This is a genomic window from Niastella sp. (assembly GCF_045805085.1).
GTDB lineage: Bacteria > Bacteroidota > Bacteroidia > Chitinophagales > Chitinophagaceae > Niastella.
Genome location: NZ_JBJMLX010000082.1, coordinates 1 through 56,859 on the forward strand (window position 1 = coordinate 1; position 56,859 = coordinate 56,859).

The window sequence follows — 56,859 nt, forward strand, 5'->3', positions numbered from 1 at the left end:
ATTTGGGAACGATTACCACGAAGTGATCAAAAAAAAGCTGCATACCCTGCTGGCGCTCATCAACGAACATATTGGCGAAGTTCAGGGAAGGGGTTTCGTTGATTCGGCCCCTGTACTGGAACGCAGCTGGGCCCACCGCAGCGGACTGGGCTGGATAGGCAAAAACGGCAACCTCATCACCAAACAACAGGGGTCGTTCTTTTTCATAGCTACACTCATTGTTGATCTTGAACTGGAATATGATGATCCTATCGCCAAAGATTATTGCGGCAGCTGCCGCCGTTGTATAGAGGCCTGCCCTACCGGCGCTATCACCGAAGGCAAAGTGATCAATGGCAGCCAGTGTATTTCCTACTATACTATTGAACTAAAGGACCTGTTACTGCCCGACGATAAAAAAGGACAGTTTGCCGACTGGATGTTTGGTTGCGATGTTTGCCAGGATGTTTGTCCCTGGAACAGGTTTGCCAAACCAACCAGCGAAGCCGGCTTCAAACCCATTCCCGAGATATTGAACTTCACTACCAAAGAATGGGAATCCTTAACCGAAGAAGCCTTCAAACAGATCTTCCGTCACTCGCCTTTAAAGCGGGCCAAATTTCAGGGCATACAACGAAATATAAAATTCCTGAAAGGCTGAGCTTACCTGTTAAAACTGAAATCCGAGTTTTATGGTTCCCCGGTGCAAATAACTTTTGTACGTTTCATAATTATCATAGCACAGTCCCGATGGGCAGTTGCTGCCTGAGAATACACTCTTTCGCTCTACGTACTTATAGCTGTAACCCGCACTGATCACCCCCTGGAATTTTGAAAGAACAGGAAACTTATAGCCTATTCCCACATCAGTATATGCCCCATTCCGGTAAACATTTTCATACCAATTATTTATCTGATCATTTTTATCTTTTACAATATGAGCCCCCGCATCAGCATATAAAAAAGGAGTGGCGTTCTTATTCAGGAAATCTTTTCGCAGATCAAAGAACAACGGATAGCCGGTGCGGGAATAGGGATCTACGCCCACTCCTATTCCGGCAAACCAGGTTTTATATTTGATCCCGTTAATGGTTTGCAACTGGTAATAAGCGCCCTTTGCCCCGTTCAGGATCCCCGCCTGGTTAATAGAAGAAAAAGAACAGGAACAGCCTTTTCGGGACTGTACCTGTTTTTCAACCTGTGCACAGGTTATAAGAATCGATCCTGTAAGCATTATGAATAGTAGTAATGATCTTTTTTGCATATCCGGATATTATTCTAAGCCTATTTTACTGAGCAAACGGATATTATTGGCATTGGAATAATCGAACTGATACAATCCGTCTTTCGCCACTACCAGGGCTATATTGTTCGAGGCAATTACATCATAAGGTTCCATACCGTCTATTCTCTTTATCAGCTTCAGGTCATTGGCATCGGCAGCATCGTACACTTTTATTCCATCTTTACCATCACAAACGAATAATATATTTCCTTCCTTACCAAGGCCATAGGGATTCGTCATGCCATACTGCTTTATTAAAGTAGGGTTTGCCATATTTTCTATATTTACCACTTCCAGTTGGTTTACATTACCGCCGCAGGATGTACCCGTACGTAAGGTAACCCAGGCCCTGGTATCATCGGCGATGACGGGATCGCAACTACGGGCATGAACAAACTGACCTTCTTTAACCAGGTTACCCGGCGTTGACACGTCATAAATGAACATCCCCTGGTTCGATCCTATGAACAGTTTGTTCTTAAAAGGATATATTGTTTCTATGGCCTGATTATTTATCACAGTCTTGTTCACATATTTGGGTTCCCTGGGGTTGGCAATATTAAATGCATACAGTTCACTGGTAGATACGGTATAAAGATAATCATTGATGAGTGTGAACCGCGCCATGGACCCACCCTGGCCTGTGCTGCTTTTTCCAGGCTGAGCGCTGGAACCGGACATTGCTATAAAATCATAATAAATGTTCGGACTGGGGTTATAGGAAACTGTTGTATCATGGCGTATCCAGCTTACCGTTACTTTAATGGAATCGGGGATAGAAGGCCGTGTACCATTAAGAGCAGTATAACTATAAAAGGCATTACGATATGGAAAAGCATTATCTGTAAACTTTATGGCAGTTACAGCTTTTGGATCACTGATATCAAAACTTACCAGATCGCTGTATGAATCGGTGAATAGAACATTGTCCCTCACAGCCAGTTCCTGATTACCGGGAATGGGAATAAAGGCGATGTTCTTTGGTGATGAAGGATTCGTGTTGTCAAAAATGTGAATACCTTCATCAAACTCATTAAGGAAAATGTAATTGTGATAAATGTATATTTTGCCGGGAGTTTTTACAGGTCTTGCCGGGCTGGTTTTCATTTCGGCGCGTACTTCAGGAAGCGTTCTGTAAACAGGTGTATACCACGTATACGAGCGGGTTACTTTCTCTTTATCGCAACCCGACAAAAAGGCGGTTAGTATTACAGTTATCCCTAACTGTAAAACCGACATAAGATGTCGTTTCATAAGTTTAGTTTTTTATTACTGACAAACGTCAGAAATCAAGCGTTGCCTCTTCCTGTAATTTTCGCTGAATATCTTTATAATTTGCCCAGTAACACTTTTATACTAATGCCGGTTGACCAGGCATACTGTCCGGTTGAGACTTCTTTATTAACTAATCCATTGAGTGCATAGCGCAGATTAGGTCCAACCCAAAGGGGATGTTTGCTCCGTTGTAATAAACCAACACTGAGGCCGGCCACAAAATTGAACTGGGTTTTATTGAACAGATCGTTGTCTTTATAGTAAACGCCTTTTAAGCCTTCATAATGCAATGCATCAACCGACAGCAAACGGGCCATGGAAAAACCGCCTTCCAACTGGAACGGTGGCAACCTTCTTCCTTTATTGATTTGCCAGTTTACTGTTAATGGAATTTCGAGATAATGAAAACGATAGGTATATTTCTGACTGTAGGTGAGCCCCTGGTAATAAGCAGCCGCGCTGATGGCCTGTGCGGTATCAGTACCCGGATATTTATAATATTCCTTTACAAGGGCAGCCTGCGAAGTACCTATATTCACAACAATGGGATTATTGGGCGCCACAATTTTTTGCCCTACCTGCGTATGAACGCTTATATAAGAGTATTCCAGGCCCAGCGATAGTTTTAATCGTGGTGACACCGTGCGTTGAACAAATACGCCTAATGAAAAAGATTTATCAGCCTGGATGGGTGAAGCTTTCTTGGGCGGCGCCGTATAAGCCGACCAGTTTACCAATTGATTATTGACATTGCTACTATAGTTAGGGGGATTATTGCTGGTACTTGGGCTGGCATTGCTGCGGGCCGACAGGTCTTCAGCATAATATTTTTCTTTTCCTAACAACCCTTTTAACTGAAACAGTTTGCTTTCAGCAATGCGCGAATAACCGGCATCGGCCACAACACCCCAATGCCATAAAGAAGTTTTTCTGCGGGTAATAGGCGAATTTGAAAGACCGGTAACTGGCCCTGTAAGGGGCATCATTGGAGGAGCCACCGTTTTAAATGGCATGGAGACTGCTTTGTTGGTAAAAATAGCGCTATCCAGGTTATTTATCCGCGTAGGCATGATGCTGTTCAACGCATTCGGATCTGATTTCGCCCGCTCAACAGTTGCCATTGTTTGGGGTTGCTCAGCCATCGCTGTCATTACGATCTCTTCGCCCCTGCCTTTCTTTTTGCCAGTACGCTGTTTTTCATAGGCTGGCTTAGTGGTATTGACCGGTTCAACCGGGTTTGTATTTCCGGTATTATAAGCAAGCGGTTGTTGAACCGGCTTTTTATTTTTATTAATAGCTGTTTTGGTATTGGTGCTGTTTTCAGCAGATGTAATAACCGGTTGTTTATTATTTGATGCTGAAGGAGAAATTACCGGTGATGCAATAGTTGGTTCCTGTTGGCTGTTTTGAGCTAATGAATGATTGCCGGCTTTTTCTTTGCCTGCTGTTGTATTCTCAGTTACCGGTTGTATAGTAGTAGTTTGTTTAGTAGAATTGGATGATGTTTCAGCGGGTTTGGTATTTGACGGGGTTTCAGTTTTTTTCACAGCTATAGCAGCAGTATTACTATGCGTTTGAGCTGTATAATTATATAGTATAAAGCCACCGGCAGTTAAGCCAACAAAAAGCGCGGCCATCCACCACCACATAAAGCGGCGACGGCTTTTACCCTGACGGATGTTTCTTTCCACCTCCATCCATACCCCATCAGAAGGACGCAGCTTTAGCTCCTGCAGCTTCTGATGTACCTGTTTCTCAAATTCATGGTCGGACATACGTTTCCTTTTTTGTTTCTACGCTCGTTTTTTTTAACCACGTTATCAATAACGCACGTGCACGGGCATATTGTGACCGGGAAGTTCCCTCATTGATACCAAGCATTTTACCAATTTCTACATGTGAAAATCCTTCAACAGCATGCAGGTTGAAAACCGTTTGATAGCCTGCTGGTAACTGGCGGATCAGCTCAGCCAGATCTTTTGCCTGCAGTGTCACTTCGGGGTTATCATCTGACACCGGGTGCAGGCTTGTTTCAGGAAAGGATAGATCAGTTTGATACCGGCTGTTCTTTTTAAGATAGTTTAATGCTGTATTCACCATGATCCGGCGGATCCAGCCGCCTAATTCCCCTTCAAACTTAAACTGGTGCAGGTTGCGGAATATTTTTATAAACCCTTCCTGCAGCACATCCTCTGCATCGGCAACAGACTTGGTATAGCGATAGCACACCCCCAACATACTCTCAGCAAAATGCTCATAGAGCTGTCGTTGGGCCTCCGGCAGCCCCTTCAAACAATCTTTTACCAGCCTGTTATAATCCATTTCTTGTAATGTGGTGACAATAATCGATGTCCTACCGTTGCACCAGTTGTATAAAATGCAATTTTATAACTTATTCGACTATACTGAAATACTGATTATTTCAAATATTTAACTGGCAGAAGGCAAAGGGCAAAAGGCAAAGGGCAAAGATGCCGCGACGCGGATTGCCGATTGCGGATTGCCGATTGCCGATTACCTTTGCGACCCTATGGCAACACTTATTGAAAGAGATAAAAAAGCAGTTTGGCATCCCTACACGCCGCAGAAGTCGATGCCAGAACCCATTCCGGTGGTAAAAGGTGACGGAACTTATATTATTGATGAGAACGGAAATGCCTACATTGACGCCATCAGCAGCTGGTGGGTCACCATTCATGGACACGCCAACCCATATATCGCCGAAAAAATATATGAACAGGCAAAAACCCTTGAACAGGTAATATTTGCCGGGTTCACCCATGAACCGGCGGTACGGCTGGCTGAGCGCCTGCTGGAGATATTGCCGGGAAATTTTGCCAAAGTATTCTATTCCGATAATGGTTCCACCGCGGTGGAAGTGGGTGTTAAAATGGCCCTGCAATACTGGTGGAACAAAGGCAACAGCAAACGAAATAAAATACTGGCGCTTAACCATTCGTATCATGGCGATACGTTTGGCACCATGAGCCTTAGCAACCGCAGTGTGTTCACCCTTGCCTTCCAGGATAAACTGTTCGACGTTATTTTTACCGATGCCCCTGCTAAAGAGGCTCCTTTATACGATGGCCCCTGGGATGAAATAGCCTGCTTTATTTATGAACCCATGTTACAGGGTGTTGGCAGCATGAATATGTACGATGCAACAGCCCTGAATAAATTATTACAGCAATGCCATGCACATGATGTGATCTGTATTGCCGATGAGGTAATGACGGGTTTTGGCAGAACCGGGAAATTGTTTTCCAGTTTGTATGTGGAAGAAAAACCGGATATTATTTGTTTGTCGAAGGGACTTACCGGCGGCACCATGGCGCTCGGTGTTACGGCCTGTACAAACAACATTCACAGCGCGTATGTTGATGATGACCGCACCAAAACATTTTTCCATGGGCACTCCTTCACGGCCAACCCCCTCGCCTGCGCGGCTGCCCTGGCCAGTATGGATCTATTGCTGAAGAATGATTGCCAGCAACAAATAGAACGCATCAGTCGGCAGCAACAACAATTTGTTCAGCAATTAAGTACAGATAAACGTTTTGAAACGCGGGTAAAGAATGTGCGATCTATTGGCACTATCATGGCATTTGAAATTGAATCGGGCCGTGATGGATATTTGAACACGATAGGCATGGATGTTACCCGCAAAGCATTGGAACAGGGCGTTTATTTGCGTCCGCTGGGTAATACCGTCTACATTATGCCGCCGTTTTGTATAACTGACGAACAGTTAGGGAAAGTTCACCAGGCTGTAATTAATATTCTGGGAACAATAGATTGAGTTGCGTGCGTTGTAAGTTGTGGTGCACGTCAACTTACATTAAGTCCACTTCAACTTACAACGCTCACCAGCAATCTTACATTTTCCTATTTGCACATTAACTTATACGCCCCAATCATCAGCAGATAATTCAAACTTCAATTCTCCATTGGGCATTTTACCGGTTTCCTTCCAGCCAAAACTTTTATAAAAGTCGGCAGCGCGCGTGTTGGGGGCTGTACTTAACCAGATAGTATCGGTGGTTTGACTATAATACCAGTCTAACAACATGATCAGCAGTTCGCGGCCAATTCCCTGTCCTTCAAAATCAGGTTGCACAAACAATGCCCACACATTATGTTTTTCCAGGTCACCAATGGCAAAACCCACAACGTGGTTGTCCATCTCACACACCCAACCTTTGCCACGTTTCGACAAATAATCTACATAATCCTGTTCGGTGACCAATGCCTGGTTGTTCAAGGCATTTTCCTTTACGGCCAATCTTACTTTTGACAGTTGCGGTATATCGGATAAAGAGGCTTCTCTGAAATTCATGTAATATTTTTTATCTGCGTCTTCTTTGTTTTAAAGACCCGATTTTTAGAAAAAAAATTATGCCCGACAATGTGGCCGTGACCCCGTTGGCCAGGATAATGGGCGTATCGTGAATATACAACCCATAAATGAACCAAAGAATTGTTCCCAAAAAAAGCATTGAAAAAGTAACTATTGACAGGTCCCGGGTAGACCTGGTTTTGATAGTTTTATAAGCCTGTGGAACATAAGCCGCTGTGGTGAGCAGGGCGGCCGTTAATCCTATGGAGTAAATTGTCATAGAGGGCAAAAATAGGCAATCATTGCAACCGCAGGAGATCGAAATACATTATTATTGTCCGGTCGCAGGCATCCTCGTTAAATACATTTCTTTGATAATATTAATTTGCCTTTCCTTGCAAACAACTTATAATTAAATATATACATATTTTAATTACCTCCTCTAACAGATTCCATTAGTTGACGAACATCAATAAAAAACCCTGCTGTTGGTGGCAGCAGGGTTCTTCTTAAAACCGATCTGTTATTTTTTATTAAAAAGCAGGATCATCGGGCGTGTTGCTATTGCCATTGTGCTCAACATTGGGATAAGGGAGATAATTACGCGTGCGTTCACCAGCAGGCCGGTTAAACCGGCGCTGGTCTATCAGCCGCAAACCTGATAGATATAATTCAATAGCCCGGTGACGATAGATCTGATCGAGCAACTCTGCCTGGTTATACGGACCTGCATCTGGTGGCAATCCTGCTCCCACCCCGAACGGATCACTGGCTGGCTGCTTGGTGATCACTTTATTTAATTCTATGAGTGCATTTACCAGATCAGGGGTCGACTGGCGGGCATAAGCTTCCGCTTTTATCAACGTCATTTCACCGGGTAAATAAACAGGAATGGAGCCAACAGAGGTTGCAAAAAATCCATTGAGGCGATAGCGGGGCCCTGCATTGATAGCTATATAAAACGGTTCCCGTTTATCGGCAAGACCTGGCGCCAACACAGGTGGTAACCCCATAATGGAATCCATTGGTTGAAATACGTTGTTGGTAGAGGTGGCCGTTTCAAAGATCGGGTTTAGCGTAACCACGTCGTAGTTGAATGTCGATTTTTTAGTTAGATCTACGGTATTTGCTTCTGCCAGTGCCTGTGCATAATTTCCTGTATACAAAGAGAAGCGTGCTTTCAATGCATGCAGTGTGTTCATTATATTAATTCCTGCAGGAATATTCGCCAGAAACGATCCACTGATCGAATCGGCATTAACGGTATTAATGGCAGTGTTAATCACATTCAATGCCCGGGTATACCCTTCTGTATTGGGAATGAAATTTACAACCGGCCCGGTTGTATCGGGTATCTTCTCCCAGTACATGGCTAAATTGCCAAGTGCCAAAGCTTTAAAGATACTGGCATAAGCAATCAATCCGCTGGCATAATTCTTATCACCCAGTTGCGGTGCATAAGTAAGCACGTTGTTGGCATCGAAGATTATTTTGTTACAGTTAGTCCAGAATGATACCACGATGGAATTGGTGTTTAATACCTTTTCAGCACCCTGGTAAAACTGGTATTCAGCCGTATTTCCCTGGTTAATGATGACCAATTGCTTTGTGAGAAATCCGTCAGTTGCAATAAGGTTGTATAAAGCACCAGCACGGGTAGCCGTATAGTTCTTTTGTAAGCCTATTACCAAACCGGTTAATCCGATGGGCGTTTTAACCACATCTCCTGCCACAGCCCTGTTGGGATCGGAATAATCTTTTTTACAGGCAACGGTTAGCAGCATCACCGCCATCACAATAAAACAGGTTGAATATTTTATATTTATCAGCTTCATAAAATCAAATTTGGGTGTTAGAATTTAGCGGTAATGTTAAAACTGAACGTACGGGGAATAGGAACGGTACCAAAATCAATAGCCCGTAACAAAGTGCTTTGTCCGCCTGAATTCACCTCGGGGTCATATCCCTTATAGTTATCCCACGAAATGAGGTTACGGCCGCTAAGGCTGAAGGTAAGGTCATTAAAGATTTTTACTTTCCCTAAACGGTAGCTCAAACTTATTTCACGCAGTTTTACAAAGGAACCATCATCAACGCGCCATTGTTCAATCTGGTACACACTGTTGATATAGCCGCGTGGCACCTGACCCAGGTCTTCCTGTTCGGCTACCTTGCCATTGCCTACCCCCTGTCTTGTTCTGAAATCGGCATTCCATACATCTACACCTTGTACCGCATCGAACTGTACGCGTAACCCCAGTTTTTTATAGCTTACTTCATTTACCAAAGTAGCGGTATAATCAGGGTTAGGATCTCCAATTACTTTTAACAATGCATCACCTGTTGGTAACCCGTTGGCATCACGTTGTGGGGTATATTTCAGGGGATCGGTTTGTTTGACCCCTCTTTCTGTTTGTGGAAGCCCGGCAGCATTTTTAATCTGGTTGCCATTGGCATCTGTTGCGAAAAATGTTCCGTAAAAAATACCCACCGGCTGTCCTTCTATTAACCAGATTGGGGCGCCTGCATTGGTACTTAATGAAGCTGCCTGACCAACCTTTACTATTTTGTTGCGATTGTGGTTATAGATAGCAGTAATATCCCAGCTCCAGTCTTTATTCTTCACAGGTGTGCCCGTTAACAGGATTTCAAAGCCTTTATTCTCCAGGGCGCCAATATTATCCAGCAGGCTGGAATAACCATTGGTGGGCGCAATATTACGTCTGAGAAGTAAATGATCTACTTTTTTGCTATAATAGTTAAACTGCAAACCGAGGCGGTTGGCAAAAAACGAAAGATCGGTTCCCATTTCCAGTTCTTTTTGCCGTTCGGGGCTTATCCTGGGATTGGTTAAACCGGCTTCGCTAAATAAAGCCGTTCTGCCCAGGAAAGAACTCGTAGCAAAGGAGTTAAACCGATCGTAAGGACCAATACCTGTCATATTACCCGATTCCCCGTAAGCCACCCGTATCTTGGCTACATTCCACCATTTTGCCAGGGGCAGTGCATGCCAGAAATCGGTTTCTGATAACAGGTAACTGCCGCTTGCTTTTACATATACCTGGGTGCGCTCGTCTTCACCAAATACCGACGATCCATCAACCCGTACAGCGCCGGTGACAAATAACTGATCCTTGAATTTAAAATTCTGTTGCAGATAAGCGCCTGAGATAGAAAACTCGGAACGGTAATCAGTACCTGGCAGTTGTGTACTGGCGCTGTTCACTGTTTCAATGAACGATGTCATACCCCTTCCCTGCAAGATGCTCAGGTTATTTTTTTCGTATTGTGCTGAATAACCTAACTGGGTAGTCGACGCCCAGTCATCAGTGATATCTGCCTGATAGGTGCCATTTACTTCGTGATTTATCTGAAAGAAAGTATTGGCGCCATTACTGGCATAACCATTCAATGCAGGATCAAGGTTGGCGCCACCACCAAAGAAGGCTGTATTGGCAGCATATGCAAAAGGAGGCATATAAGTGGTACCGCGTTGGCCATAATTATCAATGCCCAGCGTGTAATCAAAGCTTAAGCCCTTTGCAGGTCTTACTTTTAATTTGGCGCTTGCGATCAACCGGTTGGTTTCCTGCCTTTGTTTAAAATCTTCTATTACCGAAACCGGATTTATGCGAAGCCGTTCACCCACTCTCTGCAAATTACCCAATGCATCGCGCTGCCAGATGTTGTGAAAATTACCGATAATGGTTACCGAGTTCATCGGAGAGTAGAACGAGTTACCATCGGGTTTTTCGTCGGCTGCACTGTTTATGTAGTTTAATCCCACGCTCATATTTGCCCATTTGGCCAGTTCCTGGTCGAGGTTAACCCGGAAGCTGAAACGTTTGAAATCGGTATTCTTGACAATGCCTTCATTATAGAAATAAGAGGCAGAGGTAAAGTATTTTGTTTTATCTTTTCCGCCGGCTACTGATACGTTGTTATCGGTTCCCAAACCATTTCGAAAAATATAATCCTGGTAATCGTAGCGGGTAACGGGTGTGGTATTCGTAGCTAATGCAGCAGGCGTACCTGTTGCTGTTATAAGATCCTGAGTAAATGCATCAGGTCCATCTGGCGGACCGCCGAACTTCACGGGCGCCTGGTTCACATCCAGTTTTTTACGCAGGTGGCTGGTCATAATACCGGTTGAAAAACTTACGGTGGGTATACCAGCGCTACCACGTTTTGTAAATATTTGAACAACGCCACTATTGGCCCGGGAACCATAAATGGCCGATGCAGCGGCGCCATTCAACACTTCAATATGATCGATGTCGGCCGGATTAATATCCACCATCCGGTTTTGACCGGGGGTTCCTGTAAACTGGTTACCCTGGGAATTGCTTGGTCCGGCATTACCGGCATCATACGTATTTTGCGTATTGGTAACCCTGTTAGTAGAATTATTGATGATTACCCCATCAACGATATACAGTGGATCAGAAGAACTGTTTAATGAACTAACCCCACGTAACCTTACCGAAATCCCTCCGGCCGGGTCACCTGAGTTTTGTACGATCTGCGCACCGGCTGTTTTTCCCTGTAAAGCAGCCAGTACATTACCGGTAGCGCCTTTATTGAGCTGATCGGCTTTTATTGTACTTATGTAGCTTCCCAATTGTTTACGGGTAGTTCCTTCCGATGTACCTGTAACCACTACTTCATCCAAACCCAGCGCATCTTCGGCCAGCGTAACACTTACAGTATAATTTTCGGCGCTGCCCACTGTCAGGTTCTGGGTAACGCTTTTAAAACCCACTCCCGAAAACTCTATCGAATAGCTTCCTGGTTTAAGCGCCGCATTGATGGTGTAATTGCCCGATGGATCGGTAGCTGAACCAAAAGTTGTGTTTTTAACTGTCACAGAAATTCCGGTTAGCGGCTGATTGCCCTTTCCGGTTACCTTTCCACTAATACGAACCTGGGCAAACGTCAGGCTCACTATCAGCTGGCAGAACAGTAATAAGCCAACTGCTTTTACTGATCGACTACTCAATGATAAAAATTGGGTCATAATCCTTTTTTTCGAATTAATAATTAAATACTATGAATCGTATGAAGGACAGGTTTATACTCTTTCAATTATTTCGGGTAGCTATTGCAGTAGGGCCGGAAGCCGTCAGTGATTTCAGTGACCTGGCAGTGACGATAAAAAAATGTGTTGGATTAATTGGGAGGTGTGTACTCCTGATTGAAATAACAGGCTGGTAGCAGGTACCATTCCAGCGATCAATTCCCTGCAAATGAATTGCCTTACGATAGTTGTAATGCATGGCGTAACAGTTAGTTAACACCAAATTCAGCATTAAAACGCAAATTACCAAAACAAAAAGCAGGTTGCTGCGTGTTTGTGCGGGTTTAAAATTAAACTAATTAGTAATACTTCTCCTTCCGGCTAAACCATGCAGAACATGTAAAGAATACGGTGCCAGTTACCAGGCTCCGGTCCCCGGTCACCGGTATTTGGCAACCCGCAAAATAGCAAGTGGTCTGCAAAAAGAGGATCAAATTCTTGGGGGATTAAAAGTAATAGTTACCGGGCCATGATCCCAAAATTGCTGATTTACCGTGTAAGAAGTAGGTAAGCACGGCATTGTTTGGAAAAAAGCAAGATGTATAATATACTCATTTGTGTGAGCTAGCTATACATTGCATGCAAGCTGCTTATGTGCCTGAAAATCAAATGATTTCTTGTAAAAGCAAGCTGTTTTGAATTAAATAAAATGTCCGGATCGTTTAACGCAAACCACTTTTAATTTAATTAGCAGACGATTCCGTTTAATTCAAACGGCCTTCAATTAAACGATTTGCCGTTTGCGTTTAACGCAAACGGTTTTTAATTTAATTAGCAGACCGTTCCGTTTAATTCAAACGGCTTCCAATTAAACGATTTGCCGTTTGCGTTTAATGCAAACAGTTTTTAACTTAATTAGCAGACCGTTCCGTTTAATTCAAACGACTTTCAATTAAACGATTTGCCGTTTGCGTTTAATGCAAACGGTTTTTAATTTAATTAGCAGACCGTTCCGTTTAATTCAAACGGCTTTCAATTAAACGATTTGTCCGTTTCGTTTAACGCAAACCACCTTTAATTTAATCGAAAGACCCAATCATTGAACGCTTCGGCGGAGCATTCTAAATCCCCCAACTTTTCAACATGATCCCAAAAAGAGAACCAGCGACCGGGAACCGGCAACCGGTAACAAAAGAAAAGAGCCATCCCTCGCTCACGCTCAGGACAGCTCCTTGCTTACTTTACTCTTATATACGTGTAACCTTATTGAACTTTGAAATCTACTTCTTCGTTACCCCACATTAATGACACTTTACCGCTTTTATCAACAGCGAAGGTCATACGCTCAGTGAAGCTGGGCGCTTTATGAGGTTTTACATTTACGCGTAAGGCGTCATCTGCTTCTGTATAATTGGTTCCCCATTGCTTCCAGGTTTTATTAAAGATGATCACCCACTCATCTTTACCCGGAATGCTGTACAAACCATATTTTCCGGCAGGGAGGCTTTTACCTTCTACCTTTACATCTTTGTTTACTTCAAACACGGTAGCTTCGTTAGCGCCGGTTCTCCATACTTTACCATAAGGTGCAATATCTTTTCCCACTTCACGCCCTTTTACAGCTGGCTGGCTGTAATCAATAGAAATGGTAACCCCTTTACTGGTTGTTTCTGATACTTTGGCAGGCGGACTGGGACGTTGTGATTTATCACCCTGTTGTGCCCGAACGCCTATTGCTACCAATGCGATGGCAGACAAAAGCAACAATTTTTTCATACTATTTCTTTTTTAAAATGAAATGTAAGCCTTTATGGATTTTTTTCGAGCAACTTTTTCAGATTGCCCAGCGATTTCTCCATAGGCGGCCCCATTTGCTTATCAAAAACTATGCTACCAAATTTTTCCCAGGGGTACCAGTGTAATTTTATATCAAAATACCATTGTATCACCAACTGATCGCCCGTGCCCTCCCAGGTAAACCCACTGGCAAGCACCTGCGCATTTTTTTGCTGGCGCCAGGCCGTGAACAGGGTATCGCCGGTTGAAGGCAAACTGGTCACTTTTAACTGATCGCTCGAAAATTCGCTTTGGGTGTATTGTTGATTGGTAAGGTCGGGATTGTTCGTCAACTCGTTCCATTGTTTCCACTGACGCAGATCAGTAACCAGGGCGCGCAAACTATCATTTGGCACTGAAATATTCATCGCCCGGGAGATCCGGATCTGTGAGGGAATAATTAAAGAAAAAAGATACGTGACAAGAAATAACACCACCGCACTGATGATGGCCAGCTTCACTATACGCATAGGGGGAATTTGAAAATTAGCAAATTTGAAAATGTGAAAATGGGGTTGCTTTTTACTCCCAACGGAATATTCTGATAAGAATGCTATACGCCAATAAACACCACACAATTAAAATGGTGATCTCCTTGCCCACGCCCAGCAAATGCATGCCTTCGAACGATACTTTACGCATGGCATCGTTCAGCGCCGTTAAGGGCAGGTAATTGATGATGGCCTGCATACTTTCGGGCAATAATCCCTTCGGGAAAAAGGTACCCGATAAAAAATACTGCGGGAACATGAACAGGTTGGCATAAATGGGGATCACATTCTGGTTCTTGGCCACACTGCTGATGATAAAACCAAAGCCCATGAACACCGTTACCCCCAGGAAGCTTAATACCAGCAATTCCAGAAAGGTAACAAACCCATGCGCCAGGGTAAAATGATAAAAGAAAGTGCCGAACAGGATCAGGATGACAGAAGTGGTGAGTTGGAACGCCACCCGCGCAATGCTTTCGCCCAGTACAATAAAGGTTTTGCGTACAGGAGTGGCAAACATCCGTTTCAACACCAGGGTTTCCCGCAGGGTAAAGAAAACGAACGCCACACCAAATACGGCTGAACCGATCAGGGAAAAACCCAGCATGCCGGGTAAATAAAAATCGATCATATGATAGGGCCGGCCCTTGATCTCTTCAACAGAAACAGTCGCTACTTTATTCGATACCGTTTTGGCCGTTATTTCATCTACAAAGCTTTTCAGCAGGGCTTGCACCGCAGGCAGGTCCTTCTGACTGGCTGAAGTTGTTTTTAAATGAATATCATATTGCGCGCCGGTGGTATTGGCAGGCAGTTGTCGTACCTCTATCAACGCCGTAATTCGTCCTTTCTTCAACTGGTCCATCAGCTCCGCCTCACTGCCCCTATGAATGTCGAATGCCGAAATAGACCTGATAGCAAAATAAACATTGCTGGTGGTATCGCTTTTGGCGTCAAAAGCCACATCATAGGCCTTTCCGCCCCCGCCTGTTAAGGCCCCAAATACCATAATGAGCACAATGGGGAAGAACAGGCTAAAGAAAATGGCCTGGGGACTTTTAAAAATGGCCCGCAAGGTGGCCCTGCATATCGCCCACATGGCCGTCCATTGGTTGTATTGACCCGACATAGTTTTTGCTAAAATTAGGCGCAAAGGTAATCGGCAATCGTGAAACGGCAAACGTGAAACGTGAAAGGGCTCGTCCTTCGTCCCTTTATTAACCCTATCAACCCTGTCAACCCTATCAACTTGCGCTCTCGTCAACTTGTCAACTCGACAACTTGTTAACTCATCAACTGGTCAACTTACTGAATAGACATCTCAAACGGTATCCTCGCCTGCGTTACCCCCATCATGGTTTTTACCCGCTTCATGGTTTGCCAGGTTTTCATACCCTCTTCACCAAATTCTTTCTGAATGGCCGATTGCGTATTGTCTTTTTCATAATTGCCGAAAATAACCTCCAGTATATTGTGTGGCTCGGGGTATTCCCTTAACCGGTAATCGCTTATTTTGGCCATGCGTGCGGCGCAGGCGATGGCGTCATCCAACCCGCCGAGGCGGTCAACCAGCCCCAGTTCCAGCGCACGGGAGCCGCTCCATACGCGTCCCTGTCCTATGCTGTCGATGTAACTAACCTCTTTTCTGCGGCCTTCGGCCACTCTTTGTTTGAAAGTTAAATAAGTGGAATCAACGCTGTTTTGCAGCCACGCCCTTTGTGCCGGGGTTAATGGTTTGGTGGCCGTCAGCATATCCGCCTGGGGCGCCGTTTTTACCCCGTCGAAAGTTACACCCAGTTTATTGTTAAAGAATTTCTCCAGGTTCGGCAACATCGTAAAAACCCCAATAGAGCCTGTAATGGTATTGGTTTGGGCAAAAATACTGTCGGCGTTGCACGATAAATAATAAGCGCCCGAAGCGGCCACATCGCCAAAGCTAACCACTACGGGTTTTCCGCCTTTGCGGGCCAAGGTCAGTTCGCGCCACATATTTTCACTGGCCAGGGCGCTGCCGCCACCTGAATTTATGCGCACCACAATTGCTTTTATATTGGCATCGAGGCGGGCCTTGCGGAAAAGCTCGCGATAGGTAACACTGCCTATCAGATCGCGGTCGCCTTTGCCATCGATGATATCGCCCTGCGCATAAATAACGGCGATCTTCTCTTTGCCATCGCGTTTAAAGTCCACCGCTTTGGCATATTTCTGCACGGTAATAAAATTGATCTTGTCGAGCTTTACGCCACCCAGTTTGGTTGCGATCTCATTCTTTACTTCATCATCGTATTTCAGTCCGTCGATCAGTTTATAGGTCACGGCATCTGATGCAAACTGGATCTTGTATTCGTTGGCATATTGATGCAGCGTGGCGGTGTCCAGCTTACGCGCTTCGGCTGTTTGCAGTAATAAGCGGTTGTAAAAATCACCCAGCATAACCGATAGCTGAAGGCGGTTGGCCTCGGTCATTTGCGTTTCGCGGAAAGGCTCGGTGGCGCTTTTGAATTTGCCCGCATAAAAGATCTGGGGTTCAATTTCCAGCTTTTGCAGCAGTCCTTTTAAAAAGGCGAGTTGTATGGCAAACCCGCGCCAGTCTACCCCACCTTTGGGGTTACAATATATTTTGTCGGCTATATTACCCACTGAATAAGCGCCCTGGGTAATTACATCACCATAGGCATATATGAATTTGCCGGTGGTTTTAAAGTCAAGGAGGGCATTGCGTATTTCCTGGCTGGCGCCCATACCATTGCCATTGCTGCTGCATTTAAGATAAATGCCTTTTACAGCGCTATCTGATTTCGCATGGCGGATCATGCGCAGCACATCGTACAGGGAGGGTACATCGCCATCTTCCTTATCTGAAAAACGGGCTAACGGATTTTCCACACCAATTTCCGGATAACTACGACCCAGGTCAAGCACCAACACGGCTTTTGCCCCTGTAGTTACCTTTTCCGAGGAGGTCAGCCCTGTTATCAAACCCACAAAAACGAAGAACAAAATGACGCATAACACGAAGAATGCCAGTAGCGAGGCCAGGAATATTTTAAAAAAGCTCTTCATTAACAAATTTATTTTAAACGAAATTCAAAGATATTTGACCCTTCGGGGGAATGCAATATATGAATAAAGTCTTTTTACTGATAGGCGGCAATATGGGCGACCGGTTGCAAAACCTGCACCAGGCCATTACCCTTATATCGGCTACCTGCGGACCGGTAATACAACAATCGGCCGTGTACGAAACTGCTGCCTGGGGCAAAACCGACCAGGCTGCGTTTTTAAACCAGGCGCTGTTGTTAACCACTTCGTTAACTCCGCAGGAGCTTATCACCACCATTTTATCGGTTGAAGAACAAATGGGCCGCCTTCGCATGGAAAGGAACGGCCCGCGGGTGATCGATATCGATATCATCTTTTATAACGATCTGGTTGTGCACGAACCCAACCTTACCATCCCTCACCCGCAATTGCAAAACCGCCGTTTTGTGCTGGTGCCGTTGGTTGAAATAGCGCCGGACTTACTGCATCCCATTTTTCATAAAACGATTACGCAGTTGCTGGAGGAATGTGGGGATGAGTTGGCGGTTGAGAAGTTGTTGATCAGTTGACCAGTTGACGAGTTAACAAGTTGACAAGTTGACAAGGAAAAAGAAGCTAAGGAGAAATGAAGTAGGCGGTTGATAGAGTTGAAAAGGCTGATAGGGTTGATAAAGGGGTGAAGGATGAGTGAGAGATGAAAATGGGGAGGTATGTTACATTGTCGCGAGCCCTTTCACGTTTCACGTTTGACGCTTCACGACTTGCCATTGAGATCATCCATTCACTATTGATTACGATTCACACATGAAATACCATTTCATTACCATAGAAGGAAATATCGGCGCGGGAAAAACAACGCTGGCCCATTTGCTGGCCAGGCATTACAATGCCCGGTTGATACTGGAAGAATTTGCCGATAATCCCTTTCTGCCCAAATTCTATGAGAACCCGCAGCAATATGCATTCCCGCTGGAACTGTTCTTTATGGCCGAACGCTATAAACAACTGAAGGAACTGATCCATACCAGCGATATGTTTCAGCGCACTACCATCACCGATTACCTGTTCACCAAATGCCTGTTGTTTGCCAAGATCAATTTGCCCGAAGAAGAATACAGGCTGTATCAAAAACTGTTTGAGATCATTCACCAGCAGCTGGTTCAACCCGAACTGCTTATTTACCTGCATGCGCCGGTAGACCGTTTACAGGCCAATATAAAAAAGCGCAACCGTTCCTACGAACAGCATATTCCCGATGAATACCTGCTTAATATTCAGCAAACCTATACGCACTATATAAAGCAGCATAATATAAAAACCCTGTTCATCGATGCCGGCAATGCCGATTTCCTGGGCAATCCCAAACACCTGCAGGTGATCATCGATGCGCTTGACCAGGAGTATGATCAGGGGCAACACTATTTTACATTGCCGTAAAAAGGCAGAAGGCAGAGGGCAGAAGGCAGAAATGGTCTCTGATAGTTCGGAACCCTGCTATTACTCAGACTGGTCGAGTTAGGGGGTTTTCCGTTTCCCGTTTGCTGTTTAACGTTTGCCATTTCACGATTCATTATCACTTCCCCTTAGGGGGCCGGGGGGTTAATACTCGAACTTCCTAAGCGTAGGCGCTTTAAACCACATGGTTGTTACTACCAGCAAGGTCATGGCGCCGCCAAAGATCACGGAAGGAACGATGCCTAATAATTTGGCAGCGGCCCCGCTTTCAAAAGCGCCGATCTCATTGGATGAGTTAATGAACATGGAGTTTACTGCTGAAACCCGCCCGCGCATTTCATCGGGCGTTTTTAATTGCAGAATGGTACCGCGTATTACCACACTGATGCCATCCAGCGCGCCGCTCACCAGTAAAGCAAAGAAGGAAAGCCAGTAAATAGTAGAGATCCCGAAAATAATAATGCTCAGGCCAAAACCGGCTACCACAAACAACAACAACATACCCTGCTTTTTACGAAGCGGGAAGAATGTTAGTGTTAAAATGATGATCATGGAACCGATATCAGCCGCTGCATTCAACCAGCCAAACCCAATGGCGCCTACATGCAAAATATCCCCCGCAAAAAACGGGATCATAGCGGTAGTGCCACCAAACAATACAGCCAGCATATCGAGCGATAAAGCGCCCAGCAATTCTCTTGTTTTAAAAACATATCTCACCCCTTCCTTTACGCTTTCCCAGGTAGCCTGGCCTTTATTGGAATGTACAATGGGTTTGCGTTCTATCTGGAACAGCGCGATGGCTGCAATGGTTATATACAGCATTATCAACAGAAAGGTTCCGGTATAACCTGTATAGGCAACCAGGAAACCGGCTGAAGCATGCCCCAGTACAGAAGCCGTTAACCAGGTAGTAGAACTCCAGGTAACCGCATTGGGCAAAATAGTTTTAGGCACCAGCTGCGCTAAAATAGAACTGGTGGCTGGTCCGGAAAATGAACGCACCACACCGGTACAGAACATCACCCCGTAAATAGCAAATTGAACGAATTTCTTTCCCAGGCTCAATTCAGTATGCTGGAACGTAATAAAAAGAAAGGCAGCAGAACAGAGGAAATAAAATACAAGCATCTTTAAAAGAAGGGTACGCTTGTCGCTTTTGTCAACCACATGTCCCGAATACAAAGCCAGTGAAATGGCAGGAACGGCTTCTGATAATCCTACAAATGCAAGGGCCAGCGGATTTTTAGTGAGTTGGTACATCTTCCAGCCTATTACGGTAGCAATCATACGCATACCCATGATGAAAAAAAACCGCTGAATAATAAACAGGCGAAACTCTTTTATGCGTACTGAAACAAAGGGACTTGACTGATCATTGGCTACCGGATCGGCTGACATGCTATAACAATTTGACGTTCAACAAACCTATAAATCGATGGCAAAAGTAACTGTTATTGCTTATATGTACCGGGCACAAAATTAAAATCAATTTGAACCAATTCATTCCGGCAGTTGTATAGCCAGTATTCCACATATATAATTTGGCACCAATAAGCCCATTAGAATAACATTATATTCTATCACAGTAGTAGAATAAATTATAAAAGTGGTAATTTCAACTTCCTGTTTAATACTAATACAATGGCAAGCATTATAGACCTGGTAGGCAATACCCCGATGGTAGAGATCAAACAGCTCAATCCCAATCCGAATGTGACTATTTATGCCAAGCTGGAAGGGGATAACCCCGGGGGTAGTGTGAAGGACCGGCCGGCATTGAATATGATCAAATCGGCGCTGGAACGGGGCGACATAAAACCAGGGTCAAAACTCATTGAGGCAACCAGTGGAAACACCGGTATTGCCCTGGCCATGGTGGCCACGTTATTCAACCTTGATATTGAGCTGGTAATGCCTTCCACCTCCACCCGCGAAAGAACGCTTACCATGGAAGCCTACGGGGCCAAAGTAACGTTATTAGACAGCATTGAAAAATGCCGCGATTATGCTGAAGAAAAAGCAGCCACCGGTGAATTCGTGATCCTGAACCAGTTCTCTAATCCTGATAATTATAAAGCCCACATTAAAACCACCGGTCCAGAAATATGGCGTGACACCAACCAGGGTATCACTCATTTTGTAAGCTCAATGGGTACTACCGGCACTATTATGGGCTGCTCCATGTTCTTTAAAGAGAAGGATCCCAACATTCAAATAGTAGGTTGCCAGCCAACGGAAGACTCCTCCATCCCCGGTATACGCCGCTGGCCAAAGGAATACCTGCCCAAGATCTTTGATCCCAGCCGGGTTGACCGCATCATCGATGTATCGCAACAAGAGGCTACGCTTACTGCCCGCCAACTGGCCAAGGTAGAAGGCGTTTTTGCCGGTATGAGCAGTGGCGGCGCCGCTTCTGCTGCATTCAGACTGGCCAAAGAACTTAAAGAAGGCGTTATCGTGTTCATCGTTTGCGACCGGGGCGACAGGTACCTGAGCAGCGACCTCTTCGGGCAATAATCGCACGGTTTTTGTATATTTAGGTTAAGCCTGATTGACCTATGCAAAAATTTAAGCCGTTACTCATTGAATTGATCTGGTTGGGTCTCATTCTGAACGCAACCGTGTTCGTCACTATATTTGTATTTGGCTGGACTTTCCTTAGCAATAATTTTGACATTCGCCTGCACGAAACCTATTTTACCATTTCTTCCTGGAAAATAGTGTTACCGCTTTATGTATTCTTTGCTTTCTTTATTTACCTGGTAAAAGAGATCCGGCATCAGTTTACCCGCAAGACATCGAATGTGATTATGTTGGTGGCAGGGTCCATTCTCATCCTGTTGATAGCCACCATCAACAAGCAGATAATTATTTCTGAAATGGTGTATTTTGGCGGGTCTGCCGTCTTCCCGCCCCTGTCGGCGATGAGCGAAACGCAGTTGAAAAAGGCCATTAGTCCGGCCATGCACGTAGTATCCAATTCATTGACGGTAATACAATTCCTCGTCACCGGCTGCCTGTTGTATGTAGCATTTAAAATGGGAAACAATCACATTGCGCAGGTTAAAAATAACCCTACTCCCACTAACATTTCAAATACCACCAATAATAGCAATGGCAAATCATCTAAGGTGCAAGCATCACAGATAAAAGTAAAAGAAGAATTAAAAGGAAAATAAATTGTTCATCGAGCCATTTCAGTTCCCATGTTGTATCGGCTAAGCCGAGACCGCAACGAGGCTTCTGCTTTGCCCGCCGAAGCTTTAGCGTAGGAGGGCCCTCTGCCTTTTGCCGTCTCAAACTTCCGCAGTTGTAGGATCTATAATCGCCTTCACCCTGCTTATTTTATTGGCTGGAAATCCCGACTGGTTTGCATGTTGCTTAATAGTAGCTTCATCCGGTGCGTTATAGATGCAATAGATCTTATTATCGGTTACATAACTGTGCACCCATTGTATTTGCGGACCCATATCCATTAAAACACCGCAGGAGGTTTGTGCAGCTTCGTGTAGTTGTTCGGGTGAAAGGTCCCCGGCCCCGGGCATTTCCCTTTCAATAACGAATTTTGGCATAGCAATTAATTTCTTATCAAGTTAATGCATTCTTGCTACCCAAAAAACTGATCGCGGACAGGAAACGGTTACAGAGGGTTGCCGCAACAAGGCTTGTATCATGTAACTTGTACCCTGTATCCTGTACCTTGTACCTTGCGCCTTGTACCTTGTAACTTGTATCTTATGCCTTATTACTTATTCCCGAATCTTTCAATTCTTCGATCTTTTTCCGGTCACCTACGATCCATACAATATCGTCCCATTCAAAAATGGTAGTGGAATCAGGGTTCAGAATGCGCTGGCCATTGCGCTCTATGCCCACTACCAACCCATTGGTAGCCTCCCTGATGCCGGAATTGCGCAGGGTCTTTCCGCGTACCCCAATATGTTCATCAACAATAACCCTGGTAAGCGTGATCTCTTCCTGCCCGTTCTTAGCTGGCAGGATCGCCGATTCCAGAATGGAACGGAATTGCTCCAGCTGCACATCGGTACCAATCACCGCGATCTTGTCGAAGGGATATAATACATCGGTGCGCTCTGGCGCCGTAATGGTAATGGAGCCACGTTCAATATAAGCGATGTTGATGCCATATTGTTCCCGCCAGGCCAGTTCCTTCAGGGATTTACCCACCACGGTACTCTCGGCCGGCATGGTAAAATAGGCCATGTGCGCATCCCAGGGCGTTAGATCGCCGGAAGCGGAGCTTTGCATTTGTTCCCGCTGATTCAAATTCGTTAAAAAGCGCTTTTCAATCCGCGCATAAAACGAATTCAACCGGCGCGAGAACACCAGCAGCACGACCACAATTAAAGGTAGTATGGCCACAAAAGCGATAAAGGTGCTGAACAACTGGTCAACCATAAATCCCACCAGCACCACAAGCAATAAGTTGCGTACCACTTCCAGCATTACCAGCGGACCATGATTATATTTTTTATCGAGCCATAAATTCCGGTACGAGAGGGAATGCATTTTACGAATAGCCAGTGCCCATAAGAACGGCGCTGTTGCCACCAGTGTTATTACAATGGTTATTATGCTCGACAATACATCTCCATGTACACTTGCTTTTACAAAGGGTAGCAAATACCTGCCGGATAAAAATATCATGGCAATAACGATCACCGAATTGGTGGCCATCAGCATCAGGTACGATCGCAATACAATGCGCCATTCGCTTTCGGCCTGTATGGTTTGTGCACCGGTGCTGTACTGGTTAATGGCCATTCGCCATTTTACAGGCAGTTTGGGCGCCAGCCAGTTGAAGAACGGATCGGCCAGCCTGATCATATACGGCGTGGTAAATGTGGTGATCACCGAAACGCCCACGGCTATCGGGTATAAATAATCGCTGGTCACTTGTAGCGTCAACCCCAGGGTGGCAATGATAAATGAGAACTCCCCTATTTGCGCCAGGCTCATACCCGCCTGCAGCGATTGTTTTAATGGCTGACCCGATAACAGGGCGCCAAACGTTACATTGATCGTTTTACCCAGTATTACCACAAATGACAGTATAAACACCGGCCCGATGTATTTCATCAACATATCCGGTTCAATCAGCAACCCTACCGATACAAAAAATACCGCGCCGAATAAATTCTTTACTGGTTGAACCAGGTGTTCTATCTTTTCGGCCTGCGGCGTTTCAGCCAGTATAGATCCCATAATAAAAGCGCCTAACGGGGCAGAAAACCCGGCATACGTGGCAGCTACCACCATCAGCAAACACAACCCCAATGAAATAACGAGCATGGTTTCGTCATTCATTATTTTACGACCCCATTTCAAAAATCCGGGGATCAGGAAAATACCGGAGAGGAACCACAGAAACAAAAAGAAGACAAGCTTTAATACCGAATACAACATTTCCATTCCGGCAAACTCCCGGCTTACTGCCAGGGTAGAAAGCACGACCATCAGCAATACAGCCATCAGGTCTTCCACCACCAGCACGCCCAACACCACACCGGCGAATTTTCTTGTCTTTACACCCAGTTCATCAAAAGCCCGTATAATGATAGTAGTGGAGGATATAGCAATAATGCCGCCGAGGAAAATACAATCCATAAAAGGCCAGCCCATCAGCTTCCCGGTTACAAACCCTAACCCCACCATACATATGATCTCGAAAATACCGGTAACGCCGGCCGTACCGCCGATGTTCACCAATTTTTTAAAACTGAACTCAAGGCCCAGACTGAACAACAGGAAGATCACCCCGATATCGGCCCATACCTTTACGCCATCGAGATCACTGATAGAAGGCAGTAAGGAGAAATTAGGCCCAACCAGTATCCCGGCCAGGATATACCCCAGCACTACGGGTTGTTTTAATTTTTTAAATAACAGGGTAGTTACACCGGCAATAGCCAGTATCAAGGCGAGATCTCGTATAAGCGTTGGCAAATGGGACATCGGTTCTTAGTAGGTATATTCTATAATCAGAAGTCGGTTATCGTAACTATACAATATTTTCAATGACCAGTTGCGAATCGGCAATCGGCAATTTTTGCCTCGTCAACTTGTTAACTTATCAACTTGTTAACCTGTTAACTCTATCAACCCTATCAACCTCCTCCTTTATCCCACCTGGCTTTTTCCTGCCTGGTCAACTCGTCAACTAATCAACTCGTCAACCCTTTAACAATCGTTCCAACACATAATACACCGCCGGACAAAAACTCGAATTCTTCAATGTAAGCGGCAGCCGCTTCAAAATCACATCTTCATCGGTATAGGGGAACCGTTCGCAATCAGACGGGCGAACATCATAAATACTGCAATAGTTATCTGCTCCTAAAAACGCACAGGGCGTTTGTTTTACCACATAATCCCCTTCTTCATCCAAACGCAAATACGTTTCAATAAACACGCTCTCCTTCATTTTAAGGTGCTTGCTGATGCGCTTGATATCAGGCGTTTTAAAACGCGGCGAATAATTTTTACAACAGGCGGCACATTGCAGGCAATCTACTTTCGAAAAAGCTTCCTCATGCAGATCGGGCAATTTTTTCAACACTTTATTGCGGTCTGCCCGTTTCAGCATATTGCTGTACTGCTTCTGGTGCTCAGCACTTTTCTTTTTCCAGGCGCCATCTTCCAGGCCCCCAATCTGTTCATTATTGTCACTATGCGCTGCCATGCCGTATAATTCAATTCAATAGTTAAAAATTATCTTCAGGTGGCATTTTACCGGTTAAAATGGCTTTTTCTTAACGCTCAGCCAGCCTGTCATTCTGAATACAACGTATTCATCTGCAAGTTAAACCATCCACGGCGTAATGGTTTGGTTTTTGTCTTTTTATTCCTATGCATGTCTTGTACAACCAGATAATGTTGCTTTTGACAACCCCGCTGTATGTACTGATCATTGGCACGGAATTGTTGATCAGTCATTTGGAGGGCGTTAAATCCTATACCTGGAAAGATACCTTTCATAATTTTTTACTGAGCCTGTTAACGGGTTTAACCGATCTCGCCATGCGCGGTGTCAGCCTGATCGTACTTACTTTCTTTTTCAGTCTAAGTTTTTTTAAATGGACCCATGCTGTTTCCTATTGGGTGATCCTTTTATTATTTGTTGATGTAATGCATTACTGGCTGCACCGGCTGGGGCATCATAGCCGCCTGTTCTGGGCGATACATGTGAACCACCATAGCAGTACCCATTACAATTTCACCGTGGGTTTTCGCACCGGGGCGCTGGAACCTTTTTATAGTTTTCTGTTCTTTATTCCCATAGCATTCGCCGGGTTCCGCCCTATAGATATCTTCTTCATTTATTCGGTAGGCCAGGTATGGGCCATACTCACGCATACCGAAAAAGTAAAAAAACTGGGCTGGCTGGAATATATCTTCGTTACACCCAGTCACCACCGTGTTCACCATGCCTCGAACCCCAAATACCTCGACCGGAACATGGGTACCGTGTTTATTTTCTGGGATAAATTATTCGGCACCTTTCAGGAGGAGTTGCCGCCGCAACAATATGAACCCATCCGTTATGGTATTACGCACGAACTGGAAAATGACAGCATCCCTACCCTCATTTTTCATGAATGGTCAGCTATTATGCGCGACATGCGCCGGAAAGATCTCAGTTTAAAACAAAGGATAATGTATCTCTTTGGCCCGCCCGGGTGGAGTCATGACGGGCATAGCATGACAAGTAGAGAGATGCGATTGCAGGAACATATTAAAAAAAAGCCCCCCACCAGTCGTTAATGAATTGAAAATACTTTATTCCGGGTGTTAAACAATAAAATACCTGGGTGGTCTGAGTATGATAATTCATTCACTTACTTTACTTTTGCCCGGCTACTATGAATTCCCTGCGTGAACAAATATTAATACTTACCAGTACACCTATCTACGCGATCATTATCGGGTTAGAACTGCTATTAAGCAACTACCAGCATCGCAAATTATACAGTTGGAAAGATACCGCCGCCAATGTTTACCTGATGCTGATGAATGGCGCCCTTGATCTGTTGCTTCGGGGTTTTTATTTAGTGGTACTTGATTACTTCTATCGTCATAATATTTTTTCATTTAGCCATGTAATGGTATACTGGGTGATGTTGCTGTTGCTGGAAGACTTTATGTACTACTGGCTGCACCGGTTCGATCATGAGATCCGTTTCTTCTGGGCCGTGCATGTTACCCATCATTCTTCTGAAAATCTGAATTTTACCGTAGGCTTCCGGTCTTCGGTATTTCAACCCTTATACCGGTTCATTTACTTTATTCCCCTGGCATTGATGGGCTTTAAGCCAATCGATATTATTTTCATTTATTCTGCCACGCAGATCTGGGGCATCTTTGTGCATACCAAGCTCATCAATAAAATGGGTTGGCTCGAATACTTCCTGGTAACGCCTTCCCATCACCGGGTACACCATGCTTCGAACGCTAAATACCTGGATAAGAACATGGGTATGTTCCTGATTATCTGGGATAAAATGTTCGGTACTTTTCAACCTGAGCTAACTGAAAAGGAATACCAACCCATCAGGTTCGGGTTAACCAAGCCAATTGAAAAGGAAACCCCATCAACCATCATCTTTCATGAATGGGTGCAAATATGGAAAGATGTAACCCGCAAAGACCTTAGCTTCAAGGATAAATGGAATTACCTGTTTGGCCCCCCCGGCTGGAGCCACGATGGCAGCCGCCAAACCAGCGAAGAAATGCGGGCAGAAGAAGATGGTCAACCAGCCACTTCTTTACACGAAGAACCTGTTATCGCCCTGAAGCGATAATCCCTTCGATTTGATGATTTGATTCTCAACACATTACTAAAAAATAGCTATCAACCGGGCCAGCTATATGCCATCCCGTTGAACTATTTTATGTCCTGCCACGTTTTTTATTGCGAACGGGGTGCAGGTACATTTGCACACATTTTCCCCACCCCTTGTCGCAAACAGGTGTTAGTCTGGCTGCTAAATATTACCTTTGCGGCCTTATTGTAAAAGCAACGCCCCAGATCTTAGAAACAATAAACTACAAACATAAACGGGATTATGAATCTTTTTGAACAACAGAATACTGAATTCATCCGTCGACACATTGGACCCACCGAATCTGAAACCCGCCAAATGCTGCAGGTCATTGGTGAAACCAGCCTCGATGCACTGATCGATAAAACAGTACCCGCCGGGATAAGAATGAGCGAATCGCTGTCCATTCCCCCTTCTATCAGCGAGTACGAGTACCTGCAACTGATCAAAGACATCTCGTTAAAAAATAAAGTATACAAGAACTATATCGGCCAGGGTTATTACGACACCATAACGCCCAGCGTTATTTTGCGTACTATTTTCGAAAATCCGGGTTGGTATACCCAATACACGCCCTACCAGGCTGAAATTTCACAAGGCCGCCTGGAAAGCCTGTTGAACTTTCAAACCATGGTAAGCGACCTTACCGCTTTACCACTTACCAACGCTTCACTGCTCGATGAAGCAACCGCTGCTGCCGAAGCCATGACCATGTTCTTCAATTCCCTGAACAAGGACCATGAGCATATCGTACGCCCCAAATTCTTTGTTGACAACGATACTTACCCCCAAACAAAAGATGTAGTGGTTACCCGCGGGGCGCCCGTAGGCATTGAAGTAGTGTTTGGCGATTATCGCACGGCCAGTATCGACGAAACGTATTTCGGCGCGCTGGTACAGTATCCAAACGACAAAGGCGCCATAGAAGACTATCGCGACTTTATCAATAAAGTACACCAGGCCGGCGCTTATGTAGCCATGGCTACCGATCTGCTGGCGCTCACCCTGTTAACGCCTCCTGGCGAACTGGGTGCTGATGTGGCCTTCGGTTCCTCCCAACGCTTTGGCGTTCCATTAGGTTTTGGTGGTCCGCACGCCGCCTTCTTTTCAGCCAAAGACGATTTCAAACGCAGTATCCCCGGCCGTATCATTGGCGTAAGCATCGATGCCCAGAACAACCGCGCCCTGCGCATGGCCTTGCAAACCCGTGAACAGCACATTAAACGCGAAAAAGCCACCAGTAACATTTGTACAGCCCAGGCCCTGCTGGCCAATATGGCTGCGATGTATGCCGTGTATCATGGCCCCGATGGTTTGATTAAGATCGCTAAAAGAGTGACTGTGCTGGCCAACGCGCTGGCCGAAGAACTGGAAGCTGAAGGCTATAAGTTGCTGCACAAGAACTTCTTCGATACCATCGTATTTAAAGCACCAAATGCAGAAGCCATTCGTCAAAAAGCAGAAGCGGCAGAGATCAACTTCCGCTACTATGGCAATAACCTGGTAGGTATTTCACTCGATGAAACCACTACCCTCAGCGAAGTGTTGGATATCTTGTTACTCCTCGATCAACCGAACGACCACAGCGTGGCCAGCTTCAGCGTAAGTGAAGATGCCGTGCTGTATAATATTCCCAACACGTTAACCCGTACCAGTCATTTCTTAACCCACCCGGTGTTCAATACCCACCACAGTGAAACAGAAATGATGCGGTACATTAAACGTTTGGAAAATAAAGACCTGTCACTGAACACTTCCATGATCTCACTCGGCAGCTGTACCATGAAGTTGAACGCCGCCAGTGAAATGATCCCCTTAAGCTGGCAGCACTGGAGCAAAATGCACCCCTTTGCACCAGCCGATCAAACAGAAGGCTATAAACAGATCACCGATGAACTGAGCAGTTACCTGTGCGACATTACCGCCTTTGACGCCTGCAGCCTGCAGCCCAACAGCGGCGCCCAGGGTGAATACGCCGGGTTGTTAGTGATCCGCGCATACCACGCCAGCCGCAATGAAGCCCATCGTAATGTAATGCTCATCCCTATTTCCGCCCACGGCACCAACCCCGCCAGCGCAGTAATGGCAGGTATGAAAGTAGTGGTGGTAAAAGCATTGGAAAACGGTTACATCGATGTAGAAGACCTGAAAGCAAAAGCAGAACAACATAGCCAGAACCTGGCCGGTATCATGATTACCTACCCCAGTACTTATGGGGTGTATGAAGAAACCGTAAAAGATATCACAAAGATCATTCACCAGCACGGCGGACAGGTATACATGGATGGCGCTAACATGAACGCCCAGGTAGGTTTAACGGCCCCTGGTTTAATAGGCGCTGATGTGTGTCACCTGAACCTGCATAAAACCTTCGCCATTCCACACGGTGGTGGCGGTCCTGGCATGGGGCCCATTTGCGTAAAAGCGCATTTGGCTAAATTCCTGCCCGGCCACGTATCACTCGGCAACCGGCACTCGTCAATGGGCAATGGCCAACTGACGGCTGAAAATTCCACCAGCATTCACCACGCGGTAAGTGCAGCGCCTTATGGCAGCACTTCTATATTGCTCATCAGCTATGCATACATCAGAATGCTGGGAGCAGCAGGCGTTCGCAATGCCACAGAATATGCTATCCTAAACGCGAATTATATGCGTGCCCGCCTGGAAGGACAGTACGACATCCTGTACACCAACCATAACGGCGAATGCGCCCACGAATTTATTGTTGACCTGCGTCCGTTCAAGAAGAGCGCTGAAATTGAAGCAGAAGACGTTGCCAAACGTTTAATGGACTATGGCTTCCACGCGCCTACCCTCAGCTTCCCGGTGCCAGGCACCATCATGATCGAGCCTACCGAAAGCGAAGACAAAGCCGAGCTGGACCGTTTCTGCGATGCCATGCTGAGCATCCGCGAAGAAATTCGCGCCATTGAAGAAGGCAAGGCCGATAAAAAAGACAATGCATTGAAAAATGCACCGCATACCCAACACGTGGTTATCAGTTCTGACTGGAAACACGGTTATACCCGCGAACAGGCTGCATTCCCGCTGTCTTACATTCGTGAAAATAAATTCTGGCCCAGTGTGGCAAGAGTGAACAACACGTATGGCGACAGAAACCTGATCTGTACCTGTGAGCCGGTGAGTTCGTATGTGGAAGCAGAAGCGTAAAAGATAGTTTTTATAGAAACAATAAAGCCTCCGATATATCAGGAGGCTTTTTGTTGTATACCTGTTATCATCAATCATTCTGCGCCTGGTCAAGGGCGCTGCGCATATCTTTAATATCTTCTATCTGCCATTTGCCATCCTGTTTGGAAACCCAGTACTTCAATCGCCCAACAGTAGGTAAACCAACGGTAACGCTGCCCTGGTCATTAGCCAGCTTTACGTTTTCTACTGTGGATTTTTCAAAACCATTCAGATCATCATTATAATCTTTCGATAACATCACCAGGTCAAAGTCGAGCCCTTCAACAGGCGCTTGCGTGGTGGGCGTTTTTCTCAGGTTGTCGTTACATTTCCTGAAATAGGCGCGCCATCTGTTAACGTAAGAATCTGTTACAAACCCGCTTTGTTGTAATGCACCAAGTAACTTTTCAGTGCCCTCGGTATTTACAACATAATACTTAGCAGAATCGGGATTGGAGGAATGTTTCACCAGCTCGATCTTTTTAAGCTCGTTTACATTTGAACGATACCATCTTGCAAAGTTGAGGATGGTGCCTGCAGGTTGTTTTTTAAATGCTTCATCAGCAGCAGGTGGTGGAGCATTTAAAGCAGCGGTGTTACCGATAGATGGTAGGCTGGGTTTATCTGTCGAAGCGCAGGCAGCTAATAAAACCCATGAGCAAATAGCGAGGTGTTGGAGTTTCATACGGTTGGAAATTTTTAAAGGGTTCAGAATAGGTTCATGTGAATTTAATAATTAAAAAAGGCAGATGCAAACATTTGGTTGTTTATTTTCTTATATTCCACCCCACCTTTTCATGATTTAATACATAAATCGTTCTTTTAAAGCAGATTATAGTATTATATTTTTGACTAACTGTGATAATATCCCTACATTAGCCTGGCCTCCATCCTGGTAATCCTGCCAATCCCGCTCTACAAACAGGTCCATTCCCATTTTTTTAACCATAAACATCAATTTTATGAGAAAGATCCTTTTAGGTACAATCTGCCTGATTGTTATGGCATCCTGTAAAAATGAACCGGAAAAAACCACACAAACTGCAATGACCGGTGATACGGAAAAAAGGGAAAAGGCGCCTGGCCCCGTTGAGTTTGCCGATCAGAAGTATATCGACATGGGTAAGGCCAGCCTGGCAAAATTTGCCAGCGGCGATATCGACGGCTGGGTCAGTGGAATGGCAGATAATGCGGTGCTGAGGTGGTCAGCGGGTGATAGCATCAAAGGAAAAGACGCGATCGCCAAATACTGGAAAGACCGCCGGATGAATGTTGTAGATTCTCTTGAGACGAGTAAGGAGATCTGGCTGCCGGTGAATGTACACCAGCCACAAAGCGTAGAGACCAAAGGCATCTGGTTATTGACCTGGTACCAGGTACATGCTACTTATAAAAACAAACAATCCCTCACCTTCTGGGTACACATGGATATGCATTATAATAATGATAATCTGGTAGACGAGTGCATTCAATATGTTGACCGGGCGCCTATTAATGCAGCACTGGCTAAAAAAAAGTAGTGAGTTTAAAGTAGGAAGTAAGATCTCGATAGTGAATTGGCAAACGTGAATCGGCAGTCGGCAATCCTGAGTCGTGAAACGTCAAACGTGAAAGGGCTCGCTATAGGGCAAAATTCCTCACTCTTTTCATTCCCCGCCCCTTTATCAACTCTATCAACTTCCTACTTTATTTTTTTAACCTTCTTCTATCTCGTCAACATGTTAACTCGTCAACTTGTTAACTTGTCAACTCGTCAACTGGTCAACTCGTCAACTCGTCAACTAACTTCTTCATAACCCAATGCCCCTTCCCTCTATAGGTAACCATTTCTCCTTGTATATCTACAAGAACCGTAACGATCTCCCATTCCCCTTCCAACTCATTATTATTAAACTCCCCTGAATAATTGATCTCCTGCGAAGGAAATTTTGGCAGAAAGCGCGGGCCTGTCTTTTCGTGCTGCCAGTAATGCGGATACCGTTTTACAAACCTGACGGTACTGTCATCAACCATTAACCCCTCAATAGTTGCGGGCGCTTCAAAGTGCGGGGTTGATTCGGCATCGGTACATTTTCCCTTTATGAAACCATTAACAACGGTCAATTCCATTTCAAAAGTGACCGTTTTGCCTCTTAATGGCTCATCGTATTCATTTCCATAGGTATAGGTGCCAGTCCATCTACCACATAACGGATGATCATTCATAAGAAACTTAAATTATGTTAATCTGGTAGACTAAAAATAGTTATAAAACCCATTATATAAAAGAATTATACGGCATTATTTGTCAGGGATTTCAGTGAGCACATAATTTGTTAAAACCCATTTTGTTATTGAAAAGTTATCGTTTTTTCCGGGGTTTATACCTAGCGTACTTTTTGCCGTCTAATAAGTGAAATTAAAATTGAGAAAGATGAAAACGGCATTAATAGTAATCTGTGCGTTGGGCTTAACACTCAGTGCGTCGGCCCAAAAAGTGGTGCGTGTGTACCCGCACCCCAGAACCCATGTTTCAGTAGGTGTAGGATTTGGTGGTGGCTATGGATATTACCCTTATTCACCTTATTGGTATAACCCGTGGTATGCTTATCCTCCGGGACCTGGATATTATGGTTCTTCCAGGCCAACTAAACTTGACCTCGAAATACAGGATATCAATAATGATTACAAGGATAAGATCTGGTCAGCACGTCATGATGAAAGCCTTAGCCGCAAACAAAGACGGCAGGCCGTACACGATCTGAAACATCAAAGAGATAATGATATTCTGCAAGCCAAAAAGGATTATTATAAACGATAAGTAAAATAATCCCGCAGCAGGTATTGGTTGTTTAGGTTATGTGGACAAAGCCCCCCGATATTTCGGGAGGCTTTTTTTATAATTAGATGGCAGGATCTGGTAATATTCTTGGTTCCATGATCGGGCGGATATCTACCGGCGTTATATTCAACCGGCTGCACCACTGCGTAAAACTTTCATAAATGCCTTTCAGCACATTTTTTTGATCGGGTGTAAGCTCCTGCACATAAGCCCGGCTAATGGTACGAACCGGTAAACCGCGCAATTGCAGGAAGTATTTCGCGCTCATGGGGTATGCCTGGTGGATGAGCGGATCAACACGTGTTAATTCAGATTGCAGCCATTGTACATCTGCCTGTTTTGCCGGATCGTTGGCATTGTTACACATCCATACCAGCGCCTCAGGATAAAAATTACCACTGATAGACGACATACCGCGTGCACCCATTTGCAAACTGTACATGGCATTGGGCGTGTGCGCATCAAAAAAGTCGAAGCCCGGTACATTGGCTATCAGCAGCTTCTCTTTTACTTTTTCCAGGTCAATGCTGGTGTCTTTGTGGTATTTCAACCGGCCGCTCGACAATAACGTCTCAAACACATCGGCTGATAAAATACGTTTATACGGCGCAGGGCACTCATAGGTACCCATGGGAATGCCAGGCGTTAAGGAAAACATCTTATCGAACCGTTTCAACAAGATAGCGTCACTATCATCTACATTGGCGTAATGCCCGGTGATTAACACCACCGCATCGATACCGGTGTCGTAGATCTTTTTACTGAACTCGGCTTTATCTTCAATGGTCAATCCGAAGGAACCGGTAGCAACCACCGGAACCCGGCCATTCACATACCGCACAATATGATTGGTCAACTCAAGCCGCTCATCTTCACTGATGCTGTACATTTCACTGCTGAGGCAGTTGGCAAAAAAACCACTCACTCCGGCTGCCAGGTAAAAATCAATCAACCGTTCCACCATATCGAAATCGATCTTTGCCTTCAGGTTGAACGGTGTTATCATTACCGGAACAAATCTTTTTTCCATCCCGTTTATTTTTGATTGTTGTTATTAAAAATACAGGCTTTTCCGCCCCTTTAAAATTAAAAAATTAAATATTGTACCTGTGACGATTATCATTATTTAATATCACGTTGAGAATGAGTGTGTCAGGCGTTCTTTCGGAGTCCGGCCAGCAGCTTGCCCGTTAAAAATATGGTTAAGGTACCTATAACGATGGTCATATTGGCGTGCAGGTTGGTGCGCAGCCAGGCATAATTATCAGGCAACTGACGCGAAAAAGTGATCCAGAGGATCACCAGCACCCCTATAATGACGGCAATGACCGCTTCCATATTCTTTGCTTTACGGGCCAGCAAACCCAATAAAAACAGCCCTAAGATGCCACCCGAGAAAATCCCCGCCAGTTTCCACCAGGCATCCAGCAGGCTTTTAACCCCTATCATCCCAATGCCAAAACTTATGGCCAGTACGCCCATTACGCCCGTGGCGGCATACAGCACCCGCATTTGCGCCCTGGGCGAAGCTTCTTTGTTAAAATACCGCAGGTAAATGTCTTTCAGAAAAACGGTGGCCGAACTGTTCATCCCACTGCTCATAGTGCTCATAGCCGCCGATAAAATGGCGGCAATAATAAGTCCCAATAAACCAGTGGGCACTTCATTCCGCATGAAATATGGCAGCACCCTGTCGCCATAATCAGCGGAGGTAAGATTGCTCAGGGCAATATGTTTTTCCGCCGCCACCTGTTGTTGCAGGGGCAGTATGAGTTCCGGATGCTGATGGTAATACGCAAACAAGGAAGTGCCGATAAAAAAGAACAGCATGCTCACCGGCAAATAGAACAATACACACATCCAGATGCTGCGGCTGGCATCGCGGCTGTTACGCGCTGTATGATACCGCTGAATGTAATTCTGATCGATGCCGAAATTATTCAGGTTAATAAAAAATCCGTACAGGAAGATCACCCAAAAGGTTGACATGGAAAATCCCGACACGCTGAAGCTGCCCAGGCTGAATTTATCATTGGCTTTTCCGGTTTCCAAAATATAATTAAAACCGCCTTTCAGGTTGGTGACTATCAGGTACAGGATCAATAAGGCGCCCAGTGTTTTTATAATGGCCTGCACTACTTCGGTCCAGATGACGGCTTTCATGCCGCCCATCATGGTATAAATAATGATGCAAATTCCGGTGGTGATCATTATAGCCGGCATGGAATACCCGGTGAGTGCTTTCAGCGTTAACGCAATGGAATAAAAAATGGTGCCCATACGCGCCAGCTGTATCAACACAAAACAGATCATGGCATAGGTGCGCGCCCAGGCCCCGAACCGTTCTTCCAGGTGTGTATAGGCACTGATGGCCTCCCTGTTGCGATAAAATGGAACAAAGAACCGCGAAGCGATAAATGCGGCAAAAGGCATTGATAAACTAAATACAAAAGAATTCCAGTTGGCGCCGAAGGATTTACCGGGGTCGCCCAAAAAAGTGATGGCGCTTAAGAACGTGGCGTAAAACGACATGCCCAGCGCCCAGCCCGGGATGGCGCCGGATGCAACGGTATATTGTTCAGATCCCTTATTCTTTCTGCTTAGAAATATACCCACCGCTATCATGGCGACAAAGTATACGGCTATTATTGTTAAATCGACCGTTGGTAAATGATTCATAATACAAGCAATCTAACCCTCGGAGTAAATGTATAAATAAATCGGGCAGGAACCAATATGAAAGAAATATATAAGTGTAAAAAAGACAATAGGACGCGACCTGAGCCCTGGCATGGCATCAGGTGTCTTTTAAGAAAAAATAAACTTTTCCCAACCCTCTTTATTTTAAATTCGTAGTGTATTAGATGAACTTTTAAAATGCAACATATATGAGAAAGCTCTTATTAGCATATGGATTGTTGTTACTGGCCACCAGTGCATCGGCACAGGGGCGTTTTCATGGTGGCGGGTATGGCGGGTATTATGCTCACCCACGTGTTTCCGTAGGTATAGGTGTAGGCATCAGGCCTTATTATCCTGCGTATCCTTACTATGGTTATTCCCCTTATTTTGGGTATCCTCTTTATGGTTATGGCTATCCGTATGGTTATAGTTATCGCTATAGCCGGCCAACCAAACTTGACCTGCAAATACAGGACATTAAGGATGATTACAATGAGCGGATCTACCAGGCCAGGCATGACAAAAGCATGAAAAGAAAGGAACGCAAAAAACTAGTTCATGAGCTGGAACACGAAAGGGATAAAGCAATTATCCAGGCGCAAAAGGATTATTATGAGAGACCACCACAGCGCCGGCATAACTTCAGTTCCAATAACAACTGATTAACAACTCCCGATACATCGGGAGTTTTTTTTGTCCCTTACATAAGTTAATGCCTCGTTAACCCGATGGTATATTATTGTTACAATCGTAACAATTGGGTTTTTTGTCTATTATTTAATGCATTTGATAGATTATAGCTTTTATTAAAACTGACGGGTAAATACATTTGAATCCCTTTAATCAAATTCCGTATTAAAATGAAGTATACACTGGTATGTACAGCACTGTTGTTATCGTTTGTAGCCAACGCACAAAGTTTTCATTTTGGTCCCAAACTCGATCTGAACTATTCTGCCCTTAAAGGCGATGGCGTGAAGAATAAAGTGTCAGCCGGCTTTCAGGCAGGCGCTTTTGCAGAATATAATTTTAACAAGCACTGGGCCATTCAACCTGAGTTGTTGTACACCTGGAACCCTTATAAAAAAGGGGATGATTTTATGACGTACTATAACAATTCGGGCAGAAGCGCCGCCGGTACCAATATAAACCTGGCGTATATAAGTTTGCCTGTGCTGGCGCGTTATAACCTGAATAAAGTAGTCAGTGTTATGGCCGGACCTCAATTCAGTTATTTGGTATTTGAAGATGAAGACCTGTTAAAAGAAGGTCGCAAGGCATTTGATAAAACCGAAATAAGCGCTGCGGCAGGCGTGCAGGTAAATCTTGGGAATGTAGGTTTTTATGCCCGCTACGTGAAAGGTCTTAATAATATCAATGACGTTGATGACCGCTACACATGGAAATCAAGCCATGTACAAGTTGGCATCGCAGTACGCATAAAGTAAAGTGAGCTGTATTTCCATTTTCACATTTTCGAATTTTCACATTAACTAAAGTTTAGTTGCCAGGCAAAGGTGGGTCGCCTCTTCTCATGTGACGCCCGCCTTTTGCACTGGCTTTTTTGTTGGGTACGGACAACAAGAATATAAATTAGTTGACAAGACTGCCATTCGTAAGTAGTACATGACTTACATATCCACTGCAAACACCTTTGACGATGATCGTTTCGCCGGGTTTTACCAACCGGTTTGCTGACTGCAGCATGTTCAATGTACAGGCTACTCCATACATGGGATCACCCGTGTTTAAAATCACGATCCTTCCGGCATGAGGCGTATTTTTTATGGTAAGCACGCGTCCGCTTACCTGTAATACTTTGTTTAGATAAAATTCATTGGCATGTAAATGATCGGCAGTAAACCGGGCATATAGTTCAGTGGCAGTAACAGGAATACCTGTCGTTGAAACAAGACTGGGTTGTGGTTGATTGTACAGATAGATCAATACACCGGCAAGAAATGCTACAAAACCGCATCCAAGGGTGAAAACGATGTTCCTCATAAGGGCGAATTTATGGTTACAGATCAGGCCCTACGATTTGTTGTAAAGGGGGATAATTACAAAGGTTTGGGAATACAAAAGCGTTTGATTATGGCCGATAAATAGCAGCAAGCCATGCATGGTGGATAAGGAAACGTGCGTTTAGTTTGTAATGGAAGCGATCAGGAAAATTCAAAAATGGTGCCTGATTTATAAACTATTTTACCATTTACAGCTATCGCTGTTAGAATCAGGTAGTAAAATATTATAATGGGGATAACTCGGATAAAAAAAATAACTACAAACCTGTAAGCCGGATTTTGTATCCCGATCAAGGCAGAGCCCGGATCAGGAGGCTATCATTTATCTTGTCCAGCCATTACTGACTGGATCATTCTGCCTACCCACCCAACGTATCCTTTGCAGGCATTCGGACGAGCCGTCCTTCAACGCTGGTATACATGGCATTTCAGCATGCAAGGTTTACCCGCCCCGGCAGTCACCTGCCAGAGCCGTGGGCTCTTACCCCACGTTTTCACCATCACCCTCCCGATTACCCGGGACTAATCCGCCTATGCCAAGGCTTCGGCGGACAAAGGCTGTAATTTTCTGTGGCACTGTCTGTTCCCGTCCTCCCGACAAGTCGGGAAAACAAGACCCGGCTGTTCACCGGTACATTGCCCTATGCTGTCCAGACTTTCCTCTTCCCAACGAGTCGGGAGGCGATAGCCCGGTTTGTAGTTAAATGCGAAGGTAATTTAATTAATACCCAAAATATATTTCTGTGGCGCCATAACCATAGGCGGGATGGTAACGGTTGGCAAAGCTCTTTACTTCTTTGCGCAACTTAATCATTTCATGAATTTCATCGCGCAACTTGCCTGTGCCTACCCCATGAATTACGATCATCCAGGGAATGTGATGCGCTATGGCCAGATCGAAATACTTTTCAAAGGTCTTTAACTGAAGGCTTAATATCTCCAGGTTGCTCATCGATTCCCAGGCTGGTGTAAGCGCTTCTATATGCAGATCGAGCTCCGTTTTTGCCGGCTCCAGGTGTTGACGAACTTTCGAGGCATCGTATATTTTGAACCCGGCTTTTGCCAGGCCTGCGAGATCGAGCCCTGCTGGTTTGTCTTCGTATGGCCGGGGCGGATACTCATCGAATAATTTATATGAGAAGGTAGCCTCTCCTTTCTTGCGTACTTCTTCGATTTTTGCGAATACCTGTTTTGGCTTCAGCTTAAGGTTAGACTCATAATAATCAGCCTTGAGTTTAAGTGGTGCAACCAGTGAAAACTCAAAACCAAAAACCGGACTGTCATTCAGATTTTCGAACGGCACATCGTGCAGGTAAAAATCTTCAAACGCACGGATAGAATTTACCAGTTCAAAATCCTCGTTGCCTAAATAACTCAGTTTATAGGTGAATTTATAATCCAGTTCAGTTCTGTTTACCAGGTGAACTTTTAGTTCGGTTACAATATCATCGCCAAATTCGTCATTCACGCTTATCGGAATAAAGGTGAGCCATACCCCATCTACCACCCGCTGGGTGATCTTTTTCTTTTCGCGCGGCACGTCATCAATAAATTGCTTTTCTTTTTTGGGGGTGAATAGCTTCTTCTCGGTAAAACGCTTGAAATATGGAAAATCCAGCTGATCTACATAAGCGGGAAATTTAACGCCACGTACTTCTACCATCACCATTTTGTCGTTAATGATGTCTATCACTTCCCCCTCTTCATTCGTTTGATTCACTACCACCTTATCGCCAACCTCAAATTTCATGGGTAATAATTTAATTGGTGCTTTTTTATATATAAGCATGCAAAGGTACGAAAACAGGCTTCCTTTTTAGGTCTTTTCCAGGATCAGACCTTCCTGACAGTCGTTTTTAGACTGCGCTTACCATTTTCTGCCCGTTTTTAGGCTTTCAGCTTACCCTCGATCACCTCCAGCTCCTGCGCCATATTCTCCCTGGCCCGGGCCTCATACCGGTCACGAAAAACAGGGGTTTGAAAGAGGTGTTCAGCCTGCAGACAGTGCTGCAAAAACTGTTTCCGGCCGGGATAATATATTTTATCGGGATAGATGCGGTATTCGCGGCGAACCTGGTGGGTATAGGCTTCATACGCCGCCCAATCGGCCCCTAAGATCGACATATCAAAATCAAGGAATAACTGCAGATCGCCCGTATGGGTTACTGACGCCGTAATAGCGTGGGTTTGCGTGGCCTCGATGTAGAGTTTAACCTGTTCTGTTTTTTCGGGTGGAACCGTTAATGCCTGTAGGCGTTTCACTGCGATCTGCGCACTGCGGGGCTCGTTATCTTTTCGCAGCACGTTATAAATAATATCGTGGTAAAATACCGCGAAAGCTACTACCTCCGCATCTTTCAATTGACCGGCATAGCTTTCGCAAAAAGCCAGTAATGCCTGTATGTGCTGCAGATTGTGGTAATGCCGGCGGGAGCTGGTATACTTTCTTTCTATCTCATTAAAGAACCGGTCAATTAATTCGTGGTCGCTACAATACCGGCCTGCCAGTTGCTCCCATACGGCGCGGAGATTATCCGGCGTCTTACGATTATGCTCAGGATTTAGCGAGCTTGCTTTTTTTGTAACCATAAAAAATATAAATGATCAGCCCCAGCAACAGCCAGCCTAAAAACCAGGCCCAGTTGCTTTTTGTCATACCGGTTAGCAGGTATAAACAGGTGGTTACGCCCATGAGGGGGATTAAAGAATATTTTTTAACCAGGGTAACTATTCCAAGTACAATGGCAGACAACCAGAAAATGATCAATGAGATCTTCGGTACGGCCATGTCCATAAAACTTACTTTATTCTTTACGTAATCAGCGTCGGCGGAGAAATCGAAATTGAACATGTCTGAAAAATAACCGGGCGCCCACACGCCCAGGATCACAAACGCAGCCACTATCAGCAATGGAAAAATAAACTGAGCATTTATATGCGGCATATTAAAGCGGCCGGCCTCTTTTTCTTTTCGGGGTATTAGCAACACGCCACCGCAAACGAGCACAAAGGCAAACAGGGTGGCAATACTGGTAAAATCCAGTACAAATGTTTTATCGGTAAATAAAATAGGAACACCTACTACCATGCCCGTAAGAATAGTGGCAAAGGAAGGCGTTTGGTATTTTTTGTGAATGGTTTGAAATACGGGCGGCAATAAACCATCGCGGCTCATGCTCATCCAAATACGTGGCTGTCCCATTTGAAACACCAGCAACACACTGGTCATAGCGATCACTGCGCATACAGATACCAGCAATTGCATCCAGCCTACGTTCTTTACTTCAAAGATCTTGGCGAGCGGATCACCCACGTTTTCAAATTGTCTGTAGTTTACAACACCGGTCAACACCAGGGCCAGTAAAATATACACAACAGTACAGATCACCAGCGAGTAGGTCATGCCGCGGGGCAGATCGCGCTGGGGATTCTTACTTTCTTCAGCCAGCACACTTACCGCATCAAAGCCAATATAGGCAAAGAATACTCCCGATACCGCCGCCATCACGCCACCAAAACCATTCGGCATAAATGCTTTTGTACCGGCATCATTTACAGGAAACCAATTGGCCGGATCGATATAATACGCACCTACAATAATAACTAATGCTACAACCGCCAGCTTCAGCATCACCATAGCGTTGCTGAAATTCCTTGACTCTTTTATCCCCACATACACCAGTGTAGTGATCAACACATTGATGATCAGAGCTGGCAGATCGAAAATAATTCTCAGCGAACCCAGTACTGGACTGTTATTCCATGCACTTATTAATTCTGCATTGGCCTGGTTCTTTATAAACTCCAATTGCCCTGCAGCTGTTTGAGCACTATAGTTAAGAAATGCTTTCTTCGCTTCCTGGTAACTGCAGCTAAGGTAATCGGGAATATGCACATTTATTTTGTGCAGAAAGGAAGTAAAGTAATCGCTCCAGGAAAACGCCACATAAATATTCCCAATGGAGTATTCCATGATGAGCGCCCAGCCAATGATCCAGGCAAATAATTCACCAAAGGAGGCGTATGCATATGTATAAGCGCTTCCGGCTACCGGAATGCGGCTGGCAAATTCTGAATAACAAAATGCAGTGAACGCGCAGGCAATACCGCAGATAATAAACAACACTACTACGCCGGGACCGCCTTTAAAACAGGCATCGCCCAAACTGCTGAAGCTACCAGCTCCTATAATGGCTGCAATACCAAAAAAGGTAAGATCGCGTACCGTCAACACCCGCTTTAACCCTGAAGCCCCATGCCCATCATCGCTTCCTTCTTTTAAGATCGACTCAATTTTTTTTGTGCGAAACAATGATTTAGACATGCAGTACTGGGTTTTTAGGCGGGAAAATTACTAAAAATACCTAATGATTGTTAGTATATCAATAGTTTCTAATAGAATGAAGTAAGAAGTTCGCGCTTTTCTTACTTCGTACTTCAGCCTCAAAAATATTCTAATGTTCTCTTTGTACTAAAAAATGCGCTAACTCACGCATAGGTTCCTTGCGGGAAGTTAAAACCGCCATTTCTTCCAGGTGCTCAAAGGCTTCGGTAATGTATTTTTCCTTGAGACCGGCCGCCCATTTGTTTACCCCGCAATCATCAAAAACCGATAATACGCGGGCCACTTTATCTTCAGGGTTCTCCTGCATCAGGCGTTTTAATTCTTTTAACTGGGCGGGGTTAGCCGATTCCAGCGCCTTGATCATTAAGAAGGTTTTTTTATTGGACATGATATCGCCGCCGGGTTGTTTACCAAACTTTGCGGGATCGCCATACGCATCCAGGTAATCGTCCTGTATCTGAAATGCAATACCCAGGTTACGGCCAAAAGCATAAATGTGTTCCTGGTTGGCTTGTCCGGCCCCGCCTAAAATAGCGCCTAAGCGCAGGCTCGCAGCCAGCAATACGGAGGTCTTTAATTCAATCATGCGGATGTATTCATCCATTTTTACCACTTCCTGTTTTTCAAAATCCATATCCATCTGCTGTCCTTCGCATACTTCTTTGGCAGTTTGATTAAAAAGGTGAATAACCTTGTGCAGGTAATCATTGCTTACTTTGTTCAGGTAATCGTAGGCCACAATAAGCATCACATCACCCGAAAGCAAAGCGGTAGACTCTCCATACTTTGCATGCACGGTAGGCTGGTTGCGGCGCAGTGGCGCCTTATCCATAATGTCGTCGTGAATGAGGGTGAAGTTGTGAAACAATTCGATGGCTGCGGCTACCGGCCACGCATCTTTACTGATCTCATCGAACAATTCATTGCCCATTAAACACATCACCGGGCGTACACGTTTGCCACCCAGGCTTAAAAAATATTCATCAGCATCGTATAATGTAGCGGGCTCTTTCGGAAAGTGTCGAACATTGAAATACTCAGAGAATTGCCTGGATAATATTTCGAAGCTTTGCATATACTTTGTTAGAATACGGTTTTTTATCGGCAGTCGGCAATCGTGAATCGGCAAACGTGAAACGTGAAAGGGTTCGCGACAAGGTAACAGTCCTCACTATTTTCATCTCGCACTCACTTCATCCTTCGCCCTTTATCAACCCTATCAACTTGCCATCTCGTTAACTTGTCAACTCGTTAACTGGTCAACTGGTCAACTATTTCTTTCCTCCCTTCTTCTTAGCCGGAATATATTTACTCCTGGAAGGAGCTGGTTTCTTTTCTGTGGGTCGCTTCGTTTCCTCACTACTTCCCTGACTTCCCTGAGTTCCCTGACTTCCTTTCAATCCCGAAGCAATAACCCATTCATAATCGAGCTGCCGTTTGGTTAAATTGGCCGCTACAACTTTTATGCGCACTTTATCGCCCATCGCAAACTTGCGGCCGCTGCGCAAACCAACCAGGCTGTAATCGCTTTCCACATGTCGAAAATCATCGTAGTCCAGTAAACTGTTGATGCTTACCAAACCTTCGCACTTGTGCTCAATAGTTTCAACCCAGAAACCAAAAGCGGCTACGCCACTGATCACACCTTCAAATTCCTCACCGAGGAATTCTTTCATGTATTCTACCTGCTTGTATTTATTGGCAGCGCGTTCTGCTTCCATGGCCGAACGTTCTTTCTCACTGCAATGTCTGCATTTCTGCTCCAGCTTTTTATCAGGCTCAACATTTTCCTTCAACACATCGTGCAGGATGCGGTGCACCAGTACATCGGGGTAACGGCGTATAGGTGAGGTAAAATGACAGTAGTGTTTAAACCCTAAGCCATAGTGACCAATATTTTCCGTGGTATAAATGGCTTTGGCCATGGTGCGGATACCCAGTTGTTCCAGCACATGTTGTTCGGGTTTACCCTGAACATCCTGTAACATCTGGTTAAACGAAGCGGCAATGCCTTCGGGTGTTTTGGTGTCGAAAGTATGTCCGTACTTTTTGGCAAACTCAACAAACGGCATCAGCTTCATTTCATCGGGCGTATCGTGCACGCGGTATGGAAAGGGCAGATCTTTTTTATTCACCTTTACCTTACCTACATTTTCCGCTACAATACGGTTGGCCAACAGCATGAACTCTTCGATCAGCTGGTGCGCTTCCTTGCTTTCTTTTACCATGATGCCGATAGGTTTACCGGTTTCATCGAGCTTGAAGCGTACTTCCTGCGAAGAGAAATTAATAGCGCCTTTAGTAAAGCGTTTGGCCCGGAACTGCTGGGCGAGTTTGTTCAATAACAATATTTCGCCCTGGTACAGGCCTTCCCCTTTTTCAATGATCTCCTGCACTTCTTCATACGTAAACCGGTGATCACTATGGATAACCGTTTTACCCAGCCAGTATTGACTTACTTCACCGGATTCGGTTATTTGAAAAATGGCCGAGAAGGTCAGTTTATCTTCATGCGGACGTAAAGAACACAGTTCATTCGAGATGCGTTCGGGCAACATCGGCGCTACGCGATCGGGCAAATACACGGAGGTAGCACGATCGTACGCTTCTTTGTCCAACGCCGTATCAGGTTCTACAAAATGGCTTACATCGGCAATGTGCACGCCAATTTCGTACATCCCGTTCTTGAGCATACGAATACTCAGCGCATCATCAAAGTCCCGGGCGTCTACCGGGTCAATGGTGAAGGTGAGCACATCGCGCACATCTTTTCTTAGCTTGATCTCGTCGGGCGAGATCGTATCGGGGATCCTTTCTGCTTCTTCAATTACATTTTCCGGGAAAAATAAAGGGAACCCGTTTTCCATCAGGATCTCCTTCATGGCCATATCGCCTTCGTTACCGGCTTCCATTATCTGTATAACGGCGCCTACGGGCTTCTTCTGTTTCTCCCATTCTGTAATGCGAACAATTACGCGGTCGCCGTCTTTGGCGCCATTCAATGCCGATTCAGGGATGAAGAAATCAGGCATGGGCTTTTCGGTATCTGCAGTAAAGAACGCAGCCGATTTGCCTATTTCTATTTTACCAAGGAACTCCATTTGTTTGCGCTGCAAAACATCAACGATCGCTCCCTGCTGACGGCCGCTTTTTTTAGCGGAGCTGCTTAATACGCGTACCCGTACGGTATCGCCGTGCAGGGCAGTATTAAAATCTGCCGGGCGCACGAGTATATCATTTGGAAGATTATCGACAATTACATACCCGATGCCTGACCGGGTAATATCTAAAACACCTTTCAGGGTGTGTTGCGAGGAAGCGTCTTTCTTCTTTTTCTTCTTAGCTTGTTTCCTGCTCATTCAATCATTTTAATTCGTGATACTGAAATCAGTAATGAATTTACTGATAATATCAGTAAACTGATGCCCCTCATTAAAAAGGAATTGGATCTCAATGGGAATTACATATATGGGGTAATCTTGCAAGGTTTGTCCAAATTTTATGAGGCGAACGGCATCCTTTTCAGTAGTAAGTATAATTTTGTTTTCTGTATGGATGTTTTTAAACCGTTTTACGATCTCATTCCAATCGTCGATACGAAATATGTGGTGGTCGCCGTATAATATCTCGTAATAGGTTTTTGTAGCATCCTGTAAATATTTTTTCAATGGCAACGGATTGGCAATCCCGCTTACCAGCAACACTTCGGTAGCTGTATTCAGCGATATTTCTTTTTTGCTGATAATGTGGTAAGGCAATCCATATCGTATAGTGGTAAAGAACAACTGCTGGTGTGGCAGCGGTTTTATTTCCTGTTTAAACGCCAGCTTTTCTTCAGCCGACAACACCGCCGGGCATTTGGTGACCACAATCACATCAGCCCGTTTGTACGACCGCCGTTCATCGCGCAGGTCGCCGGTAGGCAGCACCCAGTCGCGGGTAAACAGGTTATCGTAATTGGTTAATACAATATTCAAGCCTGCTTTAATAGCGCGGTGCTGAAAAGCATCGTCGAGAATGACCACTTTTGTATTAGGCCTGTCGTGCAGTAATTGCGGAATGGCCACGATCCTTTCTTCCCCCACGGCAACGCTTACATCGGGAAATTTTTGATGAAACTGCATGGGTTCATCGCCAATATCGAGGGCTGTGGTAGTTGAACCAGCCAGTGCATAACCTTTGGTGCGGCGTTTATACCCCCGGCTCAAAATGGCCACTTCCATATTGGTGTGCAAGTATTTTACGATCCATTCTACCATGGGACTTTTACCAGTGCCGCCCACTGACAGGTTTCCGATGCAGACTATTGGCAGGTTAAAACCGGTTGACCGAAGTATCTTTTTGTCGTACAATAGGTTACGTAACCATATTGCAGCACCATATACCAGGGAAAAAGGGAACAACAATATGCGGAAAGGGCGCAGCAACGGAGCATTAAAATTCATATATACGATGCGGTGTAATGCAAAGGTTTAAAGGTACATCAAATTCGTCGATGTCCTCAATGTATTCTACCGCGTCGAAAAATGAGAAACCGATCTTAATGGCATCCGGCCGGCATTGCGCCAGGTACCGGTCGTAATAGCCTTTACCGTAGCCAACCCGATACCCGCGTTCATCAAAAGCTACCAGGGGAACAAAGAGCAGATCGAGATTTTGGGGCGGAATAACAACGCCGCCAATGGGTTCCAGTATATTGAATTTGTTTTTTATAAAAAGTCCGTCTTTTTCAACCAGCACAGCTTCCATATCAAGCAGGTCAATATGAATTTTGGGCCAGCCCACCCGCATGATCAGGTTCTGTTCTTTGAGAATTTCTTCACAAACCGACACGTCAAATTCATGGCGGTTTATCAATGGATGATACGATAACAAATAATTAATCGATGGAAGTTCCAGTTTTCTGAAGTTGGAAGCGATCAATGCGGTTTTTTGTTGCAGCTCATCTTCCGGCAGGTTCATCCTGCGCTGTAAAAATTCTTTTCTAACGGTATTTTTTATCATAATAATTCTTTCAGTTGCTTTGAAATAGCAGCTGCCTGAGAGTTGATAAATGACCCGTTTACGTGGTCAGAATAGGGAATTGATGCTATCCTGGGAAAGTTGCTCCATTGTACTATCTCATCTTCATAATCGAGGTATTGGTCGTTAAAAACCCAGCCAATTACCGGTATTTGCATCTCGCGGCACACCCGCGCGGTTAACAATGAATGGTTTATGCTGCCAAGGTAATTACGACTAACCAGGATTACTTTAGCGCCCAGCGCTTTGATCAGATCTGCTACAAAGGTAGTATTATTTAGCGGAACCAATAATCCCCCTGCCCCTTCTATAAGCAAGGGACGGTTTATATTGGGAATTCGCTTGCAAATATGTTGAATATCAATGGTTATGCCTTCCTCGCGGGCAGCAATATGTGGCGATGCGGGTTTGGTGAGCCGGTATACTTCGGGGTGTATAACCGAACCGCTTTCCTGTAGCCACTGCGATACCCATTCACTATCTGTGCCGTCTTCAAAACCGGCCTGCACCGGTTTCCAGTAATCGGCGTTCAATGCTTTGGCCAGGATGGCTGATACAAAAGTTTTACCTATACCGGTACCAATGCCCGTTACAAAGATTTTCTCCATGTTTTAGACTCGAGCTTTTATGCTTCCTTATTCACAAAAATACTGAAGATGGTAGTTCCATAATTGCGGGCAGTAACGAACAAGGGAAACTTTTCGTAATTATTACGCGGGGTATGTTCCAGCACAAACCAGCCGCCGGGTTGCAGCAGTTGTTTTTCTACAATCAGTTTCGGCAGGTCATCGATGGCGCCCAATGCATAGGGCGGACCGGCAAAAATAAAGTTGAATTTGCTGGTGCACTGGCCAATGAATTTGAAGACATCCATCTTCACCACGTTGAAGCTTTCCAGTTGTAAGGCGGCTGCTGTTTTTTTAATAAACTCGTACATCGCAGGATCCTTCTCTACAATGGTACAGGCGAATGCGCCACGTGATTTGAGCTCGTAGCTGATGCTGCCGGTTCCACCAAACAGATCGAGTGTATGTAAGGTAGTTATATCAAGATTGTTCTCGATGATATTGAAAAGTCCTTCCTTGGCAATATCCGTGGTAGGCCTGGTATGCGGCATATTACCTGGCGGATTAATTCTTCTTCCTCCCAGATCCCCTCCTATTATACGCATAATGCCATTTTCAAAAGCGGTGAAAAGTAATGGGTTGGAAATGCTGCAAATGCCTGATCCAGCTTAATGGTATCGGGCATGCGGTCCCACTGAACCTGTAAGAAATATTTCAGCAGTTCCTGGTACAGGCGCGATTGCTCATCGAGCAAACCGGAAACGATCAGATTTACTTTATCCTGACTAATATTAAACTTGTTGCAAATGCCCAGCAGGTAGTACGATACATCGTCGGGTGTTTGGTAGGTATAGGATTGTATCAGTTGTATTTGTTCGCCATTATAAACAGCTACCAAAAACTGATCGGCCCGCATTACCATTTTTATTACCTGCTCACCCGCCGAAGGCTGCGTTTGCTGATCGTACAACATCAGCGTATAATAGTGCCAGTAGTTACCGCTGGAGAATTTCCGTTGCAGCAGGGCATGTATTTCGCGGGGCACCCGGTAAATATTGTACATTTTATAGCCAATCACTTTTTCGCTCAACAACAATCCCTTCCTGGCATTTCCGTATAAGATCTCTGTTACCGGCTGGTTCAGTTCAATATGAAAAACCTTTTCCGGTAAAAAGTTACTGTCGGTGTAATTGTAAATGATAAAGGCTTCTTTATACTGCGATTGCAACCATTCGTCGTTGGTTACAATTTCCAGCAGGTTTTCCAGCATGGTTTTGCCGGGGGTATAATCGAGGTTGTACTGTCTGAGCCCTATAAAACGACGTTGCTCTTTGTTGTAAATAACAAAGCTGAACATTTTCTCCCCCACTTCAATCAACAGCTGACTGTTTCGAAGCTCTTCAGGATCCCTCATTTCAGGAACAATATCAAAGTTTGCCTTTAGCATAGTTATCAAAAGCTGCAATGTTACTAAAAAAGTTCCAAGCCACAAGATACAAGGTACCCGCCTGCGCTAAAGCTTCGGCGGGCAAAGCAAGAAATCTTACCTTTGCTGCCCTTTTATGAGCACCTTATCTAAAAATACAGCATTCCAGGTACAACTCACCACCCGGCAGATCATTAAAATGGCGGCACCAATAAGCGTCTCCATTTTGATACCACAAATCAATTTTGTTACCAATAATATTTTTTTAGGGCATTATAGCAAGGGGGCGCTGGCCATTGCGGGGCTTACAGGTGTGTATTACCTTGTTTTTTCTGCCATTGGCTATGGATTGAACAATGGCCTGCAGGCGCTGATTGCCCGCCGGGCCGGTGAAAACAGACCGGAAGAAATTGGCAAACTGTTCAGCCAGGCTGTATTTATAGGGCTTTCAACGTCTTTGCTGGGCATATTGCTCACCTATATGGTCACTCCGCACCTGTTCAGTCTTTTCATTAAGGAACCCGGGCGCCTGCAACAGGCTGTTTCTTTTTGCAAGATCCGCATCTGGGGCCTTCCGTTTTTATACGTTTATCAAATGCGCAATGCCCTGCTGGTGGGCACCAACCAAAGCAAATACCTGGTGGGCGGCGCCCTGGCCGAAGCGGTTACCAATATCCTGCTCGATTACCTGCTGATATTTGGTCATGGCGGTTTTGCCGAAATGGGGTTGAACGGCGCGGCTGTTTCATCCATCGTTGCCGAATTCACCGGGCTGCTGGTGGTTTACCTGGTGATCTGGAAAAAAGGCATCAGCAACCAATTACATTTATTTAAAAATTTCCGCTGGGACGGGTACAACGCCCGGCTTATCTTTTCCATGTCGGCTCCGCTGATCTTTCAGCATGGCATCAGTTTGCTGAGCTGGGAATATTTCTTTCTGCTTATCGATTCGCATGGAGAGATTGCTTTGGCCGTTTCCAATACCATGCGAAACATTCTGGGTCTGGCGGGTATTGTGATCTGGGCTTTTGGTTCCACTACCAATGCCATGACAGGCAATATTATTGGCCAGGGTAAACAGGAATTGGTTTGGCCCTTGATTAAAAAAATGCTCAGGCTGAGCCTGGGTTCGGCCATTGTAATAGCCATCTTTCTCAATTTGTTTCCTGGATTGTTATTCTCCGTATATGGCCAGTCGGGCGAGTTTGTGGCCCAGGCCATACCAGTGGTGCGGGTAATGTCGGCAGCTATTTTAATGATGTCGATCGCCGTGGTATTCCTGAATGCGGTTATCGGTTCGGGCAATACCCGGATTTCCATGATGGCTGAAATTTTCGCCATTGTATTCTACTGCGTATACATTTACCTCACATTAGATAAATTCTTTTTATCAATAACCTTTGGCTGGATGAGTGAGTGGCTGTACTGGACCTGTTTGTTCCTGCCCTCCTTTTTGTATATGCGCAGCGGTAAGTGGAAGAATAAGGTGATTTAATTACTTATAATCTTCCAAAAGCTTTTTGCCTTTGGCTTTTATGTAGTTGTCTTCGCTCATTTTAACCGGCATTTTGAGCATGGTGTCCAGCAGTTCCACCGCCTTTTTATCGTTGTCTTTACGGTGGTATGATTTGGCCAGTTCGAGGTAGTTCAATAAGAAGGCGGGATTTAACTGGCGGCTTTTTTCATAATACTTTATGGCGTCATCGAGACTGGCTTTGGGCAGTGCTTCATAAGCCACTTTTACCAGCCATTTTTCTACGGAGTTCAGGTCGCTTACTTCATAATTCCATTTGGCCAGCACATGATAGGCTTTGTAATTATTGGGATCGAGCTGAACGCCTTTTTCTGAATAGGTTTTTACGTCTTTTACTGCTTTTATCTTGTCATCGCCTGAGGAGATAAGCGCCATACGGCCCATGGCCAGGGCCATTACCACATTGGCATCGGAACTATTGGCGTTTACCGCCAGGGCTTTTTGCGCATACACGCGGGCGTTCCGGTAGTATTCTTTTTGTTTATCTTTTGCTCCCTGGTGTTTTCCTAAAATGCTGTACAGTTCACTGATCTTAATTAGGGCAGTTAAATTATTGGGTTGAGAGCGAACTAATTCGAGGTACTTTTGCAGGGCTTCGGGTTCTTTAAATGCGCTTTCAAGCTGTTGTGCATCCTTCAACAGTCCATTGATATCCTGTGCATTGTTTTCAAATGGCAGGATCAACAAAAGCAACAATCCTATTGTACTTCCTATTTTACCCATCAAATTTCTTAAGTAAGGTAACGCCTAATTTTCCCTGGAAATTTTCTACCGGGGCATCTAATTTATAGATTGAAATACTGATCTCTGTACTAAATGGATATTGGTGCCTGATCTTACGTATTATGCTATCCGCCACCTTTTCTAAAAGACCTGTCGGTATCCGCATCCGTTGCTTTACAATATCGAGAATTTCAACGTAATTGATCGTATTTTTTAAATCATCAAATGTGCTGTCGCCCTCTTCATACCCTACCCGCACATTTACTTCATATTCACTGCCGGTTAGTTTCTCTCCCTCATAAACGCCATGGAATGCACGAAGCCTAACCTGATTTAATTCAATAACAACCATAAATTTATTTTGTTTTGCTAAAACAGTGCCACAAAATACGCAAAACGCTGAACGCTTAACGCCTGGTTCCCGATTGGTAAACCTTGCGTCAAGTGCTCAGCGTGCTGCTATTCCAGATCTTACATCTGTATTGTGTTAAGCGTTAAGCGTTAAACCAGCCCTTTGGCTGATAAATAGCGTTCCGCATCCAGGGCGGCCATACAACCACTTCCTGCGGCGGTAACTGCCTGGCGGTATATTTTATCCTGCACATCGCCGGCGGCAAAAACACCCTCAATATTGGTTTTTGACGTGCCGGGAACCGTTTTCAGATAGCCGGCCTCATCCATATCGAGCCAGCCTTTAAAGATGTCGCTATTGGGCTGGTGGCCAATGGCTACAAAAAAGCCGCTGATGGGAATGGTTTGTAACTCACCGGTCTTTACATTTTTAACCCGAACCGATTCTACCTTGTTCTCACCCAGTATTTCGTCGGTGTTTGTATTCCAGTAAACCTTGATGTTTGGTGTACGTTGTACCCGTTCCTGCATTACTTTGGAAGCGCGCATTTCTTCGCGGCGAATGAACATGTGCACGGTAGCGCATAATTTCGACAAATACAGGGCTTCTTCAGCTGCTGTATCGCCGGCGCCTACAATGGCCACTTCCTTTCCGCGGAAAAAGAAGCCATCGCACACGGCACAAGCACTTACGCCAAATCCGTTCAGGCGTTGTTCGCTCTCCAAACCAAGCCATTTGGCTGAAGCACCGGTGGCAATGATCACCGAATCTGCTTCTACCAGTTTCTCTTCGTCGATCCAAACTTTGAAAGGCGGTGCTGAAAAATCAACTTTTGTAGCCAGGCCAAATCGAATGTCGGCGCCCATCCGGGCCGCCTGTTTTTCAAAATGAACCATCATTTCGGGGCCCTGTACGCCATCGGGGTAACCGGGGTAGTTTTCTACTTCTGTAGTGATGGTTAACTGACCACCCGGTTGAATACCCTGGTATAAAACCGGTTTCATGTTTGCTCTGGCTGCATAAACAGCGGCGGTATACCCTGCCGGGCCGCTACCAATTATCAGGCAATGTATTTTTTCACTTTCCATAATGCTATAATTCTCTCTTATTCTAAAGAAAAGTTGACAAATTTAATTGAAAATGAGTTACGAAAATGATAAAGAGGGAAGGGTCTGGATAACAGGTTGATAAGAGTTGATCAGTTGACCAGTTGACGAGTTAACAAGTTAACGAGTTGACGAGTTGATGAGGTAGAAGACGTTTAGGAGAATAAAGAAGCAAGTTGATTGGGAGATAGGGTTGAAAGAGCGAAGGATGAAGTGAGTGCGAGATGAAACTAGTGAGGACTCTTATCTCGTCGCGAACCCTTTCACGTTTCACGTTTGCCGTTTCACGATTCGGCCCCTTTTATGACGCCGGGGCAGCTCCTTATTGAGGTATCACAAGAGATTTATACTGCACCGCATACCCGCCGAAATAACCTAAACCGCCACCCTGGATGTTGCTGATAATTTTGCTGGGCGCGGCAAACGGGTTGCCGATATTGGTATAGCTGTATTCCATGGTGCGCCAGAAGTCGAAGGTGGATTTATCTATATTACAATATTTTATCACTATGGAATCACCATGCTCAAAAAAGGCATAGTTCTCCAGGTTATACTGTTTGTTCCGGTCTACCCCCTGTTCAATCTGCATATTATAAGTGGCACCATCGGTCAACTGGTCGTCATATACCGAGTTTAACCCGGGCAAAAACGGCCAGCCATCTACCGAAGTGTAATAGCGGGTATAATTACCAAGACCCGGTGGATCGATAAACCGCCCCATCAGGATCACTTTTTTTGGATTGGGATTGTTAGGCGCATCTTCCCACCACAGCGAATCAATTTTTTTGTTGATCAATGGAATGGTGGTAGCAGCGGTATATTCTTTTGCATCGGTTTTTACAGTGAGAGCGTATTGCTTACCCAACTCCCCGGTAATGGCCGTGTTTAAATTTGAAGAATCGGTGGTGTAATAATAAAGAGTGTAGCCGCCGGTTACCGGAACTTTGATCTCTTTTAACCGGTGGATTTTGGTGCCGTTCGAAATGGTTACTTCGGCATTATGAACGAAGGAACTCGCGAGTAATTCGGTACTGATCTGGTTGAAATAATTAAGGCTTTGCGATAAAACAACTACCGGCCCCTTACCATTTTCAATAGAAGCCTCCACAACCAGTTCAGGCTCCGTTTGGTTGGGCTTGAAGTTGATTGTTTTTTCGCAGGAAGAAATGAACGTCCCCAGTACTATGGCTACTAACCCTATGCGCATTCTCATTGTACTCTCACTGGCATTCAAATAATGATCCAGATATAAAGTTACGGTTAAGGAAAACAAGAATAAGGAAAGACACAAGAATAAAAATTAAAAATTCATAATATCTGAGCTTTGTTGAAAGCTCAGAATTTGAAGCCTTGTGCCCTGCCCCCTGAGAACTAAAAAAACCCCGGAGGCAGTACGCCAACCGGGGTTCGTTTCTTTATAGTACTTATACTAACCTAAATATGCTTTCAATGCATTGCTATACCGGGCTTTTTGTAAACGCTTGATAGCTCTTTCCTTGATCTGGCGGATACGCTCTTTTGTAAGGTCGTATTTTTGCCCGATCTGCTCAATGGTAACACCATTTTCGCCATCGAGGCCAAAGTAAGCATTTACGATCTCGGCTTCGCGTGGACTAAGAGATTTCAATACGCGGCGGATCTCGTTACGTAATGAATCTTTCATTACATCGTCATCCGTATCATCGCCACCTTCCAGTAAATCACCCATGGCCACGTCTTCAGCTTCGTGTACCGGAGCATCGAGCGAGGTATGACGGGTATTGCTTTGGAAAATGTTGTTGATCTCGGTTTCACTCATTTCGAGCAGCTCGGCTAACTCTTCGGTACTTGGCTCCCGCTCATGTTCCTGTTCAAAAGCCATGTACGCTTTATTAGCCTTGTTATAGGTGCCAATTTTGTTTTGAGGCAGGCGGACTAATCTACCCTGCTCTGCCAACGCTTGTAAAATGGACTGGCGGATCCACCATACGGCGTATGAGATGAATTTAAAACCCTTGGTTTCATCGAAACGTTGGGCGGCTTTTATCAAACCGAGGTTGCCCTCGTTGATCAGATCGCTAAGAGAAAGACCCTGGTGCTGATACTGCTTAGCAACAGATACCACAAAACGCAAGTTGGCCTGCACTAATTTATCCAATGCCTTTTGATCACCCATCTTGATCCGCTGGGCGAGTACTGTCTCCTCTTCAGGAGTGATCATCGGAATTTTAGAAATTTCCTGAAGATACTTTTCTACTGCCTGCGAATCACGATTCGTAATCTGGGTTGCAATTTTGAGCTGTCTCATATCTACTTATCTACTTTAATAAAAATGACTTTTATCGTCGATATTAAATCGCCTTTCTTGTTTATTTGTTTAAGGGTACTATACTAACATTTGCAAGACTGACTATGTTCAGGGGAGGTTGCAAGTCAGGTGCTAATTACGTGTTAATCCATCCGGTACTGTCTGCAAAAGTAACACTCAATCTTCAAACCTCATAGCTTTTGTGGAAAAATCGGAGCTATATTATACAATAATTGATTAATAATTAGTCACGAATACATATTTATTCTTATTGCAAATCCCATAAACGCCCGTTGCAGCTGATTTTTTTCTAATAATTAGTATCAAATTCCAGTCCGACGTAACCTGTTAATAAAATAATTTGTAAAAAATAAGAGTAAATACCATTCAACTAACAAATTAGTTATACATTTGTTTCAACTAAAAGGTTAGTTATAATGAAATCCCTTACAAAAGCTGAAGAACAGGTAATGCAAATGCTCTGGGAATTAAATCAGGGTTTTTTAAAAGATATCATGGATAAAATGCCCGAGCCCAAACCGCATTCAAACACCGTAGCTACCATACTTAAAATATTGATCGAGAAAGGTTTCGTGAACTATGAAGTACAGGGTCGCAACAACCTGTACAAGCCGGCGGTAAGCAAAACAGAGTATGGTAAAAAAAGCATTAATCAACTGGTAAAAGGATATTTTGAAGGTTCGCCAGCCAAATTACTCTCGCATTTCGTGAACGAAAACAAATTGAGCCAGGAGGACCTGGAAGCTCTGCTGCAACAAATTAAAAACGCCAAAAACCAAGATCAATGACCTTTTTACTGTACCTGGGAAAAGTAATGCTGTGCTCCGGCATTCTGCTCGGCTATTACTGGCTTTTTTTACGCAACAAACGGTTTCACCATTATAACCGGTTCTACCTGCTTGCTACCCTGTTGTTCTCAATTTTACTGCCTTTGATTAAAATACCGGTGCTTTACCATTCGCAAAGCCCTGTAAATAAGGCAGTATATCAAACAGTGGAAGTGCTTACCGTTGATCATGGGGAAAATGACGTACCGGATGCCGGCCCCAGCTTGATGGCCCGCCTGTTGACCCTGGAAAATTTGATTTACTTGTTATATGCAGTGGGCATTGCGGCCCTCCTTTACATGCTCTTCAAATCGCTGTTGTATATCAGGCGCATTTCTAATCAATATCCCTTTGAACGTATTAACG

Annotated in this window: 52 protein-coding genes and 1 other RNA gene; 16 read left to right on the top strand and 37 right to left on the bottom strand. The window is 44.8% G+C overall.

The genetic code is table 11. The features are described 5' to 3' along the window. Positions 1-640 (top strand): tRNA epoxyqueuosine(34) reductase QueG (gene queG / locus ACJ751_RS03680; RefSeq protein WP_407744021.1); only part of this gene is annotated, 640 nt, incomplete at its 5' end. 9 nt (positions 641-649) lie between these two features. Here the strand turns inward: queG and ACJ751_RS03685 are convergent. From ACJ751_RS03685 to ACJ751_RS03700, 4 genes are all read right to left on the bottom strand, one after another. Beyond that, entirely contained in the window at positions 650-1,243 is a 594-nt protein-coding gene (locus ACJ751_RS03685; RefSeq protein WP_407744022.1) for a hypothetical protein, read from the bottom strand. A 9-nt stretch (positions 1,244-1,252) separates the two neighbouring features. After that, on the bottom strand, positions 1,253-2,518 hold the full coding sequence (locus tag ACJ751_RS03690; RefSeq protein ID WP_407744023.1) for an LVIVD repeat-containing protein: 1,266 nt from the start codon (positions 2,516-2,518) through the stop codon (positions 1,253-1,255). 74 nt (positions 2,519-2,592) lie between these two features. After that, the gene (locus ACJ751_RS03695) at positions 2,593-4,314 is read right to left on the bottom strand and encodes an outer membrane beta-barrel protein (protein WP_407744024.1); all 1,722 of its coding nucleotides are present in this window, start codon (positions 4,312-4,314) and stop codon (positions 2,593-2,595) included. Next, positions 4,301-4,861 carry an RNA polymerase sigma factor gene (locus ACJ751_RS03700; RefSeq protein ID WP_081197482.1) on the bottom strand — a complete coding sequence of 187 codons (561 nt, stop codon included), beginning with the start codon at positions 4,859-4,861 and terminating at the stop codon, positions 4,301-4,303. The genes ACJ751_RS03695 and ACJ751_RS03700 overlap by 14 nt, the downstream gene beginning before the upstream one ends. A 208-nt stretch (positions 4,862-5,069) precedes the next feature. Between ACJ751_RS03700 and bioA the strand changes: the two genes are divergently transcribed. Then, positions 5,070-6,338 carry an adenosylmethionine--8-amino-7-oxononanoate transaminase gene (bioA, locus tag ACJ751_RS03705; RefSeq protein WP_407744025.1) on the top strand — a complete coding sequence of 423 codons (1,269 nt, stop codon included), beginning with the start codon at positions 5,070-5,072 and terminating at the stop codon, positions 6,336-6,338. Positions 6,339-6,440: 102 nt separating this feature from the next. Here bioA and ACJ751_RS03710 read toward each other — a convergent pair whose 3' ends face one another. The 8 genes from ACJ751_RS03710 to sppA form a co-directional block, all read right to left on the bottom strand. Next, the gene (locus ACJ751_RS03710; protein WP_407744026.1) at positions 6,441-6,875 is read right to left on the bottom strand and encodes a GNAT family N-acetyltransferase; all 435 of its coding nucleotides are present in this window, start codon (positions 6,873-6,875) and stop codon (positions 6,441-6,443) included. A 10-nt stretch (positions 6,876-6,885) separates the two neighbouring features. Continuing rightward, the gene (locus ACJ751_RS03715) at positions 6,886-7,155 is read right to left on the bottom strand and encodes a SemiSWEET family sugar transporter (RefSeq protein ID WP_407744027.1); all 270 of its coding nucleotides are present in this window, start codon (positions 7,153-7,155) and stop codon (positions 6,886-6,888) included. A 253-nt stretch (positions 7,156-7,408) separates the two neighbouring features. After that, positions 7,409-8,710 carry a RagB/SusD family nutrient uptake outer membrane protein gene (locus ACJ751_RS03720; RefSeq protein ID WP_407744028.1) on the bottom strand — a complete coding sequence of 434 codons (1,302 nt, stop codon included), beginning with the start codon at positions 8,708-8,710 and terminating at the stop codon, positions 7,409-7,411. Between the two features lie 17 nt (positions 8,711-8,727). After that, the gene (locus ACJ751_RS03725; RefSeq protein WP_407744029.1) at positions 8,728-11,892 is read right to left on the bottom strand and encodes a SusC/RagA family TonB-linked outer membrane protein; all 3,165 of its coding nucleotides are present in this window, start codon (positions 11,890-11,892) and stop codon (positions 8,728-8,730) included. A gap of 1,263 nt (positions 11,893-13,155) precedes the next feature. Next, positions 13,156-13,668: a DUF2911 domain-containing protein gene (locus ACJ751_RS03730; RefSeq protein ID WP_407744030.1), complete on the bottom strand. Its 513-nt coding sequence runs from the start codon at positions 13,666-13,668 to the stop codon at positions 13,156-13,158. A gap of 32 nt (positions 13,669-13,700) precedes the next feature. Then, a complete protein-coding gene (locus tag ACJ751_RS03735) occupies positions 13,701-14,198 on the bottom strand; it encodes a hypothetical protein (RefSeq protein WP_407744031.1) in 498 nt (165 codons plus the stop codon). A gap of 52 nt (positions 14,199-14,250) precedes the next feature. Further along, positions 14,251-15,348: an ABC transporter permease gene (locus ACJ751_RS03740; protein WP_407744032.1), complete on the bottom strand. Its 1,098-nt coding sequence runs from the start codon at positions 15,346-15,348 to the stop codon at positions 14,251-14,253. Positions 15,349-15,524: 176 nt separating this feature from the next. Further along, the gene (sppA, locus tag ACJ751_RS03745) at positions 15,525-17,282 is read right to left on the bottom strand and encodes a signal peptide peptidase SppA (protein WP_407744033.1); all 1,758 of its coding nucleotides are present in this window, start codon (positions 17,280-17,282) and stop codon (positions 15,525-15,527) included. Positions 17,283-17,341: 59 nt separating this feature from the next. Between sppA and folK the strand changes: the two genes are divergently transcribed. Together folK and ACJ751_RS03755 are read left to right on the top strand one after the other, a co-directional pair. Beyond that, complete coding sequence (gene folK / locus ACJ751_RS03750; RefSeq protein WP_407744034.1) at positions 17,342-17,830, top strand: 2-amino-4-hydroxy-6-hydroxymethyldihydropteridine diphosphokinase; 489 nt, start codon at positions 17,342-17,344, stop codon at positions 17,828-17,830. 235 nt (positions 17,831-18,065) lie between these two features. Further along, a complete protein-coding gene (locus tag ACJ751_RS03755; protein ID WP_407744035.1) occupies positions 18,066-18,698 on the top strand; it encodes a deoxynucleoside kinase in 633 nt (210 codons plus the stop codon). A 162-nt stretch (positions 18,699-18,860) separates the two neighbouring features. Here the strand turns inward: ACJ751_RS03755 and ACJ751_RS03760 are convergent, their stop codons facing one another. Next, positions 18,861-20,117 carry an MFS transporter gene (locus ACJ751_RS03760; RefSeq protein WP_407744036.1) on the bottom strand — a complete coding sequence of 419 codons (1,257 nt, stop codon included), beginning with the start codon at positions 20,115-20,117 and terminating at the stop codon, positions 18,861-18,863. Between the two features lie 243 nt (positions 20,118-20,360). Here ACJ751_RS03760 and cysM point away from each other — a divergent pair, with 243 nt between their 5' ends. Together cysM and ACJ751_RS03770 are read left to right on the top strand one after the other, a co-directional pair. After that, the gene (gene cysM, locus ACJ751_RS03765) at positions 20,361-21,236 is read left to right on the top strand and encodes a cysteine synthase CysM (protein WP_407744037.1); all 876 of its coding nucleotides are present in this window, start codon (positions 20,361-20,363) and stop codon (positions 21,234-21,236) included. Positions 21,237-21,277: 41 nt separating this feature from the next. After that, positions 21,278-21,898, top strand: coding sequence for a hypothetical protein (locus ACJ751_RS03770; RefSeq protein ID WP_407744038.1), 621 nt, complete (start codon positions 21,278-21,280; stop codon positions 21,896-21,898). Between the two features lie 117 nt (positions 21,899-22,015). Here ACJ751_RS03770 and ACJ751_RS03775 read toward each other — a convergent pair whose 3' ends face one another. From ACJ751_RS03775 to ACJ751_RS03785, 3 genes are all read right to left on the bottom strand, one after another. After that, positions 22,016-22,291 (bottom strand): DUF4242 domain-containing protein, encoded by a 276-nt coding sequence (locus ACJ751_RS03775; RefSeq protein ID WP_407744039.1) that lies wholly within the window; start codon positions 22,289-22,291, stop codon positions 22,016-22,018. Positions 22,292-22,454: 163 nt separating this feature from the next. Further along, positions 22,455-24,695, bottom strand: a complete 2,241-nt coding sequence (locus ACJ751_RS03780; RefSeq protein ID WP_407744040.1) for a cation:proton antiporter — start codon at positions 24,693-24,695, stop codon at positions 22,455-22,457. A 217-nt stretch (positions 24,696-24,912) separates the two neighbouring features. Beyond that, positions 24,913-25,422 carry a YkgJ family cysteine cluster protein gene (locus ACJ751_RS03785; protein WP_407744041.1) on the bottom strand — a complete coding sequence of 170 codons (510 nt, stop codon included), beginning with the start codon at positions 25,420-25,422 and terminating at the stop codon, positions 24,913-24,915. A 191-nt stretch (positions 25,423-25,613) separates the two neighbouring features. On the opposite strand from ACJ751_RS03785, the gene ACJ751_RS03790 reads away from it, so the two are divergent. From ACJ751_RS03790 to gcvP, 3 genes are all read left to right on the top strand, one after another. Then, the gene (locus tag ACJ751_RS03790) at positions 25,614-26,504 is read left to right on the top strand and encodes a sterol desaturase family protein (RefSeq protein WP_407744042.1); all 891 of its coding nucleotides are present in this window, start codon (positions 25,614-25,616) and stop codon (positions 26,502-26,504) included. A 98-nt stretch (positions 26,505-26,602) separates the two neighbouring features. Further along, entirely contained in the window at positions 26,603-27,541 is a 939-nt protein-coding gene (locus ACJ751_RS03795; RefSeq protein ID WP_407744043.1) for a sterol desaturase family protein, read from the top strand. A 264-nt stretch (positions 27,542-27,805) separates the two neighbouring features. Then, complete coding sequence (gcvP, locus tag ACJ751_RS03800; RefSeq protein ID WP_407744044.1) at positions 27,806-30,736, top strand: aminomethyl-transferring glycine dehydrogenase; 2,931 nt, start codon at positions 27,806-27,808, stop codon at positions 30,734-30,736. 70 nt (positions 30,737-30,806) lie between these two features. On the opposite strand, the gene ACJ751_RS03805 is transcribed toward gcvP, so the two are convergent. Then, complete coding sequence (locus ACJ751_RS03805; RefSeq protein WP_407744045.1) at positions 30,807-31,442, bottom strand: hypothetical protein; 636 nt, start codon at positions 31,440-31,442, stop codon at positions 30,807-30,809. A 277-nt stretch (positions 31,443-31,719) separates the two neighbouring features. Here ACJ751_RS03805 and ACJ751_RS03810 point away from each other — a divergent pair, with 277 nt between their 5' ends. Continuing rightward, a complete protein-coding gene (locus ACJ751_RS03810; protein WP_407744046.1) occupies positions 31,720-32,277 on the top strand; it encodes a hypothetical protein in 558 nt (185 codons plus the stop codon). Positions 32,278-32,518: 241 nt separating this feature from the next. Here ACJ751_RS03810 and ACJ751_RS03815 read toward each other — a convergent pair whose 3' ends face one another. Continuing rightward, positions 32,519-32,962: a hypothetical protein gene (locus ACJ751_RS03815; RefSeq protein WP_407744047.1), complete on the bottom strand. Its 444-nt coding sequence runs from the start codon at positions 32,960-32,962 to the stop codon at positions 32,519-32,521. Positions 32,963-33,170: 208 nt separating this feature from the next. On the opposite strand from ACJ751_RS03815, the gene ACJ751_RS03820 reads away from it, so the two are divergent. Then, complete coding sequence (locus ACJ751_RS03820) at positions 33,171-33,557, top strand: hypothetical protein (RefSeq protein ID WP_407744048.1); 387 nt, start codon at positions 33,171-33,173, stop codon at positions 33,555-33,557. 82 nt (positions 33,558-33,639) lie between these two features. Here ACJ751_RS03820 and ACJ751_RS03825 read toward each other — a convergent pair whose 3' ends face one another. Beyond that, positions 33,640-34,608: a dihydrodipicolinate synthase family protein gene (locus ACJ751_RS03825; RefSeq protein ID WP_407744049.1), complete on the bottom strand. Its 969-nt coding sequence runs from the start codon at positions 34,606-34,608 to the stop codon at positions 33,640-33,642. A 122-nt stretch (positions 34,609-34,730) separates the two neighbouring features. Continuing rightward, on the bottom strand, positions 34,731-36,257 hold the full coding sequence (locus ACJ751_RS03830) for a sodium:solute symporter (protein WP_407744050.1): 1,527 nt from the start codon (positions 36,255-36,257) through the stop codon (positions 34,731-34,733). A gap of 209 nt (positions 36,258-36,466) precedes the next feature. On the opposite strand from ACJ751_RS03830, the gene ACJ751_RS03835 reads away from it, so the two are divergent. Together ACJ751_RS03835 and ACJ751_RS03840 are read left to right on the top strand one after the other, a co-directional pair. Then, positions 36,467-36,922, top strand: a complete 456-nt coding sequence (locus tag ACJ751_RS03835; protein WP_407744051.1) for a hypothetical protein — start codon at positions 36,467-36,469, stop codon at positions 36,920-36,922. 198 nt (positions 36,923-37,120) lie between these two features. Further along, the gene (locus ACJ751_RS03840; RefSeq protein WP_407744052.1) at positions 37,121-37,708 is read left to right on the top strand and encodes a porin family protein; all 588 of its coding nucleotides are present in this window, start codon (positions 37,121-37,123) and stop codon (positions 37,706-37,708) included. Positions 37,709-37,853: 145 nt separating this feature from the next. On the opposite strand, the gene ACJ751_RS03845 is transcribed toward ACJ751_RS03840, so the two are convergent. The 12 genes from ACJ751_RS03845 to ACJ751_RS03900 all read right to left on the bottom strand — a co-directional run bounded on the left by ACJ751_RS03845 (position 37,854) and on the right by ACJ751_RS03900 (position 49,664). Continuing rightward, a complete protein-coding gene (locus ACJ751_RS03845; protein WP_407744053.1) occupies positions 37,854-38,264 on the bottom strand; it encodes an OB-fold protein in 411 nt (136 codons plus the stop codon). A gap of 272 nt (positions 38,265-38,536) precedes the next feature. Next, positions 38,537-38,985, bottom strand: an RNA gene (rnpB, locus tag ACJ751_RS03850) — RNase P RNA component class A. A 20-nt stretch (positions 38,986-39,005) separates the two neighbouring features. Continuing rightward, complete coding sequence (locus ACJ751_RS03855; RefSeq protein WP_407744054.1) at positions 39,006-40,034, bottom strand: Smr/MutS family protein; 1,029 nt, start codon at positions 40,032-40,034, stop codon at positions 39,006-39,008. Between the two features lie 137 nt (positions 40,035-40,171). After that, a complete protein-coding gene (locus ACJ751_RS03860; RefSeq protein ID WP_407744055.1) occupies positions 40,172-40,873 on the bottom strand; it encodes a hypothetical protein in 702 nt (233 codons plus the stop codon). Next, entirely contained in the window at positions 40,839-42,608 is a 1,770-nt protein-coding gene (locus tag ACJ751_RS03865) for an APC family permease (RefSeq protein ID WP_407744056.1), read from the bottom strand. The genes ACJ751_RS03860 and ACJ751_RS03865 overlap by 35 nt, the downstream gene beginning before the upstream one ends. 130 nt (positions 42,609-42,738) lie before the next feature. Continuing rightward, positions 42,739-43,704: a polyprenyl synthetase family protein gene (locus ACJ751_RS03870; protein ID WP_407744057.1), complete on the bottom strand. Its 966-nt coding sequence runs from the start codon at positions 43,702-43,704 to the stop codon at positions 42,739-42,741. Between the two features lie 196 nt (positions 43,705-43,900). Beyond that, a complete protein-coding gene (rnr, locus tag ACJ751_RS03875; RefSeq protein ID WP_407744058.1) occupies positions 43,901-45,988 on the bottom strand; it encodes a ribonuclease R in 2,088 nt (695 codons plus the stop codon). Between the two features lie 9 nt (positions 45,989-45,997). Beyond that, complete coding sequence (gene lpxK / locus ACJ751_RS03880; protein ID WP_407744059.1) at positions 45,998-47,074, bottom strand: tetraacyldisaccharide 4'-kinase; 1,077 nt, start codon at positions 47,072-47,074, stop codon at positions 45,998-46,000. Beyond that, the gene (locus ACJ751_RS03885; protein ID WP_407744060.1) at positions 47,064-47,633 is read right to left on the bottom strand and encodes a 5-formyltetrahydrofolate cyclo-ligase; all 570 of its coding nucleotides are present in this window, start codon (positions 47,631-47,633) and stop codon (positions 47,064-47,066) included. Before ACJ751_RS03885 ends, lpxK begins: the two co-directional genes overlap by 11 nt. Then, a complete protein-coding gene (bioD, locus tag ACJ751_RS03890; protein ID WP_407744061.1) occupies positions 47,630-48,259 on the bottom strand; it encodes a dethiobiotin synthase in 630 nt (209 codons plus the stop codon). Before bioD ends, ACJ751_RS03885 begins: the two co-directional genes overlap by 4 nt. 17 nt (positions 48,260-48,276) lie before the next feature. Next, positions 48,277-48,822, bottom strand: a complete 546-nt coding sequence (locus ACJ751_RS03895; RefSeq protein WP_407744062.1) for an RsmD family RNA methyltransferase — start codon at positions 48,820-48,822, stop codon at positions 48,277-48,279. Next, positions 48,813-49,664 carry a DUF3822 family protein gene (locus ACJ751_RS03900; protein ID WP_407744063.1) on the bottom strand — a complete coding sequence of 284 codons (852 nt, stop codon included), beginning with the start codon at positions 49,662-49,664 and terminating at the stop codon, positions 48,813-48,815. Before ACJ751_RS03900 ends, ACJ751_RS03895 begins: the two co-directional genes overlap by 10 nt. Before the next feature lie 115 nt (positions 49,665-49,779). On the opposite strand from ACJ751_RS03900, the gene ACJ751_RS03905 reads away from it, so the two are divergent. Continuing rightward, on the top strand, positions 49,780-51,138 hold the full coding sequence (locus ACJ751_RS03905; RefSeq protein WP_407744064.1) for an MATE family efflux transporter: 1,359 nt from the start codon (positions 49,780-49,782) through the stop codon (positions 51,136-51,138). Here the strand turns inward: ACJ751_RS03905 and ACJ751_RS03910 are convergent, their stop codons facing one another. The 5 genes from ACJ751_RS03910 to ACJ751_RS03930 form a co-directional block, all read right to left on the bottom strand. Then, a complete protein-coding gene (locus ACJ751_RS03910) occupies positions 51,139-51,900 on the bottom strand; it encodes a tetratricopeptide repeat protein (protein ID WP_407744065.1) in 762 nt (253 codons plus the stop codon). Next, positions 51,893-52,252, bottom strand: coding sequence for a dihydroneopterin aldolase (locus ACJ751_RS03915; protein WP_407744066.1), 360 nt, complete (start codon positions 52,250-52,252; stop codon positions 51,893-51,895). Before ACJ751_RS03915 ends, ACJ751_RS03910 begins: the two co-directional genes overlap by 8 nt. A 149-nt stretch (positions 52,253-52,401) precedes the next feature. Continuing rightward, entirely contained in the window at positions 52,402-53,340 is a 939-nt protein-coding gene (gene trxB / locus ACJ751_RS03920) for a thioredoxin-disulfide reductase (protein ID WP_407744067.1), read from the bottom strand. A 340-nt stretch (positions 53,341-53,680) separates the two neighbouring features. Further along, entirely contained in the window at positions 53,681-54,571 is an 891-nt protein-coding gene (locus ACJ751_RS03925) for a DUF4249 family protein (protein WP_407744068.1), read from the bottom strand. A gap of 216 nt (positions 54,572-54,787) precedes the next feature. Beyond that, positions 54,788-55,645, bottom strand: a complete 858-nt coding sequence (locus tag ACJ751_RS03930) for an RNA polymerase sigma factor RpoD/SigA (protein WP_014217201.1) — start codon at positions 55,643-55,645, stop codon at positions 54,788-54,790. 476 nt (positions 55,646-56,121) lie between these two features. Between ACJ751_RS03930 and ACJ751_RS03935 the strand changes: the two genes are divergently transcribed. Further along, complete coding sequence (locus tag ACJ751_RS03935) at positions 56,122-56,454, top strand: BlaI/MecI/CopY family transcriptional regulator (protein ID WP_407744070.1); 333 nt, start codon at positions 56,122-56,124, stop codon at positions 56,452-56,454. Continuing rightward, positions 56,451-56,859: hypothetical protein (locus ACJ751_RS03940; protein ID WP_407744069.1), on the top strand; the 409-nt coding region annotated here is incomplete at its 3' end. The genes ACJ751_RS03935 and ACJ751_RS03940, both read left to right, overlap by 4 nt.

What these genes read in the sequence shown, in the direction of transcription:
- rnr (WP_407744058.1), bottom strand. Translation starts at nt 45,988, where the DNA reads ATGAGCAGGAAACAAGCTAAGAAGAAAAAGAAGAAAGACGCTTCCTCG.
- ACJ751_RS03780 (WP_407744040.1), bottom strand. Translation starts at nt 24,695, where the DNA reads ATGTCCCATTTGCCAACGCTTATACGAGATCTCGCCTTGATACTGGCT.
- ACJ751_RS03830 (WP_407744050.1), bottom strand. Translation starts at nt 36,257, where the DNA reads ATGAATCATTTACCAACGGTCGATTTAACAATAATAGCCGTATACTTT.
- ACJ751_RS03905 (WP_407744064.1), top strand. Translation starts at nt 49,780, where the DNA reads ATGAGCACCTTATCTAAAAATACAGCATTCCAGGTACAACTCACCACC.
- ACJ751_RS03865 (WP_407744056.1), bottom strand. Translation starts at nt 42,608, where the DNA reads ATGTCTAAATCATTGTTTCGCACAAAAAAAATTGAGTCGATCTTAAAA.
- ACJ751_RS03860 (WP_407744055.1), bottom strand. Translation starts at nt 40,873, where the DNA reads ATGGTTACAAAAAAAGCAAGCTCGCTAAATCCTGAGCATAATCGTAAG.
- ACJ751_RS03910 (WP_407744065.1), bottom strand. Translation starts at nt 51,900, where the DNA reads ATGGGTAAAATAGGAAGTACAATAGGATTGTTGCTTTTGTTGATCCTG.
- ACJ751_RS03700 (WP_081197482.1), bottom strand. Translation starts at nt 4,861, where the DNA reads ATGGATTATAACAGGCTGGTAAAAGATTGTTTGAAGGGGCTGCCGGAG.
- ACJ751_RS03690 (WP_407744023.1), bottom strand. Translation starts at nt 2,518, where the DNA reads ATGAAACGACATCTTATGTCGGTTTTACAGTTAGGGATAACTGTAATA.
- folK (WP_407744034.1), top strand. Translation starts at nt 17,342, where the DNA reads ATGAATAAAGTCTTTTTACTGATAGGCGGCAATATGGGCGACCGGTTG.
- ACJ751_RS03935 (WP_407744070.1), top strand. Translation starts at nt 56,122, where the DNA reads ATGCTCTGGGAATTAAATCAGGGTTTTTTAAAAGATATCATGGATAAA.
- ACJ751_RS03895 (WP_407744062.1), bottom strand. Translation starts at nt 48,822, where the DNA reads ATGCGTATAATAGGAGGGGATCTGGGAGGAAGAAGAATTAATCCGCCA.
- lpxK (WP_407744059.1), bottom strand. Translation starts at nt 47,074, where the DNA reads ATGAATTTTAATGCTCCGTTGCTGCGCCCTTTCCGCATATTGTTGTTC.
- ACJ751_RS03760 (WP_407744036.1), bottom strand. Translation starts at nt 20,117, where the DNA reads ATGTCAGCCGATCCGGTAGCCAATGATCAGTCAAGTCCCTTTGTTTCA.
- ACJ751_RS03900 (WP_407744063.1), bottom strand. Translation starts at nt 49,664, where the DNA reads ATGCTAAAGGCAAACTTTGATATTGTTCCTGAAATGAGGGATCCTGAA.
- trxB (WP_407744067.1), bottom strand. Translation starts at nt 53,340, where the DNA reads ATGGAAAGTGAAAAAATACATTGCCTGATAATTGGTAGCGGCCCGGCA.
- ACJ751_RS03925 (WP_407744068.1), bottom strand. Translation starts at nt 54,571, where the DNA reads ATGAGAATGCGCATAGGGTTAGTAGCCATAGTACTGGGGACGTTCATT.
- ACJ751_RS03735 (WP_407744031.1), bottom strand. Translation starts at nt 14,198, where the DNA reads ATGCGTATAGTGAAGCTGGCCATCATCAGTGCGGTGGTGTTATTTCTT.
- ACJ751_RS03710 (WP_407744026.1), bottom strand. Translation starts at nt 6,875, where the DNA reads ATGAATTTCAGAGAAGCCTCTTTATCCGATATACCGCAACTGTCAAAA.
- ACJ751_RS03840 (WP_407744052.1), top strand. Translation starts at nt 37,121, where the DNA reads ATGAAGTATACACTGGTATGTACAGCACTGTTGTTATCGTTTGTAGCC.
- ACJ751_RS03810 (WP_407744046.1), top strand. Translation starts at nt 31,720, where the DNA reads ATGAGAAAGATCCTTTTAGGTACAATCTGCCTGATTGTTATGGCATCC.
- bioA (WP_407744025.1), top strand. Translation starts at nt 5,070, where the DNA reads ATGGCAACACTTATTGAAAGAGATAAAAAAGCAGTTTGGCATCCCTAC.
- ACJ751_RS03770 (WP_407744038.1), top strand. Translation starts at nt 21,278, where the DNA reads ATGCAAAAATTTAAGCCGTTACTCATTGAATTGATCTGGTTGGGTCTC.
- ACJ751_RS03685 (WP_407744022.1), bottom strand. Translation starts at nt 1,243, where the DNA reads ATGCAAAAAAGATCATTACTACTATTCATAATGCTTACAGGATCGATT.
- ACJ751_RS03695 (WP_407744024.1), bottom strand. Translation starts at nt 4,314, where the DNA reads ATGTCCGACCATGAATTTGAGAAACAGGTACATCAGAAGCTGCAGGAG.
- ACJ751_RS03795 (WP_407744043.1), top strand. Translation starts at nt 26,603, where the DNA reads ATGAATTCCCTGCGTGAACAAATATTAATACTTACCAGTACACCTATC.
- cysM (WP_407744037.1), top strand. Translation starts at nt 20,361, where the DNA reads ATGGCAAGCATTATAGACCTGGTAGGCAATACCCCGATGGTAGAGATC.
- ACJ751_RS03720 (WP_407744028.1), bottom strand. Translation starts at nt 8,710, where the DNA reads ATGAAGCTGATAAATATAAAATATTCAACCTGTTTTATTGTGATGGCG.
- ACJ751_RS03845 (WP_407744053.1), bottom strand. Translation starts at nt 38,264, where the DNA reads ATGAGGAACATCGTTTTCACCCTTGGATGCGGTTTTGTAGCATTTCTT.
- ACJ751_RS03725 (WP_407744029.1), bottom strand. Translation starts at nt 11,892, where the DNA reads ATGACCCAATTTTTATCATTGAGTAGTCGATCAGTAAAAGCAGTTGGC.
- ACJ751_RS03825 (WP_407744049.1), bottom strand. Translation starts at nt 34,608, where the DNA reads ATGGAAAAAAGATTTGTTCCGGTAATGATAACACCGTTCAACCTGAAG.
- gcvP (WP_407744044.1), top strand. Translation starts at nt 27,806, where the DNA reads ATGAATCTTTTTGAACAACAGAATACTGAATTCATCCGTCGACACATT.
- ACJ751_RS03815 (WP_407744047.1), bottom strand. Translation starts at nt 32,962, where the DNA reads ATGAATGATCATCCGTTATGTGGTAGATGGACTGGCACCTATACCTAT.
- ACJ751_RS03805 (WP_407744045.1), bottom strand. Translation starts at nt 31,442, where the DNA reads ATGAAACTCCAACACCTCGCTATTTGCTCATGGGTTTTATTAGCTGCC.
- bioD (WP_407744061.1), bottom strand. Translation starts at nt 48,259, where the DNA reads ATGGAGAAAATCTTTGTAACGGGCATTGGTACCGGTATAGGTAAAACT.
- ACJ751_RS03740 (WP_407744032.1), bottom strand. Translation starts at nt 15,348, where the DNA reads ATGTCGGGTCAATACAACCAATGGACGGCCATGTGGGCGATATGCAGG.
- ACJ751_RS03870 (WP_407744057.1), bottom strand. Translation starts at nt 43,704, where the DNA reads ATGCAAAGCTTCGAAATATTATCCAGGCAATTCTCTGAGTATTTCAAT.
- ACJ751_RS03930 (WP_014217201.1), bottom strand. Translation starts at nt 55,645, where the DNA reads ATGAGACAGCTCAAAATTGCAACCCAGATTACGAATCGTGATTCGCAG.
- sppA (WP_407744033.1), bottom strand. Translation starts at nt 17,282, where the DNA reads ATGAAGAGCTTTTTTAAAATATTCCTGGCCTCGCTACTGGCATTCTTC.
- ACJ751_RS03835 (WP_407744051.1), top strand. Translation starts at nt 36,467, where the DNA reads ATGAGAAAGCTCTTATTAGCATATGGATTGTTGTTACTGGCCACCAGT.
- ACJ751_RS03715 (WP_407744027.1), bottom strand. Translation starts at nt 7,155, where the DNA reads ATGACAATTTACTCCATAGGATTAACGGCCGCCCTGCTCACCACAGCG.
- ACJ751_RS03730 (WP_407744030.1), bottom strand. Translation starts at nt 13,668, where the DNA reads ATGAAAAAATTGTTGCTTTTGTCTGCCATCGCATTGGTAGCAATAGGC.
- ACJ751_RS03820 (WP_407744048.1), top strand. Translation starts at nt 33,171, where the DNA reads ATGAAAACGGCATTAATAGTAATCTGTGCGTTGGGCTTAACACTCAGT.
- ACJ751_RS03915 (WP_407744066.1), bottom strand. Translation starts at nt 52,252, where the DNA reads ATGGTTGTTATTGAATTAAATCAGGTTAGGCTTCGTGCATTCCATGGC.
- ACJ751_RS03785 (WP_407744041.1), bottom strand. Translation starts at nt 25,422, where the DNA reads ATGGCAGCGCATAGTGACAATAATGAACAGATTGGGGGCCTGGAAGAT.
- ACJ751_RS03855 (WP_407744054.1), bottom strand. Translation starts at nt 40,034, where the DNA reads ATGAAATTTGAGGTTGGCGATAAGGTGGTAGTGAATCAAACGAATGAA.
- ACJ751_RS03775 (WP_407744039.1), bottom strand. Translation starts at nt 22,291, where the DNA reads ATGCCAAAATTCGTTATTGAAAGGGAAATGCCCGGGGCCGGGGACCTT.
- ACJ751_RS03755 (WP_407744035.1), top strand. Translation starts at nt 18,066, where the DNA reads ATGAAATACCATTTCATTACCATAGAAGGAAATATCGGCGCGGGAAAA.
- ACJ751_RS03885 (WP_407744060.1), bottom strand. Translation starts at nt 47,633, where the DNA reads ATGATAAAAAATACCGTTAGAAAAGAATTTTTACAGCGCAGGATGAAC.
- ACJ751_RS03790 (WP_407744042.1), top strand. Translation starts at nt 25,614, where the DNA reads ATGTTGCTTTTGACAACCCCGCTGTATGTACTGATCATTGGCACGGAA.